57 protein-coding genes and 1 pseudogene (1 of these 58 only partly in view) are annotated in these 54,757 nt (G+C 69.8%); 31 read left to right on the top strand and 27 right to left on the bottom strand.

Features of this window, described 5'->3' with window-relative positions:
- The 8 genes from O5O46_RS02525 to O5O46_RS02490 all read left to right on the top strand — a co-directional run.
- A protein-coding gene (locus tag O5O46_RS02525; RefSeq protein WP_269853516.1) for a type II secretion system F family protein crosses the window boundary here: on the top strand, window positions 1-152 show its 3' end. 820 nt of this gene lie to the left of the window's left edge; 152 of the gene's 972 nt are visible here — the last part of the coding sequence; the start codon falls outside the window, past its left edge; the stop codon is at window positions 150-152.
- Between the two features lie 30 nt (window positions 153-182).
- The gene (locus O5O46_RS02520; protein WP_269853515.1) at window positions 183-1,073 is read left to right on the top strand and encodes a DUF5936 domain-containing protein; all 891 of its coding nucleotides are present in this window, start codon (window positions 183-185) and stop codon (window positions 1,071-1,073) included.
- On the top strand, window positions 1,070-2,416 hold the full coding sequence (locus tag O5O46_RS02515) for a sensor histidine kinase (RefSeq protein WP_269853514.1): 1,347 nt from the start codon (window positions 1,070-1,072) through the stop codon (window positions 2,414-2,416). Before O5O46_RS02520 ends, O5O46_RS02515 begins: the two co-directional genes overlap by 4 nt.
- Complete coding sequence (locus O5O46_RS02510; protein WP_269853513.1) at window positions 2,413-3,132, top strand: response regulator transcription factor; 720 nt, start codon at window positions 2,413-2,415, stop codon at window positions 3,130-3,132. The genes O5O46_RS02515 and O5O46_RS02510 overlap by 4 nt, the downstream gene beginning before the upstream one ends.
- Before the next feature lie 116 nt (window positions 3,133-3,248).
- Window positions 3,249-3,482 carry a hypothetical protein gene (locus O5O46_RS02505; RefSeq protein WP_269853512.1) on the top strand — a complete coding sequence of 78 codons (234 nt, stop codon included), beginning with the start codon at window positions 3,249-3,251 and terminating at the stop codon, window positions 3,480-3,482.
- 2 nt (window positions 3,483-3,484) lie between these two features.
- Window positions 3,485-4,192, top strand: coding sequence for a pilus assembly protein TadG-related protein (locus O5O46_RS02500; protein ID WP_269853511.1), 708 nt, complete (start codon window positions 3,485-3,487; stop codon window positions 4,190-4,192).
- Between the two features lie 34 nt (window positions 4,193-4,226).
- Window positions 4,227-4,811, top strand: coding sequence for a hypothetical protein (locus O5O46_RS02495; protein ID WP_269853510.1), 585 nt, complete (start codon window positions 4,227-4,229; stop codon window positions 4,809-4,811).
- An 11-nt stretch (window positions 4,812-4,822) separates the two neighbouring features.
- Window positions 4,823-5,443 carry an OmpA family protein gene (locus O5O46_RS02490; RefSeq protein WP_269853509.1) on the top strand — a complete coding sequence of 207 codons (621 nt, stop codon included), beginning with the start codon at window positions 4,823-4,825 and terminating at the stop codon, window positions 5,441-5,443.
- Between the two features lie 3 nt (window positions 5,444-5,446).
- Here O5O46_RS02490 and O5O46_RS02485 read toward each other — a convergent pair whose 3' ends face one another.
- Window positions 5,447-5,806 (bottom strand): DUF192 domain-containing protein, encoded by a 360-nt coding sequence (locus O5O46_RS02485; RefSeq protein ID WP_269853508.1) that lies wholly within the window; start codon window positions 5,804-5,806, stop codon window positions 5,447-5,449.
- Between the two features lie 593 nt (window positions 5,807-6,399).
- Between O5O46_RS02485 and O5O46_RS02480 the strand changes: the two genes are divergently transcribed.
- Together O5O46_RS02480 and O5O46_RS02475 are read left to right on the top strand one after the other, a co-directional pair.
- The gene (locus tag O5O46_RS02480) at window positions 6,400-6,894 is read left to right on the top strand and encodes a hypothetical protein (protein WP_269853507.1); all 495 of its coding nucleotides are present in this window, start codon (window positions 6,400-6,402) and stop codon (window positions 6,892-6,894) included.
- A 19-nt stretch (window positions 6,895-6,913) separates the two neighbouring features.
- Window positions 6,914-7,600, top strand: coding sequence for a prepilin peptidase (locus O5O46_RS02475; RefSeq protein WP_269853506.1), 687 nt, complete (start codon window positions 6,914-6,916; stop codon window positions 7,598-7,600).
- Between the two features lie 100 nt (window positions 7,601-7,700).
- Here the strand turns inward: O5O46_RS02475 and mgrA are convergent, their stop codons facing one another.
- Entirely contained in the window at window positions 7,701-8,744 is a 1,044-nt protein-coding gene (gene mgrA / locus O5O46_RS02470; protein WP_269853505.1) for an L-glyceraldehyde 3-phosphate reductase, read from the bottom strand.
- A gap of 198 nt (window positions 8,745-8,942) precedes the next feature.
- Here mgrA and O5O46_RS02465 point away from each other — a divergent pair, with 198 nt between their 5' ends.
- The 4 genes from O5O46_RS02465 to O5O46_RS02450 all read left to right on the top strand — a co-directional run bounded on the left by O5O46_RS02465 (window position 8,943) and on the right by O5O46_RS02450 (window position 14,102).
- Window positions 8,943-9,704, top strand: coding sequence for an isoprenyl transferase (locus O5O46_RS02465; RefSeq protein ID WP_269853900.1), 762 nt, complete (start codon window positions 8,943-8,945; stop codon window positions 9,702-9,704).
- Between the two features lie 406 nt (window positions 9,705-10,110).
- Window positions 10,111-11,451, top strand: coding sequence for a PhoH family protein (locus tag O5O46_RS02460; protein WP_269853504.1), 1,341 nt, complete (start codon window positions 10,111-10,113; stop codon window positions 11,449-11,451).
- Between the two features lie 452 nt (window positions 11,452-11,903).
- Complete coding sequence (locus O5O46_RS02455; RefSeq protein WP_443072355.1) at window positions 11,904-12,599, top strand: lytic transglycosylase domain-containing protein; 696 nt, start codon at window positions 11,904-11,906, stop codon at window positions 12,597-12,599.
- A 135-nt stretch (window positions 12,600-12,734) separates the two neighbouring features.
- Entirely contained in the window at window positions 12,735-14,102 is a 1,368-nt protein-coding gene (locus O5O46_RS02450; RefSeq protein WP_443072354.1) for an AI-2E family transporter, read from the top strand.
- Between the two features lie 90 nt (window positions 14,103-14,192).
- Here the strand turns inward: O5O46_RS02450 and O5O46_RS02445 are convergent, their stop codons facing one another.
- Both O5O46_RS02445 and O5O46_RS02440 read right to left on the bottom strand, forming a co-directional pair.
- Entirely contained in the window at window positions 14,193-14,726 is a 534-nt protein-coding gene (locus tag O5O46_RS02445; RefSeq protein WP_269853502.1) for an alkyl hydroperoxide reductase, read from the bottom strand.
- 2 nt (window positions 14,727-14,728) lie between these two features.
- On the bottom strand, window positions 14,729-15,283 hold the full coding sequence (locus O5O46_RS02440; protein WP_269853501.1) for a peroxiredoxin: 555 nt from the start codon (window positions 15,281-15,283) through the stop codon (window positions 14,729-14,731).
- Between the two features lie 83 nt (window positions 15,284-15,366).
- Here O5O46_RS02440 and O5O46_RS02435 point away from each other — a divergent pair, with 83 nt between their 5' ends.
- Window positions 15,367-16,545, top strand: coding sequence for a phosphotransferase enzyme family protein (locus O5O46_RS02435; protein WP_333482319.1), 1,179 nt, complete (start codon window positions 15,367-15,369; stop codon window positions 16,543-16,545).
- Between the two features lie 3 nt (window positions 16,546-16,548).
- Here the strand turns inward: O5O46_RS02435 and O5O46_RS02430 are convergent, their stop codons facing one another.
- On the bottom strand, window positions 16,549-17,919 hold the full coding sequence (locus O5O46_RS02430; protein ID WP_269853499.1) for a sporulation protein: 1,371 nt from the start codon (window positions 17,917-17,919) through the stop codon (window positions 16,549-16,551).
- Between the two features lie 261 nt (window positions 17,920-18,180).
- On the opposite strand from O5O46_RS02430, the gene O5O46_RS02425 reads away from it, so the two are divergent.
- The 6 genes from O5O46_RS02425 to O5O46_RS02400 all read left to right on the top strand — a co-directional run bounded on the left by O5O46_RS02425 (window position 18,181) and on the right by O5O46_RS02400 (window position 21,804).
- Complete coding sequence (locus O5O46_RS02425; RefSeq protein ID WP_269853498.1) at window positions 18,181-18,678, top strand: ATP-binding protein; 498 nt, start codon at window positions 18,181-18,183, stop codon at window positions 18,676-18,678.
- Between the two features lie 197 nt (window positions 18,679-18,875).
- A complete protein-coding gene (locus tag O5O46_RS02420) occupies window positions 18,876-19,076 on the top strand; it encodes a hypothetical protein (RefSeq protein ID WP_269853497.1) in 201 nt (66 codons plus the stop codon).
- A complete protein-coding gene (locus tag O5O46_RS02415) occupies window positions 19,073-19,324 on the top strand; it encodes a DUF7848 domain-containing protein (RefSeq protein WP_269853496.1) in 252 nt (83 codons plus the stop codon). Before O5O46_RS02420 ends, O5O46_RS02415 begins: the two co-directional genes overlap by 4 nt.
- Window positions 19,324-19,746, top strand: a complete 423-nt coding sequence (locus O5O46_RS02410) for a hypothetical protein (protein ID WP_269853495.1) — start codon at window positions 19,324-19,326, stop codon at window positions 19,744-19,746. Before O5O46_RS02415 ends, O5O46_RS02410 begins: the two co-directional genes overlap by 1 nt.
- A 195-nt stretch (window positions 19,747-19,941) precedes the next feature.
- Window positions 19,942-20,235 carry a hypothetical protein gene (locus tag O5O46_RS02405; RefSeq protein WP_269853494.1) on the top strand — a complete coding sequence of 98 codons (294 nt, stop codon included), beginning with the start codon at window positions 19,942-19,944 and terminating at the stop codon, window positions 20,233-20,235.
- Between the two features lie 891 nt (window positions 20,236-21,126).
- Window positions 21,127-21,804, top strand: coding sequence for a hypothetical protein (locus O5O46_RS02400; RefSeq protein ID WP_269853493.1), 678 nt, complete (start codon window positions 21,127-21,129; stop codon window positions 21,802-21,804).
- A 64-nt stretch (window positions 21,805-21,868) separates the two neighbouring features.
- On the opposite strand, the gene O5O46_RS02395 is transcribed toward O5O46_RS02400, so the two are convergent.
- From O5O46_RS02395 to O5O46_RS02385, 3 genes are all read right to left on the bottom strand, one after another.
- Entirely contained in the window at window positions 21,869-22,663 is a 795-nt protein-coding gene (locus O5O46_RS02395; protein ID WP_269853492.1) for a hypothetical protein, read from the bottom strand.
- On the bottom strand, window positions 22,660-23,136 hold the full coding sequence (locus O5O46_RS02390) for a SigE family RNA polymerase sigma factor (RefSeq protein WP_269853491.1): 477 nt from the start codon (window positions 23,134-23,136) through the stop codon (window positions 22,660-22,662). The genes O5O46_RS02395 and O5O46_RS02390 overlap by 4 nt, the downstream gene beginning before the upstream one ends.
- Window positions 23,137-23,292: 156 nt before the next feature.
- Entirely contained in the window at window positions 23,293-24,069 is a 777-nt protein-coding gene (locus tag O5O46_RS02385) for a GntR family transcriptional regulator (RefSeq protein ID WP_269853490.1), read from the bottom strand.
- Between the two features lie 192 nt (window positions 24,070-24,261).
- On the opposite strand from O5O46_RS02385, the gene O5O46_RS02380 reads away from it, so the two are divergent.
- The 4 genes from O5O46_RS02380 to O5O46_RS02365 all read left to right on the top strand — a co-directional run bounded on the left by O5O46_RS02380 (window position 24,262) and on the right by O5O46_RS02365 (window position 27,834).
- Window positions 24,262-24,624 (top strand): SCO3933 family regulatory protein, encoded by a 363-nt coding sequence (locus tag O5O46_RS02380; RefSeq protein WP_269853489.1) that lies wholly within the window; start codon window positions 24,262-24,264, stop codon window positions 24,622-24,624.
- Window positions 24,624-25,937, top strand: a complete 1,314-nt coding sequence (locus O5O46_RS02375; RefSeq protein WP_269853488.1) for an FtsK/SpoIIIE domain-containing protein — start codon at window positions 24,624-24,626, stop codon at window positions 25,935-25,937. Before O5O46_RS02380 ends, O5O46_RS02375 begins: the two co-directional genes overlap by 1 nt.
- Complete coding sequence (locus O5O46_RS02370) at window positions 25,934-26,137, top strand: hypothetical protein (RefSeq protein ID WP_269853487.1); 204 nt, start codon at window positions 25,934-25,936, stop codon at window positions 26,135-26,137. Before O5O46_RS02375 ends, O5O46_RS02370 begins: the two co-directional genes overlap by 4 nt.
- 191 nt (window positions 26,138-26,328) lie before the next feature.
- A complete protein-coding gene (locus tag O5O46_RS02365) occupies window positions 26,329-27,834 on the top strand; it encodes a replication initiator (RefSeq protein ID WP_333482329.1) in 1,506 nt (501 codons plus the stop codon).
- Window positions 27,835-28,378: 544 nt separating this feature from the next.
- Here O5O46_RS02365 and O5O46_RS02360 read toward each other — a convergent pair.
- The 3 genes and pseudogenes from O5O46_RS02360 to O5O46_RS02350 form a co-directional block, all read right to left on the bottom strand.
- Window positions 28,379-28,825: a hypothetical protein gene (locus O5O46_RS02360; RefSeq protein WP_269853486.1), complete on the bottom strand. Its 447-nt coding sequence runs from the start codon at window positions 28,823-28,825 to the stop codon at window positions 28,379-28,381.
- A gap of 7 nt (window positions 28,826-28,832) precedes the next feature.
- Window positions 28,833-30,002 (bottom strand): recombinase family protein, encoded by a 1,170-nt coding sequence (locus tag O5O46_RS02355; RefSeq protein WP_269853485.1) that lies wholly within the window; start codon window positions 30,000-30,002, stop codon window positions 28,833-28,835.
- Window positions 30,003-30,050: 48 nt separating this feature from the next.
- A pseudogene (locus tag O5O46_RS02350) lies at window positions 30,051-30,173 on the bottom strand (peroxiredoxin); the annotation flags it as partial.
- Window positions 30,174-30,299: 126 nt separating this feature from the next.
- Here O5O46_RS02350 and O5O46_RS02345 point away from each other — a divergent pair.
- On the top strand, window positions 30,300-31,259 hold the full coding sequence (locus O5O46_RS02345) for a hydrogen peroxide-inducible genes activator (protein WP_269853484.1): 960 nt from the start codon (window positions 30,300-30,302) through the stop codon (window positions 31,257-31,259).
- Window positions 31,260-31,261: 2 nt separating this feature from the next.
- Here the strand turns inward: O5O46_RS02345 and O5O46_RS02340 are convergent, their stop codons facing one another.
- The 5 genes from O5O46_RS02340 to O5O46_RS02320 form a co-directional block, all read right to left on the bottom strand.
- Window positions 31,262-33,631 (bottom strand): FtsX-like permease family protein, encoded by a 2,370-nt coding sequence (locus O5O46_RS02340; RefSeq protein WP_269853483.1) that lies wholly within the window; start codon window positions 33,629-33,631, stop codon window positions 31,262-31,264.
- Window positions 33,628-34,308: an ABC transporter ATP-binding protein gene (locus O5O46_RS02335; protein WP_269853482.1), complete on the bottom strand. Its 681-nt coding sequence runs from the start codon at window positions 34,306-34,308 to the stop codon at window positions 33,628-33,630. The genes O5O46_RS02340 and O5O46_RS02335 overlap by 4 nt, the downstream gene beginning before the upstream one ends.
- Window positions 34,305-34,829: a PadR family transcriptional regulator gene (locus O5O46_RS02330; protein ID WP_269853481.1), complete on the bottom strand. Its 525-nt coding sequence runs from the start codon at window positions 34,827-34,829 to the stop codon at window positions 34,305-34,307. Before O5O46_RS02330 ends, O5O46_RS02335 begins: the two co-directional genes overlap by 4 nt.
- Window positions 34,830-34,918: 89 nt before the next feature.
- A complete protein-coding gene (locus O5O46_RS02325; protein ID WP_269853480.1) occupies window positions 34,919-35,167 on the bottom strand; it encodes a hypothetical protein in 249 nt (82 codons plus the stop codon).
- Entirely contained in the window at window positions 35,164-36,120 is a 957-nt protein-coding gene (locus tag O5O46_RS02320) for an SPFH domain-containing protein (protein WP_269853479.1), read from the bottom strand. Before O5O46_RS02320 ends, O5O46_RS02325 begins: the two co-directional genes overlap by 4 nt.
- Window positions 36,121-36,396: 276 nt before the next feature.
- Between O5O46_RS02320 and O5O46_RS02315 the strand changes: the two genes are divergently transcribed.
- Window positions 36,397-38,640 (top strand): transglycosylase domain-containing protein, encoded by a 2,244-nt coding sequence (locus tag O5O46_RS02315; protein ID WP_443072353.1) that lies wholly within the window; start codon window positions 36,397-36,399, stop codon window positions 38,638-38,640.
- Window positions 38,641-38,805: 165 nt separating this feature from the next.
- On the opposite strand, the gene O5O46_RS02310 is transcribed toward O5O46_RS02315, so the two are convergent.
- The 6 genes from O5O46_RS02310 to O5O46_RS02285 form a co-directional block, all read right to left on the bottom strand.
- Window positions 38,806-40,254, bottom strand: a complete 1,449-nt coding sequence (locus tag O5O46_RS02310; RefSeq protein WP_269853478.1) for a catalase — start codon at window positions 40,252-40,254, stop codon at window positions 38,806-38,808.
- A gap of 171 nt (window positions 40,255-40,425) precedes the next feature.
- Window positions 40,426-42,630 carry a SpoIIE family protein phosphatase gene (locus O5O46_RS02305; protein ID WP_443072352.1) on the bottom strand — a complete coding sequence of 735 codons (2,205 nt, stop codon included), beginning with the start codon at window positions 42,628-42,630 and terminating at the stop codon, window positions 40,426-40,428.
- Window positions 42,631-42,675: 45 nt separating this feature from the next.
- Window positions 42,676-43,359, bottom strand: coding sequence for a class I SAM-dependent DNA methyltransferase (locus O5O46_RS02300; RefSeq protein WP_269853895.1), 684 nt, complete (start codon window positions 43,357-43,359; stop codon window positions 42,676-42,678).
- A 205-nt stretch (window positions 43,360-43,564) separates the two neighbouring features.
- Window positions 43,565-44,275 (bottom strand): cytidylyl-2-hydroxypropylphosphonate hydrolase, encoded by a 711-nt coding sequence (gene fomD, locus O5O46_RS02295; RefSeq protein WP_269853477.1) that lies wholly within the window; start codon window positions 44,273-44,275, stop codon window positions 43,565-43,567.
- Window positions 44,276-44,310: 35 nt separating this feature from the next.
- Window positions 44,311-45,705, bottom strand: a complete 1,395-nt coding sequence (locus O5O46_RS02290; RefSeq protein WP_269853476.1) for a class II fumarate hydratase — start codon at window positions 45,703-45,705, stop codon at window positions 44,311-44,313.
- Window positions 45,706-45,780: 75 nt separating this feature from the next.
- On the bottom strand, window positions 45,781-47,481 hold the full coding sequence (locus tag O5O46_RS02285) for a fumarate hydratase (protein WP_269853475.1): 1,701 nt from the start codon (window positions 47,479-47,481) through the stop codon (window positions 45,781-45,783).
- Between the two features lie 262 nt (window positions 47,482-47,743).
- Here O5O46_RS02285 and O5O46_RS02280 point away from each other — a divergent pair, with 262 nt between their 5' ends.
- Complete coding sequence (locus O5O46_RS02280; protein ID WP_443072381.1) at window positions 47,744-48,337, top strand: DUF1707 SHOCT-like domain-containing protein; 594 nt, start codon at window positions 47,744-47,746, stop codon at window positions 48,335-48,337.
- Window positions 48,338-48,832: 495 nt separating this feature from the next.
- Window positions 48,833-49,186: a WhiB family transcriptional regulator gene (locus tag O5O46_RS02275; RefSeq protein ID WP_269853473.1), complete on the top strand. Its 354-nt coding sequence runs from the start codon at window positions 48,833-48,835 to the stop codon at window positions 49,184-49,186.
- A 72-nt stretch (window positions 49,187-49,258) separates the two neighbouring features.
- On the opposite strand, the gene glpX is transcribed toward O5O46_RS02275, so the two are convergent.
- Entirely contained in the window at window positions 49,259-50,290 is a 1,032-nt protein-coding gene (glpX, locus tag O5O46_RS02270) for a class II fructose-bisphosphatase (RefSeq protein WP_269853472.1), read from the bottom strand.
- Between the two features lie 214 nt (window positions 50,291-50,504).
- Here glpX and O5O46_RS02265 point away from each other — a divergent pair, with 214 nt between their 5' ends.
- The gene (locus O5O46_RS02265) at window positions 50,505-51,014 is read left to right on the top strand and encodes a DUF4245 domain-containing protein (RefSeq protein WP_269853894.1); all 510 of its coding nucleotides are present in this window, start codon (window positions 50,505-50,507) and stop codon (window positions 51,012-51,014) included.
- A 40-nt stretch (window positions 51,015-51,054) separates the two neighbouring features.
- Here the strand turns inward: O5O46_RS02265 and O5O46_RS02260 are convergent, their stop codons facing one another.
- From O5O46_RS02260 to xseA, 3 genes are read right to left on the bottom strand one after another with little or no spacing between them, the layout of a single operon-like run.
- Window positions 51,055-51,669, bottom strand: a complete 615-nt coding sequence (locus O5O46_RS02260; RefSeq protein ID WP_269853471.1) for a malonic semialdehyde reductase — start codon at window positions 51,667-51,669, stop codon at window positions 51,055-51,057.
- Window positions 51,662-51,922, bottom strand: coding sequence for an exodeoxyribonuclease VII small subunit (locus O5O46_RS02255; RefSeq protein ID WP_269853470.1), 261 nt, complete (start codon window positions 51,920-51,922; stop codon window positions 51,662-51,664). Before O5O46_RS02255 ends, O5O46_RS02260 begins: the two co-directional genes overlap by 8 nt.
- 55 nt (window positions 51,923-51,977) lie before the next feature.
- Window positions 51,978-53,195, bottom strand: coding sequence for an exodeoxyribonuclease VII large subunit (gene xseA / locus O5O46_RS02250; RefSeq protein WP_269853469.1), 1,218 nt, complete (start codon window positions 53,193-53,195; stop codon window positions 51,978-51,980).
- A 192-nt stretch (window positions 53,196-53,387) separates the two neighbouring features.
- On the opposite strand from xseA, the gene O5O46_RS02245 reads away from it, so the two are divergent.
- The gene (locus tag O5O46_RS02245; protein WP_269853468.1) at window positions 53,388-53,855 is read left to right on the top strand and encodes a DUF6542 domain-containing protein; all 468 of its coding nucleotides are present in this window, start codon (window positions 53,388-53,390) and stop codon (window positions 53,853-53,855) included.
- A 167-nt stretch (window positions 53,856-54,022) separates the two neighbouring features.
- Here O5O46_RS02245 and ppgK read toward each other — a convergent pair whose 3' ends face one another.
- The gene (gene ppgK, locus O5O46_RS02240; protein WP_269853467.1) at window positions 54,023-54,757 is read right to left on the bottom strand and encodes a polyphosphate--glucose phosphotransferase; all 735 of its coding nucleotides are present in this window, start codon (window positions 54,755-54,757) and stop codon (window positions 54,023-54,025) included.

The following is a 54,757-nucleotide window of genomic DNA, read 5'->3' as shown; positions in this document are numbered from 1 at the left end:
TCGGCACGTTGCTGCTGATGAACCGGATGGCGCCCGGCTCGCTGGACGCCATGACCGGCCGGTTCCTCGGCCAGTTGGCGGTGATCGTGTCGATGGTGCTGTACGGGGTCGGATTCCTGCTGATCCGGAGGATGGCGAAGATCGATGTCTAGGCACCCCAACCGAGCGGCCGGGAGGGCCCGTTGACGGCCCTGCTGCTGGCCGCGCTGAGCGGACTCGCCGTCGTGGGCGCCGGGTACGGCGTCGCGCTCTACCGCCGCTCGGCCCGGCTCCCCGACGACCTCGCCCTCGCCCTTGAGGTGGGCGCGACCCGCACCACCGCCGTGGGTTCGGTGATCGACCGGCTCGGCATGCGCTACGCGCCCACCGTGCTGCGGCTGATGGGACCGCTACGGGTGGCCCGGCTGCGCCGCAGGCTCGACCTCGCCGGGAACCCCGGCGGCCTGACCGTCGACCGCTACGCGGCCCGGCGCGCGGTCTACGGGCTCCTGGGTTTCGGCGGCGGGCTGGTCCTGCTGCTCAAAGGCCAGTGGATCCTCACCCTGGTGCTGTTCGCGTTCGGCGTGTGGTGGACGGACGTCGGCATCTGGCTGGCGATCCGGCAGCGCAAGGACGAGATCGAGCGCACCCTTCCGGACTTCCTCGACGTCCTCGCGGTGGTGGTCAGCGCGGGGCTCGGTTTCCGCCAGGCGCTGGAGCGGGTGGCCGACAACTACCAGGGGCCGTGGGCCGACGAGATCCGGATCACCCTGCACCAGATGGACATGGGGGTCAGCCGGCGCCAGGCCTTCGACGAGCTGCGCAGGCGCAACGACTCCGAAGAGGTCGCCCAGTTCACCACCGCCCTGCAGCAGGGCGAGGAACTGGGCGCGCCGATCGCCGACACGTTGATCCAGATCGCCAAGGACATGCGCCGCACCGACGCGCAGAACGCCCGCCGCCGGGCGGCCCGCGCGGTGCCCAAGTCAACGGTGGTGATCACCACGTTCATGGTTCCGGCGACGATGATCCTGCTGCTCGCCGTGCTGTTCCTGGGCAACAACGTGAGCTTCGGACAGGTGCTGGGCAGATGACCGGATCGGGCGAAGCGGTGCGGGTCTTCGGCGGGTTACGGCCGGTACGCGTACGGGCCCGCGTGCCGGTTGAGCGCACGGCCGCGACCCCGGTCAACCCTGCTATCACGTTGCAGATATCCGCCCTCCAGGCGCTGTGCCGCCAGGTCTTCGGCTTCCGGCTGGCCGTGCTGGCCCTCGCGGCGCCGATCGCCCTGCTCGGGGTGGCGCCCGGGCCGACCGCCTGGATCGCCGGATCCGCCGTGGTCATCACGTTCATGGGGGCGTACGTCCTCTTCCGCGACTGGGAGCGGTTCGGCCCGCTACTGCTGCGGCATCCGGCGCTGCTGGCGGTGGACACGCTGTTCGCCGCGGTGCTGCTGACCGTCGGCACGACCGAGAGCCCGCTGGCGTACGTCACGGTCAGCACGCCGCTGCTCGCCGGTCTGGTCTACGGCTGGCGCGGCTCGGCGCTGTTCACCACCATCCAGGTGCTGGTGGTGGCCGGTGCCGCCTCGGTCGACGTGCGCGAGCACGCCACGGTCGCCAACTCGCTGCTGCTGTCCGGCTTCTGCGTGGTCTTCGGCGTGGCGGGGGTGAGTCTGCGACGGCTGGTGCTCGGCTTCGGCGAGGCGACCAGGGCGCTCACCGAGACCCGCTACCGGCTGGCGGTCACCGAGACCGCTGTCGCCGAACGGGCCCGGCTGGCCCGGGAGATGCACGACTCGGTGGCGAAGACGCTGCACGGCGTCACCATGGCCGCCGAGGCGCTGGCCGCCCGCGCCGACCGGCTGGACCCGGGCGCGGTGCGCGAGCAGGCCGAGCTGATCGCCAGGGCCGCCCGCCGCGCGGCGACCGAATCCCGGGAACTGCTCGGCGAACTGCGCAGCGCGCCCGACGAGTTGGCGGCGCCGCTCGCCGACGAGCTCGCGGTCCAACTGGACGCCTTCCGGGCCCGTACCCGACTTCCCGTCCGGCTCAACAGGTTGGGCGATGCCCCGCTGCCGTCCGTTCCGCGGCCGGTCGCCCGCCAGCTGCTCGGCGTCGTCGCCGAGGCGCTGGAGAACGCGCACCGGCACTCGGGCGCCAGCCGTGTCGAGGTGACCGTCGGCATCGTGGACCGGCTGCTTCTGCGGGTCAGTGTGACCGATGACGGTCGCGGCCTGCCGCCCGGTACCACGCTGGAAACGCTGCGCACCAAGGGGCACTTCGGGGTGGTGGGCATGGTCGAGCGAGCCGCCGTGATCGGCGCGCGGCTGCGTATCGGCACCGGTGAGACCGGTGGCGGCACCGAGGTTCGGCTGGAACTCCCGCTCGACGCAGCGGATGCGCCGGTACCGGAACGACCCAGGGGGGCGCCATGAGCACGGTGCGGGTGCTGGTCGCCGATGACAACCCGGTGGTGCGGGCCGGGTTGGCGGCGCTGCTCGCGGCACAGGACGGCATCGAGGTGGTGGCCGAGGCGGCGGACGGCCGCCAGGCGTGCGCGGCGGCGGCCGAGCACCGGCCCGACGTGGTGCTGCTCGACGTGCGGATGCCGGTACTGGACGGCCTGGCGGCGCTACCGCGTCTGGTGCCGATCGCGCCGGTGCTGATGCTGACGTACAGCCGGGAGGACGAGGTGGTGCGGGCCGCGGTGTGCGGTGGCGCGGGCGGCTATCTGGTGCACGGCGAGTTCACCGTCGAGCAACTGGTGCGCGCGGTACGGGACATCAGCGAGGGCCGTGCCTGTCTGACCACGTCGGCGGCGACCTCGCTCATGGCCCACGCCAGGGCGCGCACTCCGGCGCGGTCTTTGCAATCGCAATACGCCCCTTTGCAACTGCAACCAGATATGGCACAGTCGGTGGGCACCGGGGTGGACCGGGCCCAGTACGGGCTCAGCCAACGGGAGGAAGAGGTCATGGAGTTGATCGCGGGTGGGATGACCAACCACCAGATCGCCGCGGCCTGTTTCATCAGCGAGAAGACGGTGAAGAACCACATCAACCGGATCTTCGCCAAACTGCACGCCGACAACCGCAGCCAGGCCATCGCCGTATGGCTCGGGACCGTACGGGGACCGGTGCGCCATGGCTGACCGCGGCGGCGTGAAATCCGTTGGCTGGGCCCGTGATTGGGCCCCAGGGCCCTTGGGCGGTACCGGCGCGGCGCCGTACCGTGCGCGCGTCGCACCCGTCGCTGGAAGGGGTCAACGTGCCGAAGAACCTCGGGCTCAAGGCGGTCACCGCCACCCGGATCCGGGTCAGCGGCTGGAAGGACACCGCGGTCGCCGCGATCAGGTCCCGCTCGGACCGGGGGCAGACCTCGGTGGAGTACCTGGGGATCATCGGCGTGGTGGTGCTGATCGTCGCCGCGATCCTGGGCACCAACATCGGCCAGACCATCTACAACGCGATCACCTCGGAGATCGCCAAGGTCACCAAGTAGGAATGCGGCCCGGCCCGACCGGCGCCCGACGCGACCGGGGGCAGGCCCTGCCCGTCTACCTCACGGTGATCGGCGCCCTGCTCCTGCTCGCGTTCGCGTACTTCGCGGTCGGCCAGGCAGCGGCCACCAGGAACGGCGCGCAGACCGCCGCCGACGCCGCGGCGCTCGCCGCCGCCCAGGACACCCGCGCCCAACTGCGCGACGCGCTGCTCGCCGCCTTCCACTCCGGGCGGCTCGACGACCTCGGCGCCCTGCTGGGCGGGCAGTTGCTCGACGTACGGGACGACCCGTGCCAGCAGGCCGACTCCTTCGCCGCCGCCAACAAGGCGCACACCACCGACTGCCGCCTGGTGCGCACCGACGGCGGACTGAACGGCTACACCGCCTCCGTCGAGACCAACTACACCGTCGGCACCTCGGTGGTGCCCGGTACCGAGAGCCGGACGGCGCACGCCGACGCGACCGCCGCGATCGAGCCGCTGTGCCAGTGGCAGGGCGCGTCGCCCACGACTTCGGCAAGCCCTCCGGCAAGCCCGGCCCCGACACCCACGCCCCCGCCCGGCCCTCCGGTGGGGCCGACTCCGTCGCCCAGCGGTACGCCGTCGCCGGGAACGCTGCTGTGCGACGGGCGGAACTGGGTGGTCGACCCGTCGAACCTCACGCTCTTTCCGTCCGCGGCGGAGCTGTTCTCCGTCCATCTGACCCGCTGACCCCGCACACACCGGACGACCGAAGGAACGGCATATGAGGACTGGGCAGACGAAGCGCACCGGCTCTCGTGCGACCGCGGCGGTACTCGCCGCCGCGCTGGCCCTCGCCCTGGCCGGGTGCGGCAGCGGTGGCGCCAAGTCCCAGACCGCGTCGGCCACTTCCTCGACCGGTCCCGCCGGCACCGCGAGCGGTGCCCCCGCCGCGCCGCAGGATCCCACCCAGGTGCTCGCCACCATCAAGGGGCCGGACGGCATCGTGCTGACCATCAACTCGGCCAAGCGGGAGACCGGCGGCTTCGTCACCGTCACCGGCACCGTGAAGAACACCGGCAGCCAGCCGTTCAGCCAGGCGGGCTCCTGGCGCGGCGACGAGGAGGAACTCCAGAAGAACGGCGGCTCGTTGGCCGGCGCCACCCTGGTCGACACCCTCGGTAAGAAGCGCTACTACGTGCTGCGCGACACCGAGGGCCGCTGCCTTTGCTCCACCGGGCTGGACATCATCCAGCCCGGCGCCACCATGCCGGTCTTCGCGCAGTTCCCTGCGCCGCCCGCGACCACCACACAGGTGGACTTCGACCTGCCGACCCTCCCCACCGCGTCCATCGTGATCTCGCAGTGAGGACGGCCGAGATGAAGCACCTCGTCACCGCCACCGCCGCGGCCCTGCTGTTCACCGCCGCCAGCGGCCTCGGCGGCTCGCCCGCCCGCGCCGACTCCCCGTCCGCCGAGCCGCTGCCGTCCGCGTCGTCGGCGCCGTCGGCCCAGGTGGACCCGCACGCGCCCGGGCTGAAGCTGATGCCGGGCGCCACCCTCGCCGCAGCCAAGGTGCTGGACATCAAGACCGTGGTGGAGGACTCCAACGGGGACGAGCGGCGCTCCGACACGCCCGCCGACGTGACGTTCTCCCTCCAGTCCGAGGTGCTGTTCGACAAGGACAGCTCCGCGCTCGGCGGGGACGCCCGCTCCCGCATCCAGGCCATCGCGGACGAGATCAACCGGCAGAACGCCAGGACGGTGCAGGTCTTCGGCTTCACCGACAACCTCGGCTCGCACGAGCACGGCCTCGAACTGTCCAAGCAGCGCGCCGAGGCCGTCTACACCGTGCTCGCCCAGGACCTGACGGCCGACGGCGGCATCCAGTTCGACGTGCGCGGATACGCCGAGGACTTCCCCATCGCCGACAACTCCACCGAGGACGGGCGCCGCAAGAACCGCCGGGTGGAGATCACCTTCCCCAAGGCGCAGGGCTGACCGTCACCCCTCGATCTCCAGTACCGCACCGGGCCGCACCCCCCACCCGGCCAGCGCTCCGGCCGCCGCTTCCAGCACGTGCCGGGAGCGCGGCCGGGGCAGCCCGAGGCGCCCCGGCGGCATGGTGCGCACCGCCAGCACCCGCAGGCCCCGGTCGAGGTAGGCGACGTCGATCGGGAACCCCATCCGGAAGGTGTGCACCCCGCTCGCCGGGGTGAGCAGCAGCGCGCCCTCGATGCCGTCCCGGCCCAGCAGTCCGCGGGTGCGGGCGCGGTACGAAGCCGCGATCTCCAGCCGGACCGGCCCGCCGTCAGCGCCGACCACCCGCAAAGTGCCGGCCCCGTCGCGCCACCGTCGTCCCATCGCGATCCTCCCCGCGCCAACCGCGTCAATCCGCGTCCGTTCCGTCATCCCCCCGCTTCGCCCCCCTTCCGGCCCCGTCAGAACCGGCCATCCCCCTAATCCGGTGTCGGAGGGCCGCCAAGAGGACCGGAGCGCGCTACAGTGAAAGTCCCCCCCTCGGGCCGATCCGCAACCCACCCCGCGGATCGGCCCGTTTTCTGTGCTCGCACTGTGGCGGCCGTCACAGGCCGGATCGTCCCCGCGTCGCCTCCCGTCGCCGTCGGCTTCATCCGCTCGTTGCGATTAGGACACGGCGGTACGGGACGGTGGATCACCGCGGCGCCGCCGCCGTGCTCCGGTGCTCGCCGGGCGCATCGGGCGCGAGCAGCGGAAACGTTGGCGCACCGAACGTGGCGGGATGCCCGCCGCGCTGGTGTTCCCGCTGTCGCGGCGCCCGTTCGCACCCGTGGTTCGCGCGTCTCCGCGGGTAACGTTAGGACGGATACGGTGGAGATCTGCGCGAATGGTCGTACCGCGCTCCGGATGCCTGTGTGAGGGTGAGTGTGAACAGCTCGGTCGGCTCAACCAAGCGGTGGGGCAGAGCCCTCGGTGCCGTGGGTGCCGTGCTGCTGCTCGGCTCGGCAGCGGTGGGCTGCGGTGTGGGCCGTGGCGCGCCGGACGGCTGGACGTATGTCAACGCGCAGGGCATCGCCTTCGCCGTCCCCAAGGACTGGAAGGCGCTCCCCGCCAGCGGACTGCCCAAGGGCGTGCTGGCCTCTGCCGTGTGGAAGCAGGACGGTGAGCAGGTCGGCGTGGTCCAGGTGCTGTCCGACGCCAAGCTGCAGCGGCCCGTGGGCGTGAAGGTCAAGAACAGCGCCGACTTCAAGCTCGGCGGCAAGCCCGCCGCCCAGGTCAGCTACACCTACCGCCCGAGCCTGGACAGCCCCAGGCTGCGCGTCCTGGACATCACCGCGCGAAACGCCAAGGGCAAGCCGGTGCAGGTCAGGATCAGCGGTACCACCTCCGACCTCACCCTCGACACGATGAACCGGATCGCCAACAGCATCCAGGTCGGCACCATCGGCAAGGGCAACCTCCTCAAGGGCTGATCCCGGTAGCGTCTGCCGGGTGCACGCTCTTCTCGTCGCCACCGCCGCCCTGTGGGGGCTGGCGTCCGGTGCCGCCGTGCCGCGCGCCGCGCACCGGCTCGCGGTGCGGCCGGGCCAGGAACGGCGGCCCGGTGAACGGCCGGGGTGGCGCGGCTGGATAGGGCCGCCGTCGACGGTGCGCGACGGCTGGCCCGCCGTACTGGCCGCCGTGATCTGCGCGATGCTCGCCCAACGCGCCGGCGTACGGCCGGAGTTGGCTGTGTGGCTGCTGCTGGTGCCGCTGGCCGTGCTGCTGGCCAGGGTGGACCTCGCGGTACGGCGGCTGCCGGACGTGCTGACGGTTCCGGCCGCCGCCGGGACGGTGCTGCTGCTGGGCGCGGCGGCGCTGCTTCCCGGTCACACCGGGTCCTGGCCGCGGGCCCTGCTCGGCGGTCTGGTGCTGGGCGCGGGCTACTTCGTACTGCTGCTGGCCAATCCGGCCGGCATGGGCCTGGGTGATGTGAAGCTGGCGCCCACACTGGGGCTGGTGCTGGGCTGGTACGGGTGGCCGGTGCTGTTCGTCGGAACGTTCCTGGGGTTCGCGCTCGGCGGCGTGACCGGTCTGGTGCTGCTCGCCACCCGGCGCGCCGACCGGCGGACGACGATCGCCTTCGGACCGTTCATGCTGGTCGGCGCACTCGCGGGGGTACTGCTCGGCGCGGGCTGAGGCCCGCGCCGAGCCGCGCCGCCGCGGTGGTGTCGGGCCAGCTCGCCGCCGACACCGCCACCGGACCTGCCGCAAGCCGGATGCGCGATCCGCCGGAGGACTACGCCTCGCTGCTGCGGTGCCAGATGTTGACGTCGCCGGCGACCTTGGCCAGCGAGTCGATCTCGGCCAGTTCCTCGTCGGTCAGCGGGGGAGCGCCCACCGCGGCCACGTTGGACTCCAACTGCGCGACGCTGGACGCCCCGACCAGAGCCGAGGTCATCCGCTGGTCGCGCAGCACCCAGCTGAGCGCGAGCTGGGCCAGCGACTGGCCGCGCCGCTGGGCGATCCCGTTCAGCCCGCGCAGCCGCGCCACCACCTCGTCGGTCAGCAGTTGGGGGTCGAGCGACTTGCCCTGGCTGGCCCGTGAGCCCTGCGGAATGCCGTGCAGATAGCGGTCGGTCAGCATGCCCTGCGCCAGCGGTGCGAAGGCGATGCAGCCCATGCCCTCCGCCTCCAGGGCGTCCAGCAGCCCGTCGTCCTCGATCCACCGGTTGATCATCGAGTACGACGGCTGGTGGATCAGCGCGGGCACCCCCATCTCGCGCAGCAGCAGCGCCGCGTCCACGGTGCGCGCCGCGCTGTAGGAGGAGACGCCGACGTACAGGGCCTTGCCCTGGTGGACCGCGGACGCCAGCGCGCCCATGGTCTCCTCCAGCGGGGTGTCCGGGTCGAACCGGTGCGAGTAGAAGATGTCGACGTACTCCAGGCCCATCCGCTTCAGCGACTGGTCGAGACTGGCCGTCAGATACTTGCGCGACCCCCATTCGCCGTACGGCCCCGGCCACATGTCGTACCCGGCCTTGGTGGAGATGACCAGTTCGTCACGGTACGGGCGGAAGTCCTGGGCCAGTAGCTTGCCGAAGTTGGCCTCCGCGGCGCCGTACGGCGGCCCGTAGTTGTTGGCCAGATCGAAGTGGGTGACGCCCAGGTCGAACGCGCGGCGCAGGATCGCGCGCTGCGAGTCCAGGGTGCGGTCGTCGCCGAAGTTGTGCCACAGACCGAGGGAGACGGCGGGCAGCTTCAGCCCGCTGCGGCCGGTACGCCGGTACTCCATGGACTCGTAGCGCTCGTCGGCGGCGCGGTAGGGGGAGCGTACGTTCATGCGCCTCTCCTTATCACGGCGGCGTGACCCGGCGGCGTACCGGGCGCGCACCGCGGTATGACGGGAGGGGACGCGCCGGTGGCCGCCAGTTGCCGCGTGCACCCGGGTCGTAGTCGCCCGGCTCACCGCAGTATGGTGGCGAGACGGGGCGTCGTTAGGGTTTGAGGGTTCGAGGGGCTGGAAATGAGACTGCGCGACCTGCGGCTGCGGGACCTGGTCTACGGTCTCTACGCGCATCGGGTCGAGTCCCACCTGGACCAGCGGCAGGTGCCCAAGCACATCGGCGTGATCCTGGACGGCAACCGGCGCTGGGCGCGGGCCGCGGGCGGCACCACGGAGCAGGGCCACCAGGCGGGCGCCGACAAGATCGCCGAACTGCTCGGCTGGTGCGAGGAGACCGGTGTCGAGGTGGTCACCCTGTGGCTGCTGTCCACCGACAACCTCAACCGTCCGGCCGAGGAACTCAACCCGCTGCTCGGCATCATCGAGGGCGCGGTGACCGACCTGGCCGCCACCGGTCGCTGGCGGGTGCACCACGTCGGCCAGCTCGACCTGCTGCCCGCCCGGATGCAGGGCGTGCTGAAGGAGGCCGAGCAGGCCACCGACGGGCTGGACGGACTGCTGGTCAACGTCGCCGTAGGCTACGGCGGACGGCAGGAGATCGCCGACGCGGTGCGGTCACTGCTGCTCGAACACGCCGGGCGCGGCACGTCCATCGAGGACCTCGCGGAGATCCTCGACGTGGAGCACATCGCCGAGCACCTCTACACCCGGGGTCAGCCCGACCCCGACCTGATCCTGCGCACCTCCGGCGAACAGCGGCTGTCCGGATTCATGCTCTGGCAGAGCGCCCATTCGGAGTACTACTTCTGCGAGGTCTTCTGGCCCGCGCTCCGCAAGGTGGACTTCCTGCGCGCACTGCGGGACTACGCCGCGCGGCACAGGCGATACGGCAACTGACCGTCGCCGGGGGCGTTTTCCCCGTACCGGCGGGCCCCCGCGCTTGCCCCAAGAGGGTGGTTGGGGGGTGTGCCGCCAAAAGGTGGAATCTGTGACCCTCCTGAGGAGACACGGAGCCCCGCGCCGTAAACCCCCAAGCGGGAGGCGTATAGGCGACCACCTTCGAGGGAATACCCCCTTCAGGCCGACACCCGAGCCACGGGCGTCGGAAGAAGCGGGTGGCAGGGTGCCGCCCGCCCGGGAGGCCCCTTGCGCACGGACGTGCTGTCAGCAGACGGCAGCGGCCGCGTCATGACGGAGGGTCGTGGTCCGGCCCCCGTGGCCGTCCCCGGCCCAGTACCGCGCGACGCACGCGATGCCTGCGGCGCCGTCGCACCCAACCCTTCCCGAGGGGGTTCGTCCACCCGTGGTGACCAGCAAGAACCGCCGGGAGCACGACCGGCGCACCTATGTTCTCGACACCAGCGTGCTGCTGGCTGACCCCAACGCCATCACACGGTTCGACGAGCACGAAGTGGTGCTCCCGGTCGTCGTGGTGACCGAGTTGGAGGCCAAGCGCCACCACCCCGAGCTCGGCTACTTCGCCCGCCAGGCGCTGCGGCTGCTCGATGAGTACCGGATCAGGCACGGGCGACTGGACGCCCCCATCCCGATCGGCGACCTCGGCGGAACGCTCAGGGTCGAGCTCAACCACTCGGACCCCGCCATACTGCCGCCCGGCATGCTCCCCCAGACGGCGGGCGGCCGGTTCGGCGACAACGACTCGCGCATCCTGGCGGTCGCCCGCAACCTCCAGGCCGAGGGGTACGACGTCACCGTCGTCTCCAAGGACCTTCCGCTGCGCGTGAAGGCGTCCTCGGTGGGCCTGTTGGCCGAGGAGTACCGGGCGGAACTGGCCATCACCTCCGGCTGGACCGGAATGGCGGAACTCCAGGTGGCCGCCGACGACATCGACGCGCTGTTCACCGACGAGCCGGTCGCGCTCCCCCTCGCGGCCGAACTCCCGGTGCACACCGGTCTGGTGCTCCAGTCGGAACGCGGCAAGGCGCTCGGCCGGGTCACCGAGGACGGCCGGGTACGGCTGGTACGCGGCGACCGCGAGGCGTTCGGGCTGCACGGCCGCAGCGCCGAGCAGCGCATCGCCCTCGACCTGCTGCTCGACCCGGACGTCGGCATCGTCTCGCTGGGCGGCCGGGCCGGCACCGGCAAGTCGGCGCTGGCGCTGTGCGCGGGGCTTGAGGCGGTGCTCGAACGGCGGCAGCACCGCAAGGTGATGGTGTTCCGCCCGCTGTACGCGGTCGGCGGACAGGAGCTGGGCTACCTGCCGGGCAACGAGTCGGAGAAGATGAGCCCCTGGGCCCAGGCGGTCTTCGACACCCTTGGCGCGGTCACCTCGGCGGATGTGATCGAGGAGGTCGTGGAGCGCGGGATGTTGGAGGTGCTGCCGCTCACCCACATCCGCGGTCGCTCGCTGCACGACGCGTTCGTCATCGTGGACGAGGCCCAATCACTCGAACGCAACGTCCTGTTGACCGTTCTGTCCCGTATTGGCGCTGGTTCGCGCGTGGTTCTCACCCATGACGTGGCGCAACGGGACAACCTGCGCGTCGGGCGGTATGACGGAGTGGTCGCGGTTGTCGAGAAGTTGAAGGGACATCCGCTGTTCGCCCATGTCACCCTGTCTCGTTCCGAACGATCCCCGATCGCGGCACTGGTGACCGAGATGCTGGAGGATGTCCACATCTGACGGGGGTTCGGGGGCGAATGCGCCCGAAATCACCTGGCTACAACGGGAAACGGCACTACTTCTGGGGCTGCTGCGCCCAACGAGGGCGCAGCAGCCTAGTCGTGCCCGGGTGCGACGCGCCGAGATTTCCGTGAAACCGCAGGTCCAAACCTGGTGTGACGTTTGCCACGCAACGGAGAATTGCCTTGGCGCGTCGCCGTCGGGCAGGGTGTGAGGCTGTCAGGCCCCGCTTACGGCACTCCTACACCCCCAGTGATGGGGAACCTCAGAACTGAACAGCGTTGCGTCGTAAGCCGCCCAGCACCACGCGGACCCCAAGTACCGGGGATCGCACCGGGCCAGCGCCTCCCGTGACCAGTCGGGCCGAAAGGTCCGAACCAAGGGGAGGCCAGCGTCAGGGGCACGATTGCGTCCGCGCGGTCACCACGCGGGCGATGCTGGAAGGAAACCGAGTGAGCCGGATCTCCGTCCGGGGAATCGCCGTAGCGTCCGCCACCGCGGTCACCACCGTGGGTGCGGTCGTCGGCGTCGCCTCCGGCAGCGAGCCGACGGCCGCCGCCATGCAGCCTGTCGCCGACACCACGGCGCTGGACAACATCGACGCCGGTCAGCAGGCCACCGTTCAGGCTGCCTCGCTCACCGAGCAGGCCCAGACGCAGCAGGCCGCCGCGGACGCAGCCGCCAAGCAGCAGGCCGCGGAGAACGCCCGCAAGCAGGCCGCCGCGGACGCTGCCAAGAAGAAGGCCGCCGCCGACGCGGCAGCGGCCAAGGCCAAGGCGGAGCACGACGCGCAGCAGTCCGCCAGCCGCAGCGACTCGCGTGACTCGCTGTCGGTGTTGAGCAGCGGTGACTACTCCGTGTCTGGTATCCAGGCGATGGCTCAGCAGATCATCGGCGACGCCTCGCAGTTCCAGTGCTTCTCGCACATCGTGAACAACGAGAGCGGCTGGAACTACCAGGCCACCAACGCCTCCTCGGGCGCCTACGGTCTGGTGCAGGCGCTGCCCGGCTCCAAGATGGCCTCGGCCGGCGCCGACTGGCGCACCAACCCGGCCACTCAGATCAAGTGGGGTCTCAGCTACATGGACAGCCGCTACGGCAGCCCGTGCGGCGCGTGGGACTTCTGGCAGGCCAACAGCTGGTACTAGGCCGCCGGGCTTCCCCGAACGGAGCCTCGCCTTCCAGCCCTGTGCCCCCGCCCGGATCCGTCCGGGTGGGGGCACACGCATGAGGCAACCCTGAGCCCGGGTAACGTCGTCCTCCTCACAGGTTCGGTACTGGGGATGGGGAAGGCAATGTCGCAGATGCGCCGATGGGGAGCGGGCTTCGCCGCGAATCTGGCGAGTTTCGCCGGCCGCCTCCAAGAGCGCCGCGCGGCCGTGGAGCGTGAGGAGGGCCTCCCCGGTGGGCCCGGCGAGGAGGGCGAGCGGGCCGCCGCGGCGGAGCGGGAGCCGCAGGCCGACTACGTACCACCGCCCCCGTCCTACGCCCCCGCGGTCTCCGCGCCGCGCGACCCGGTGCACGCCGTGCCGTGGGGCGTGCGGGTGGCCGCCGAGGTCGGCTGGCGCTTCCTGATCCTGGCGGGCGCGCTCTACGTCCTGATGCGGGTCATCAGCGCGGTGGAGCTGGTGGTGCTCGCCTTCGTCGGCTCGCTGCTGACCACCGCGCTGCTCCAGCCGACCGTCGCCATGCTCAAGCGCGCCGGACTGCCGCGCGGCCTGGCCACCGCGGTCACCTTCATCGGCGGCTTCGTGGTCATGGGGCTGGTGGGCTGGTTCGTGGCCTGGCAGGTCATGGAGAACACCGACATGCTGTCCCAGCAACTCCAGGACGGCATCGGGCAGTTGAAGAAGGGGCTGCTCAACTCCCCGTTCCATGTGACCGAGACGCAGATCAACCAGATCGCCAAGAACCTCCAGCACGCCATCGGCACCAACGCCGAACAGATCACCTCGGCGGGCCTGCAGGGGGTCACCGTGGTGATCGAGGTGTTCACCGGGATCTTCCTTGCGATGTTCTCCACCCTGTTCCTGCTCTACGACGGGCGGAACGTGTGGCAGTGGGTGCTCAAGCTCTTTCCCCGGGACGCCCGGGAGGGGCTGGTGGGCGCCGGTCCGCGTGCCTGGCGGACGCTGACGCTGTATGTGCGCGGCACGGTGATAGTGGCCTTCATCGACGCCGTCTGCATCGGTGTCGGCATCTACTTCCTCGGAGTGCCGATGGCGGTGCCGCTCGCCGTGGTGATCTTCCTGGGGGCGTTCATCCCGCTGGTCGGCGCGGTGGCCTCGGGCGCGCTGGCGATGATCGTGGCGCTGGTGACCCAGGGGCCGTTCACCATGCTGATGGTGCTGGTGGTGGTGCTCGCCGTGCAGCAGATCGAGGGCCACGTCCTCCAGCCGTTCATCCTCGGCCGCGCGGTACGGGTCCATCCGCTGGGCGTTGTCCTGTCGGTGGCCGCGGGTTCGCTCATCGCGGGCATCGGCGGCGCGGTGGTGGCGGTCCCGCTGGTCGCGGTGACCAACACGGTGGTCGGCTACCTGCGCGTCCACGCCCAGGAGGCGGCCCTGCGGGCGGCTCCCGGGCCGCACGGGGCCACCGCCGTGGAGGTGGCGCCGGTCCAGCCGGGGGCTTCGGGAGGCGAGGCCACCTGACGGGTCCGGGGGCGAAGTCCCCCGGAAGCAAACCGATATGCGTGAAGGCGCCCTGGGACCGAAAGGTCCCAGGGCGCCTTCATGGCCGAATCAGGCGAGCGCCGCCTCGGCGTCAAGCGTCGCACCGACGGCCTGGAGGACCGCCGCGATCTTGAACGCCTCCTGGATCGTCTCGCGGGAGACGTCCGCCTTGCGCAGCACCTGCTCGTGCGAGTCGAGGCACATGCCGCAGCCGTTGATCGCGGAGACCGCGAGCGACCACAGCTCGAAGTCGACCTTCTCCACGCCCGGGTTGCCGATGACGTTCATCCGCAGGCCCGCGCGCAGGTTGCCGTACTCCGGGTCCGACAGCAGGTGCCGGGTCCGGTAGTAGACGTTGTTCATCGCCATGATGGCCGCCGCGGCCTTGGCCGCGGTGTACGCCTCGGGGCTGAGGTTGGCCTTGGCCTCCGGCTCCAGCTCACGCAGCACGATCGGGCTGCGCGAGGCGATCGCGCAGGCGAGCACGGTGCCCCACAGCTGCTGCTGGGTCAGCGCGTCGTTGTTGCCGATCACCGAACCGAGGTTCAGCTTCAGGTCCTTGGCGTACTCCGGGAGCTGGGACTTCAGCTCATCGAGCGCCATGGTCACTCACCAGCCAGCAGCTTGACCGGGTCCAGGGTCTCGTCGCCCTTGCTCCAGTTGCACGGGCACAGCTCGTCGGTCTGCAGCGCGTCGAGGACCCGCAGGACCTCCTTGGGGTTACGGCCGACGGAACCGGCGGTCACCATGGTGAACTGGATCTCGTTGTTCGGGTCGACGATGAAGACCGCACGCTGCGCGAAGCCGTCCTCGCCCTCGACGCCGCACGCCTGCATCAGCTCGTGCTTGGAGTCGGCCAGCATCGGGAACGGCAGGTCGCGCAGGTCCTTGTGGTCCTTGCGCCAGGCGTGGTGGACGAACTCGGAGTCACCGGAGACACCGAGGATCTGCGCGTCACGGTCCGCGAACTCGTCGTTCAGCTTGCCGAACGCGGCGATCTCGGTCGGGCACACGAAGGTGAAGTCCTTGGGCCAGAAGAAGACCACCGACCAACCCTTAAAGTCCTCGGAGCTGTACTCCTTGATCTCCAGCTTGTCATCGGACGGGCCTTCGACGCCCAGGAGCTTCCAGGCGGGGAACTTGTCACCAACGGTGAGCATCTATGAGTCTCCACGATCATGAGGGGTTGGACTCCGCCAGGGTGCCACAGGGCCATTGATCCAGAAAAATTGCCACTCGCTGGATGATTGATCGGGTTCTGCGATCAAATGGCTGTCGCATTGATAAGCAGGCGGTGGGTGCGTTGACCCGGGCCTATTCCGTGCCCATGCGTGAGGAAGATCACGCTCTGCTGCCCCCTGGGCGCTGGCCCTGGTGCACAGATCACCCGTCCCCTCGTCTGCTTCCCTACCTGCTGGGTACGGTCGTTGTCGAGTTGCGCGCCGCTGACTGCCTCGGCGGCGCGCGGCATGAGTGTGCGACTAAGGGGAGTGGTACGGGCATGCCGTCTGACGCTGGAATGAACGACGGAGAGGGGTTCACGTCGGCGGTCGCCGCCCGGGTGATGGCTGAGGCATGCCGACGAGCGGGGCTCCGCAGTGATGGGGCGAGGTTGCTCCGCTTCGGGGAGAACGCGATTTTCAGGCTGGCCGGCCATCCCGTCGTCATTCGGATCGCCCGGTCCACGGACTACCTGCCATCGGTCCGAAACGAGGTGCACGTTTCGCGGTGGCTCGCGAGCGAAGGGCTTCCGGCGGCTCGGATCGTGGACGACATCGAACAGCCGCTCATCATCGACGGACACCCGGTGACCTTCTGGCACTTGATCGAGGAGGGCGACCGGAAGGCCACTTATGCGGAGTTGGGCGCGATCCTGCGTGATCTGCACTCGTTGCAACTGCCAGAGGGGTTGGATCTTCCTCCGTACAGCCCTTTCGGGCGCAGTGATCTCCGTATCGAGGCGGCGACCGGCATAGGCGAGGACGACCGGCAGTTCCTTCGGAAACGGGGCCGTGAACTCCGCGACCGGCTGGCGGAGTTGCGCTTCGAGTCGGCGAAGGGTCCCGTGCACGGTGACGCGCATGTGCAGAACCTGATGGTGGACACTCGGGGCCAGGTGATCCTCATCGACTTCGAGGTGTTCTGCTACGACTACCCGGAATGGGACCTCATGGTCACCGCCACGGAGCATGACAGCCTTGGCTGGCAGACCCCGGAGCAGTACGCGGCGTTCGTGGCCGCGTACGGCCGTGATCTGCGCTCCTGGTCGGGGTTCCCTACGCTGCGGGCGATCCAGGAATTCCAGATGACCACTTGGCTGATGCAGAACGTTGCCGAGAGTCCCGAAGTAGCGGAGGAGTACGCGCGGCGCATCGCCTCACTGCGCGATGACGACGCACCGCGGAACTGGCACCCGGGATGATGCCTAATCGTCGTCCAGGCGGGCCATGGCCTCGCGTACCTGCTCGTTGAACTGCTGGACGGCAGGATTCCCCGCGTGGCCGGAGATCTCGTGCTGGAAGTCGGCCACGTAGCGCTGAAAGCGCGCGGACTGAAGTGCGTCTCCACCGTCGACGGCTTGGCTGGCGGTGTGCGCAGCCGCTTCCAACTCGCCATTCAGCAGCTGGCTCTGCGCCAGGACCATGCGGCAGAACCCCAACGTGCGCGCGTACTTGGGATCCGTGAGGGCGACGGCGCGTTCTGCGAAGTGGACTGCTTCCCGGCCTAGCTTTAAGTCTCGGAAGCAGTGGCAGAACTCGCCGACCAGTTCGGCTTCGTCCATGTACGACAGCCAGTCGGGGTCGTTTCCGCTCTCGGCTCGCTCGAAGAACCTCTCCGCCTCGTTCATCGCGTGGGCGGCGCCCTTTTGATCGCGGGCGGTGGACAGCGCGCGGGCCTCGTGGCACGAGTACAGAGCCATCGCACGCGGGGTGGCGTGGCCGTTTCCGCCTTCCACAGATGCGCGGGCAAGTCGTACGGCACGGGACGCCTGCCCCAAGTAGTTGGCCTGATGGCTCATGTTGGTGAGGATGCGTGCACCCATCATCCGGTCGCCGGTGACCTGGGTGAGGCGCAGCGTTGACAGCATGTACCGGTTCGCCAGTGCGTGATCTCCGGTGTCGTACGCGGTCCACGCGAGGAGTTGGGCGATTTCCGTCGCGGCGTCGTACAGGGCGGTCCCGACCTTGGCGCTGAAGCTGGCGTCCAGGAGAGGAAGAACCTCCTCGCGGAAGTACACCCGCAGGGCTTTGTGACCGTGGCCGCCGCCGAACTGGAAGTCCAGCCGCATGAACGCCTCTCCGGCTGCCCTGATGGCGGACACGTCACGCATACCAACGCGGCGCGCGCCGGGCTTGTCCAGGACCAGCCCATCCGGACGGGCCAGGAACCACGAAAGTACGGCGGAGTCCATCTCCCCTTGGGGGATGAGTGGTTCCGCTGAAACGCCATCCTCGGGCCTGTGCTGGGTGAGTCCGTCCAGGATGCCTAACGCCTCGGTGAGGGACGTGGCGTAGGTCGTGCCGGTCCTGGGCGCGGCAGCCGTGATCCCCGGGAACCCGAGCGCTGCCGCCGTGACCTTGCGCCGAAGCTTCTCCGACAGCGCTTCCGCCAGGAATGACGCTGTCTCCGGCTGGATGCCGCTGCCGTCCAACCAGCGCTGCACGGACACGTGCGTGGTGCCGACGTGCACCCCGTGCCGCTGCGCGACTTCGCGCACGCGCTTCGCCAACCCCTTGTTCGTGGCTCCTGCTTCGGCCATGAGGGCGGCCAACTTGCGGTTGGGTTCCCTGTTCATGCTTCCTGCCGTCTCCACGATGACGCCAAGTAGTCATCGTGGCACAGAACTTGTGGCCGAGGGGGGTTCATGCATGAACCCCCCATAGATCCACCCCATGAACCCCGGTGTGCACGTGGACCCCCTCGTGAACACTGCCGCCTGCCGCCCGCCCGCCGTTGACTGGACGCACACGACGGCGGAACGCCAATCCGCCAGTGAGCAGAGGAGACTGCGATGGGATCGCGAACGCGGGAACTGCCCACGCGTACGGCGCTGCTCGTGACCGGGGAACCCGGTGGCCTGGCGACCGCCGAACGCTTCCGTGGGATCACGCTCATGGCCGACGACCCCGAAACGGGGCGCGTAGCGCGTCGCATGGCCGTGGAGACCGTGCATGACTGGCGGCTGTCGCATCTGACGGACGATGTGGCGCTGTGCGTCTCCGAACTCGTTGGGAACGCCGTGCACCACGCGACTCCGGACGGTTGGAGCCCGGGGGCCGATGGCGAACGCCGCGTCGGCGTCGGCTTTCGTCTCTGGCCGCGTTGGTTGTTCGTGGAGGTCTCTGACGAGGACTCCACGCCGCCGATGTTGCCTGTGGGTGAGCCTCTCGAACTCTCCTTGACGGGTGCGTCAGCGGACGTCCTGTTGCCCAACAGTGGGCGCGGACTGCTGATCGTTCAGAACCTCGCTGATGCCACATGGTGGGCGCCGCGTGAGCTGGGCGGCAAGAGCGTCATCTGTCGCTTCAACGTGAGTGGCGGCGCCGGTACTTGAGTGCCGCCGCAGACTCCGAAGCAGTCATAGGCAGCCCGGCTCACCGTGGGTTGCGGTCGGGATGACGGCTTCGGTGACCGCTCCGACTTCGGGGCGGTGGGCGACCCCTGACGAGCGGGGTTCCCCTCCTGCTAGCAGGGGTCGCCCGGATCGGGCTGACGGTGGATCGAACTTGACGAACACAGGGATGGTCACAGATGGCGAAGAAGGAAGCGCAGCGGATGCGGCGCGGGGACCGTGTGAGCGTTCGCGGTGAATCGCGCGAGGTGAAGGCGGTCCGCACGGACCGGGCCTCCTCCGACGGCTCCGTGATCTTGGTCTTCAAGACCGGAAGCCCGATGCGGGTCCGCGCCGACGAGCAGTTGGACGTTGATCGCGGCGGTAGGGGCACACGGTGAGCGTCTCAGGTCAGGGCACGGTCAAGTCGCGGGTGCGCTTCGCACAGTGGGTGTTGGCCACGGAGACCGCCAGCGGTCCGCCGATCCATGGTGCCGAGTGCGCCGAATGCGGCGAGGTGTCCGACGGGGCGGATGACTGGGACGGGCCACAGATGTGGTGCCTTCAGCACGCGGGGCGGACTGGTCACACGCTGTTCCGTGGCACGGTCACCGGGTACTTCCGGGCGTCGATGCAGGAGGTGCTGTGATGGCCAGCTCTGCGCTGCACAGTGGTTGCTTGCTGGCCGGTTGCGAACTGTGCGGGGGTCTCGTTGCCGCGTCGGCGCTGCGGGCTGAGCGCCACTACCGCCTGGTGGACGAGGGCGAATTGGATGTTCCGGAGGTCTCGACGCGACTCGTGTGCGCGGATGTCCTCGCGTGCTACGCGCGGGCGCTGCGGCCGGACGAATGGGAGCGGCTGAGCGCGTGGGTGCCGATCGTCTGTGAGCCGGAGGACGGGGCGCCGTTGAGGATGTGCCATCTGTGCCGTGTCTCTGCGACGGGAGATGAGCTCTCGATCAGCCGCGTACGGGATGAGGACGGCTGGTGGACCATGATCGGCTGCGCAGATGAGTCGGCCTGCGACAGGCGGCAACGCGTCGGCGCGGGGCCTGCCGATCCCTTCTGGTGACCTTCTGCGGCCTCAGCCATAACCGAACAGCGTGACCGGACCACCCCTCTCGGCCTGGCAGCTTCCGGGGTGGTCCGGCGGAGATCCGCGAGCGGACCCCGGTGCTGATGGTACCGGGGCGCTCGTCGTGCCGTTGGCCAACGCACCTGATCGGCAGGGGAGTTGATCTCAATCACGTGGAAGGGATCTGGGCGCATGTGTCGCGCGGATGGGCCGGGCTTCGAAGATGACGGGTTCGACGTTGACGAGGTGCTGTGGGCGCCTGGCGTTGACTACGTCGGGGGTTGGCGGGCGGCGGCCGACGCGGCGGGAGCTCTACGGGAGGCGCTGGGGGCGCTGGGCCTGGCGGTGGACGGCGTTAAGGCCCAGGCGCACGCGGCTGCGGATGGCTCGGGCGTGGTGCGGTTGCGGCTGCCAGTGGCTGTCGCATGGCAGTTGACCGAAGCGATCCGTGCCGTGGCGGAGGGCGGCGGCCGTGCGGCATCGTGATCCAGCGGCGTGTGTTGGCGCTGGGCCTGGCAGGACGTTTGCCTCCGACAGGAACCACAGGGGTCCCTCGCTGTCATCCCGTCTGCCGTCGACCCACACGAAGTGATGGCGGGTCTGCTCTGTCCGGTCCATGTGGAGCGCCCTGCTGGACGAACGACATGGACCGGACAGAGCAGGGCTGCTATGGCTCCGCCTGGGTCGGCGGCAGATGGGATGACAGCCCCGCCCGCAGCCACGACGAGCCTTGCACGCGCCGGATTGCCCCCTGTCATCCCGGAGCCTGAGCGCCCCCGCCGGAGGCATGGGCTTTGACGTGGCTCCGCGGTACTAAGCAGCGGGCGCGTCGTTGCTTGCGGCGTGTGTCGTCGTGATCGATGCTCAAGGCGCTGTGGCCGGGCGGCTGGCCGACCGGACGGGACCGGCGGTCACGCCGCATGCCCGGCCGGGGCGGCAAGGCCGCCCGGCGCGCTGCAGGCGCGCCCTTGAGTAAGTGAAGACAAGTTTCGACAGACCGCCCAGCCATACAGCCGGCCTTGGGGGCGCCGCGGAGCGTGAGTGAGGGCAGGAAAGTCATGCTGTCGGCTTCGACGGCGGTTAGGGGTGCTCGCTGACTGCTGGTACTACCACGCACGTTGTTCGGCGTTCGTAAACAGCGCCGCGATCAGCATCGCACGCCTCTTGCGCACTGTGTTGCGACAGCTACACGCCGTAAGCCTATGAATCAGCTATAGAGGATTGCGGGCCGACGGAAGATGAGAAAGGATCTTCACGTAAGTGAAGGCCGCGTAACACAACGGTAGTTGAGCGGGGGGCCGGTCGTCACTCCTATGCCCTTGCGCCCACTGCCGTGGCTCACGCGGCCTTCGCGTCCCCAACACGTGAAGAGGAGACATGGGTAGCGTACCCGCAGAGCGGAAGCTCGGCTTCAAGTTCAGAGCAGTCATCGCCGCTGGCGTGGCAGTCGCGTCCTTCGGTATGTTCGCGGCCTCGGCTTCCCCGGCAACGGCCGCCCCGTTGCCTAAGACCGCGCTCGGCATGCATACCTACAACCCGCACGCCCGGCTCGGCAGCTTCGACAACCCGATCATCTTCTCCGGCGGCAAGCAGAACCAGAACCTGGCGCTGCTCACCCCAGCGCAGGTCAAGGCGCTCAACGCGGAGAAGATCAAGCTGGAGAAGCTGGCCCGCGAGCACAAGGTCAAGACCGGGCGGCCCCAGTTCAAGCCCAACGCCACCATGGAGCCGATGGGTTACAACTGCGCCGCCGAAGAGTCCATGTACTGGTGCGACCAGGAACAACCGAGCATCGGCTGGTTCGATGAGGGCACCTACCTTGGCTCGGACAACCACGAGTACCTCCAAGCTATGGGCAACGGGGCGCCTCACAATTTCCAGGTCTACGTAGACCAGACCTGGAACAACGGCCAGAACTGGAACGGCCGGGCGGGCGTCCTGTACAACCAGGCCGACGTGTGGACGAACTCCTACTACGACGGTCCGGGCTACCAGGACCGTGGCTGTCTGTACGATTCGGACGACTCGCTGGTGGCATGCGGCCCCTGGCACTGACGCACTGCTAGGCGGCGGCCCCGCCCCCGATCGAACCGCACTGGGGGGCGGGGCCGTCCCGTTTTTAGGGCCTGTGGGGGCTTCCAGCGGGAACGGGGGTGACCTCGTCGGTGGGCACCTGCTTGAGCGCAGCCAGTACATCCGGTTGCGTCAGCATCGCGGTCAATTGCTGCTCTGTGAGCGGCGTGCCTGCCTCCGGACGGCCGCCCCTACCGGGAGTGAGGTTCTCGGTGTCGCCGTCACCCAGCCCGAACACCTGCCCGTTCAGGGTGACCGCCGCCACCGACACCACCCAGCCGGGCCGCATGCCCTTGTCGACCACCGAGGCCCAGCCATGCGACCCGTCCGGCAGCGATAGCGCCTGGCAGTCGCTGGTGTACCGGGAGCGCTGGCACGGGTTAGGTAGCCCCGCCAGCGTCTGCGGTCCTGACAACGCGCTGATCGTGGTTACTGACCCGTCCGCCCGCGTCAGGTGAAACGTCGTCGGCCCGGAGCCCTCGCTGATCTTCATCCCGGCCGGGAGATGCTTGGACAGCGCGGCCATCAGCTGCGCGTGCACAGCGTCGGTTGTCTTGCGCGACATATCGGCGGGCGGTGCTGACGGACTGGACGCCACCCCGGCCAGCCCCGGATCAACCGGCCCCGCCGAAGAGGCGCCCTGCTGCAGAGCACGGGTCGCCCCAAAGGTCACGCAGGCTGCCGCAACCACAGCCACCGCACCCACTCCGACAGCGCGCCACCGGGCACGCCGCCTCACCCGCGCTCCCTCCTGCACGATCACGCCCAGGTCCGGACCGCCCCCCGGCTCACCGGCCAACGCATCGTCCATCATCTTCCGCACCCTCGCCTCGTCGTTCATCGCACGGTCTCCTTCTCCGTCAGCACAGCTTTGAGGGCAGCCAGGCCGCGCGCCGCATCCGAACGCACGGTGGCGGGCTTGCGACCGGTAAGCCGCGCCACCTCCTCCACAGGCAGGTCCTGCCAGTACCGCAGCACCACCACAGCCCGCTGCATCGGCAGAAGCTGCGCCAGGGCATCCAGCAACGTCACTCGCGTCTCCGCGTCGTCCCCACCCGCCGACCGCTCCGGCATCGAACCGGTAGGAACCTCCGTACTGGAGCGCTTCCGCTGCCAGTCAATCCAGGTGCGCACCAACGCCGTCCGCGTGAACGCGCTCGCCTTTTGCGGAGACCGCAGGGTCCGCCACCGGGCATACACCTTGATCAACGCCGCCTGAGCCAGATCCTCGGCCGTATGCCAGTCCCCACACAGCAGAAACCCGGCGCGCCTCAACCGCGCCCACTCCTGACTGGCGAATACCTCAAACTCCACCCGCCGCCCCCCGCCCCACTATGCGATGGCATCCCATGCCCTGTAGACGAGACCACCACGCCGCCATGTTGCAGTAGTTCTTCGATCAACCGTGGCTAATCGCCGGTCAGGTCGTCCTGATGCCCTGTTCTATGAGGCGCACGTTTGGAGAAGGCCTCATGAGCGGACGGCCCGGAGTCCGCGCGGGTTGTCGGCCTTGATGCGGTAGGCGAGTTGGGCGCGGTCGGCGGCGGCGCGCAGTTCTTCCAGGAGGAGGGGCGTGTCGTCGTTGCCGTGGGTGACGCGGGTGGTTTCGATGATCGGCGTGGCGTCGGGGAGTTCGAGCGTGGTGCGCTCGTCGGGGAGGGGCATGCGGGCGCGGACGGTCTCTGTCCAGGTGAGCTTGTGTCCGGCGGCGGCCAGCAGCGCGTAGATCTCTTCGGGCGCGGTGGCGGGGTTCTCGGCCAACTCGTCATGGTCGGCGGCGACGGCCAGCGGGAGTAGCACCCGGTGCAGGATGCGCGTGCCGGTCGCAGGGTCGGTGAGCAGCCGGTCCACCGAGAAGAGGTCTTCCCCTTCGTCCAGGCCGAGGGCCGGACCGGTGGTCTCGGTGGTGGTCGCGCGGGTGACGCTCGGCGCCTCGGTCTCCTGCCAGTCGGTCTGGCCGGTGGTGTAGGCGCCTGCCTTGCGGGTGACGGTGCGCTCGATGGTGAGCGTGGGAGCGGGCAGGCGGCGGACGAAGCTGCCCTTGCCGTGGATCACGTCGATCAGCCCTTCGGCGCGGAGTGCGGCGACGGCGTTGCGGACGGTGGGGCGGCTGACCTGGTAGCGCTCGATGAGCTGGGCCTCGGACGGGAGCGGTGATCCGGGCGGGAACTCCCCGGAGGTGATGGCGTCTCGGATGGCGGCTGCGACCTGCTTGTACAGCGGTCCGGGGCGTTCGATGCCGGGCATGGGTTCGGCCTTCCGCTCGCCGCACGTCGTACGTAGGGACGTGCGTTGTCTCGACGTGTCTCGTCACTCGTCAGCATAAGTACTTGCGCCTTGCGGCTTCAAGGGTCCATAGTCGTCACTCGTAAGGACGAGTGACGACAGCATGTCACTTGGATGTGCTGCGTCCCTGATGGCCAAGGAGGCCCACAACTCATGCAGTCCATACCTGTGGACACATCCCGGCTCGGTGCACTGCGGTGCGTCGTCGCGCCGGAACCGAAGATTACGAATCAGGAGACGAAGGAGGTCAAGAAGGACCGGGACGGCAAGACCGTCTACACAGTGGGGCTTTCGGTGCGGCAGGACGGGCGCCGCGCCTCGATCATCGAAGTGGCGGTGACCGGTGAGCCGGTCGGCGTCGAAGAGGGCGCCCTGGTGAAGGTGACCGGGCTGGAGGCGTTCTCCTGGGCGATGGGGGATCGGCACGGGATCAGCTTCCGTGCGGCGGCCATCACCCCCATCCCCGACGCACCGGCGCAGGCAACTGCCCACGCGGGTAAGGGCGGTGGTGCCTGATGGGACCCATCGTTCTCGCGCTGGTCCTGGTCGTGCTGGCCTGGCGTTATCGGCTTGGTCGGATCGTTCACGAGCGGCGTCCGGCTTGGTACTGGTACCTGACCGGCTACCCGGTCGCTGCGGTGCGGGTGTTGGCGTCATGGCGGAAGGTCTCTCAACTCAACGACCTGTCCGTGACGCACAAGCCGACCCGGGCCGTGCTCGGTGGCCTGGCGGTCAAGGGTGAGGCGCTGCGGCCGATCGCGCCGCGCATCTCGTTCCCGCGACCGATGCCCAACGGCCTTTCGGTCGTGGTGCGGCTGCATCCGGGGCAGACCCCCGTGCCGTTCTTAGTAGCGGCTGACGCGCTGGCGCACGCGTGGCGGATGTTCGCGGTGCGGGTCACCTCGCCGGAACGCGGCGTCGTCCACCTGGTCGCCACCGCTGCCGATCCACTGGCCAACTCCGGAACGGCTCCGCCTTCGGCGTCGGCATCGTTGCTGACGGCGCTGGTCGGGCTGTTGGAGAACGGCCGGGCGTGGGCGATGGACTTCAGGCGCGTGCCGCACTGGCTGATCGTCGGCGCGACTCGATCGGGTAAGTCCACGCTGCTGGCCCGGTTGATCACCGAACTCGCCCCGCAGCCCGTGGCGTTGATCGGAATCGACTGCAAGGGCGGCATGGAGCTGGGCGTCTTCACCCCACGCCTGTCCGCTCTTGCGACCAATCGGCGCGAAGCCTTGGCGGTGCTGTCGGTCCTGGTGGTCGATATGCAAGACCGCATGCGGACCTGCCGCATCGCGGGCGTGCGCTCCATCTGGGACCTGCCGGAGGACGAGCGACCTATCCCGGTTGTGGTGATCGTGGATGAGATCGCGGAGCTGTTCCTGACCTCCGGCAGCAAGGAGGAGCGGGCCGAGGCTGAGCAGTGCTCCACCTACCTGCTGCGTCTTGCCCAACTCGGTGCGGCGCTCGGCCTGCACCTGGTCATCGCCGGGCAACGCGTCGGCTCCGACCTCGGCCCCGGGATCACCGCGCTGCGCGCCCAACTCGGCGGGCGTGTCTGCCATCGGGTCAACGACCCTGGCACGGCCGAGATGACGCTCGGCGACATCAACAAGGACGCCGCCGTCGTCGCCCAGTCGATCACCCCTGACGAACGCGGCGTCGCGGTCACTGCCTCGGACGATGGCGGCTGGGTGCGCGGCCGGTCGCACCTGACCACCGTGGCCGACGCCAAGGAAGCAGCCATGCGCTACGCGGACATGACGCCGAACATCCCCGGCCTGCCGCGTGCGCTGGAAGCGATCGACGGTGAGGAGGGCACGGCATGAACACCTCGTCCCTAAACACGACCATGCCGATCGCGGTGATCTTCGGAATCGTCACCCTGCTGCTGGTCCGCTCCAAAGATGTGAAGTTCTGGGAAGCGCTGTGCATCGGCCTGTTCGGCTTCTACGTGGCACTGACCCCGATGGGCTGGGCCGTGATCGGCATCGTCAACTGGCTGTTCGGCGGCTTCCTCCACCACTAACTCGCGCCCTTCGGGAGGCATCCCCACTGTGCCCATGCACCGCGTGATCTGCCCGATCTGCAAAGGCGAACGTAGCCGCACCACCCGTACCGGCCACCGGCGGCGCTGCCGCTGCTGCCGGGGCCAAGGCACCATCCGCTAACCCCTCGACCAACCCCCCGACAAGGAGTGATCGCCGTGGACACAGATCCATCCGCACCAACCATCCGTACCGCTTCGGCGGCCCACCCTGGGAGGTCCCCACCATCACCGCTTCCGGCGGACTCATAGCCCCGGCTGACAGGCGCGCCACCCTCGACCGCGCGGCGCGCCTGCGTCAGCTCTCCGACATCGACCGCGACATCCTCACCCGTGCCCAAGGCCCCCTGTTCCACCGCTGGCTGGAACAGATCCGCGCCACTGGCGGCTGCGCCCACCCGATCCACCTGACCGGCTCCACGACCACCCGCGACGCGGCCACCGGCGAAGTCATCCACCACTACGACACCACCGCCGAACCCGGTGAGCGTCTGCTGGTCCGCTGCCGCAACCGCCGCGCCACCGTCTGCCCGGCCTGCTCCCGCCTCCACGCCGGAGACACCTACCACCTGGTCCGCGCCGGACTCATCGGCGGCAAGACCGTCCCGGCCACGGTCCGCGAGCGGCCCCGGCTGTTCCTCACCCTCACCGCCCCTTCCTTCGGCGCCGTCCACCGCGCCACCAACGGGGAACGCTGCCAGCCCCGACGCGATGGTGGTCACTGCGTACACGATCGCGCGGTCGGCTGCGGCCTGGTCCACGCGGACACAGACCCACAGGTTGGCCAACCGCTGTGCCCCGTCTGCTACGACTACCCGGCACACATCCTGTGGCACGCACACGCCGGACGGCTGTGGAAAGCCTTCACCGACAACCTGTACAACCACCTGGCTGCCCGGGTCGGTTACGCCCGCACCGACCTACGGCGCACCGTCCGCATCTCGTACGCCAAGGTTGCCGAGTACCAACGTCGGGCCGTTGTCCACGTCCACGCCGTGGTTCGCCTCGACGGCAACGGTGGCCCTGAAGATCCGCCTCCGGCCTGGGCGACCGCGGACCTGCTCGCCCAAACAGTGCGCACCGCCGCAGCGGCGGTGAACCTCCACACGCCGTACTGGCCGGCACTTGGTGAACACGAACTCACCTGGGGCGCCCAGCTCGACATCCGGCCCCTACGGGCCTTCGGAGCCGGGGAGGGCCTGGCTGACGATGCCGTTGCCGCCTACGTCGCGAAGTACATCACCAAGGGTGCCAACGAAACGGGGGTCGGCACGGACCACCGAATCGCCGATCTTGCGGAGATCGACCATGCGCCGGTGTCACGGCACGTCCGCACTCTGATGCGCACCTGCTGGCGCCTCGGCGGCTTGTCGGAACTCGCACCGCTGCGGTTGCGGTCCTGGGCTCACACTCTCGGGTATCGCGGTCACATCCTCACCAAGTCCCGTTGCTACTCGACCACGTACGCCGCCCTGCGCGCCGAACGCACCGAACACGAACGCGGCCCCGACCTGGCCGACGACCCGAACACGGTCACCGAGTCCCGTTGGCGCTACATCGACTCCGGCCACACCCCCGGCGCCGCCCTCATCGCGGCCGGTATCGCTCAGGACCTCGCCCGTAACCGTGAGATTGCCCTAGAGCAGACGCGTGGGCTCCCGGCTGGGGGCGATCGCTGATGTCCGAGCGGGCGAAACAGCGTCACACGCCCATGACGAAGGAAGAATGGTTAAGGCGCGAGCTGGCCAAGGCGCCAGACCGTAGCGAGGAATGGTGCGCAGAGATGCTGAAGCTGTTCGGGCTGAAGAAAGTCCAATAAGGCGGGTCCCTCATCGGCGTTGAGCTGAGAGACCCTGGGGGACTGAACTCCGTAACGTCTGTTCGGCTACAGCCTTCGTAGCACCGAATCGCACTCCCGGCACCGCACCGCCTCCAGCTCCGGCGGGTACCAAGGATCACCAGGACCCGCAGGCCGGTAGTGCGAGTGCACGAGGGGATCCGTCTCCCTCCCGCACAACGTCCTCGGCAAGGGGTCCTCCGGTACATCGGGGTCAGAGGCGGCGGCGTGGACCATACTCACCGCGGCGGGGTCCAGGGCCTCGACGTTCACCCCACTGGCCCCCGCCTGAAGCTCTAGGAGCACGAGAACGGCCATACCTCGACCGTGCGGCCCCACGAGAAGCGGCGCACGCTGGGCGCGTCCAGTCGGCGACCAATGGAATGTCAAAGCGAGCTGTTGGCACTGCTGCTTTCGCCCTCGGTCCAGAGGGTCTCAATGAAAGCCGGATCGAATCGCTTTCCGCGTCCAACCTGATGGATGAGCACGGCGCGAATGGATCGCCTGAGCCTGGCGCGCTTCTCGCTTGTGGTGTAGTCCTCCCACTTCCTCAGGATTTCCTCATCCGTGTCAGTGGCGGTCTTGGCCTTGGCGGCCTGCAACTGTCGTGTCTCTTTGACGAGTCGTGCTTCCTCTTTTTCCAGGGCCTCGATCATGTCCATCGCCGCGATGACGGAAATGCGCTTCGCGTCACGTCGGTTCTTGACTTGCTTCTTTTCCCAGTCGATTTCCTTCAGCCGGGCGTCGTTTTTGGCCGTGTCGATCACCTCAGCCTTGGCCGCCTCGGTCTTCCTCAACCGCTTCCGTAGGTCGTCCAGGAAGGCGGTCTCCACGAGGTCGTCAACGGGGGGGCCCTACCCGCGACACGCCTCCGCATCCGCCGAGTGACGACCTGCACTGATAGCGGAACCGGTATTTGGCGTAAGCACCGGTTCCCTTGGTGTACAGGGTTGCCCTCATCGGGAAGAAGCACTCTCCGCACCGTGCGATTCCGGTCAGGAAGTAGGCAGGTGAGGTGTCGTGTGCCGGGCTGCCTTCTCGGTTCGCTTCCTTGCGTAGCTCAAGAGTGCTGACGCACGCGGCCCACTCCTCCGGAGTGCAAGCGGGCTCCCAGTCTCCGATGACCGGCTTACCGTCCTTGTAGAGGACGTGGTCCGGGAGCCATAGGCGTGACGACTCCCGGTGTAGCTGCTGCGGGATGTACACCATGTACCCGCAGTTCCTTGGGTTGACCAGACGAGCCTCGACCGTGGAGTGCTGAAGCGTCCAGTTGTTCCCGCTCTCCCGGGACTTCTTGTTGGCCCTCGGGGTGTAGCCCGCTTCGATCCATTCCTTCCGGATCTCGCCGACCAACTTGCCGCCGGGAATGGCTCGTACCGCATTCAGGAGGTCTTGGGACTCCTTGGGGTGCAGGGTCTCCCGGTCGTCGTTCCACCCGAACGGACGCGGGCCACCGTGCTTCTTGCCCCTCATGGCGCGGGCCTTGTTCGTGCCGCTGACGCGTCGCTTGGTGTTGGCGACTTCGTAGGCGCCCATGGTGGCCTGCACCATGAACATCGTGCGGCCTTCCTGGGTGCTCAGATCGGTACCGCCGTCGAGGGCGCGGCCGACGTAGCTGGGGAACATCGCGAAGATGCGGTTCACGCGTGCGGCGTCGTACTCCAGCCGGGCCACGCGGTCTGAGTGTGTGAAGAGGAAGCCGCGAATCTCGCCGCTCTCAAGGTCCTTGAGCATCTGCTCGAAGTCGCGACGGATGATGAATGGGTCTGAGGCGGGAGTGTTGTTGTCGTTGTACTCGCGGACGATGACGCATCCGAAGCGGGGTGCTGCCTCGTGGAGCCTGCGGCGCTGTTCGGCTACCTGCTCGCCCTCTTCGCGGTCCTCGTTGCCAGCGCGCAGCGCCTTGTCCTCGGACAGGCGGACATAGATTCCGACGGGTGTGCGTCCCTGCTCCAAGGCTAACGCTCGGGCAGCGACATCAATGCAGCTCATCAAGCTAGTCGCGCTCATGACAACAGCTTAACCCAAAAAAAGTGCCTGGATGGTGTTCTGTCAGAAGAAGACCACACGCCACTTGCCCTCGTAGCTCTTGTGGTTGATCTGGGCGAACGCCTTGTCAGCGTCCAGGTCGACGCAGGCGGTCAGGTCGTACTCGGGGAACTTTTCACCGACAGTGAGCACGCGCTCTCCTTCGAGGGGCTGGAAAATCCCTTACAGGTGCTATGGGGGACTTCCGGAGGGTTGGACGTGATCCACAGTGCCATAGAGTGCATTGATCAGTGAAATAGCCGCGAGTCGTGATCTTGATTGGAGATTCTTATCAATAGCCAGCGCCAGCCGACCCTCGCCCAGCTACGGGCGTTCGCCGCCGTCGCCGACCACCTGCACTTCCGTGATGCCGCCGCCGCCATCGGGACCAGCCAGCCCGCGCTGTCCGGGGCGGTCGCCGCGCTGGAGGAAGTGCTCGGTGTGCAGCTGGTGGAACGTACCACCCGAAGGGTGCTGCTCACTGCGGCCGGGGAGCGGCTGGCGGTGCGGGCGCACGCGGTGCTGGACGCGGTGGGCTCACTGATGGAGGAGGCCGAGGCGGTCCGGGCGCCGTTCACCGGTGCGCTGCGACTCGGCGTGATCCCGACCGTGGCGCCGTATCTGCTGCCGACGGTGCTGCGGCTGGTGCATGACCGCTATCCGAACCTGGACCTCCAGGTCCATGAGGAGCAGACCGCCTCGCTGGTCGAGGGGCTGACCGCGGGGCGGCTCGACCTGCTGCTGCTCGCGGTGCCGCTCGGCGTGCCGTCGCTCACCGAACTGCCGTTGTTCGACGAGGACTTCGTACTGGTCATGCCGGAGGGGCACCGGCTCGCCGGGCGCGGTGACATCCCCCGTGAGGTGCTGCGCGACCTCGACCTGCTGCTGCTGGAGGAGGGGCACTGCCTACGGGACCAGGCACTGGACATCTGCCGTGAGGCGGGGCGGTCGGAGGGCGCCCCGATGACCACCAGCGCGGCCGGTCTGTCCACCCTGGTGCAGCTGGTGGCGGGCGGGCTGGGCCTGACGCTGCTGCCGCGCACCGCGGTACGGGTGGAGACCGGGCGCAGCGGGCACCTCGCCACCGGGTACTTCCAGGAGCCCGCGCCCTCGCGGCGCATCGCGCTCGTCATGCGCGGTGGCGCAGCGCGCGCCGAGGAGTTCGAGGAGTTCGCCTCGGCGCTGCGCGGCGCCCTGCGTGGGCTCCCGGTGCGGATCGTTGGGGAGGCCCAGCCGTAACGTCACTCCGTGCGCAGCCCCTCCGGGCGCATCATGCGCCACAGCGGAGGCAGGCTCAGCGCCGTCACCAGCAGGACGACCGCCGCGCCCGCGCCGGTCATGCCGGCGACGCCCGCCCAGTCGAAGCGCACCGGTGCCTTCACCATCTTCAGCAGCACCGTGCCCAGCCCCAGCCCGCCCACCAGGGCGAGCCCCAGGCCGATGACCACCGGCACCGCGGCCTGCCACAGCACCGACAGGGCCAGTGTGCCGCGCCGGGTGCCGAACGCCACCAGCACCGCCAACAGCCGCTTGCGCTCGCGCAGTTGCTCCAGCGTGGACACCAGCATGCTCGCCCCGATCACCAGCAGCGTCGCGGTGGCCCCGGCCAGCAGACCGCGCCGGATGCTGGAGAAGGTCCGGTCCTGCGAGGTGGAGGTCAGCATCATCGTCGGGTCCGAGGGATCCAGGCGGGTGCCGGTGTTGCGCACCCGGTCCGCCGCTTCCGGGTCGTTCGGGTCCAGCGTCATGGCGACGCTGGCCAGCGGGGAGGCCAGTTCGCTGACGCTCAGGGCGCCGGGGGTGGCCAGTACGCCGTAGTGCTGCATGCCCGCGGCGTCCTGGCGCGGCTGCACGATCCGGGCGTCGGCCGGAATGGTCCACGGCCGTGGCCCGCCGGGGCGAGGCGCGCCGAGGTCGGGGACGTTGAGGTCAAGCCGCTTGCCGGGCATGGCGTACTGGGCGGACGGGTCACTGTCCGGTTCCTTGACGACGAACACGCTGTCCGGCGCGCAGTCGCCGATCTGGGCGATCTCCCGCAGCGTGGTGCAGTCGGCGACCGTGACCGTGACCCTGCGGTCGTTGGAACTGTCGCCCGCGGCCATCGCCTCCGTGGTGCCGAGCGCCGAGCGCACCCCCCGCGTGGTACGGAACGCCGTGATGACCTGCTGGGCCCGCGTACCGTCGCGCACGTGCACCCTGGCGATGATCTGCGCCCGGTCCGGGTCCTGGCCTGTGCTGGAGGTGAAGTAGTGCTCGGCCCCGGCGAACAGCGTCTGCAGCGCGATCGCCCCGGCCACCGCGACGGTGATCCCGCTGACCATACGGGCGGCCGTGCCGCTGCTCAACTGAAGCCTGCGGGTGGCCAGTTGCCAGGGCAGCGGGCCGCCCCGGAAGCGCCGCACCACCGCCTCCACCAGCCACGGCAGCGTCGACGCCAGACCCACCAGCAGCAGCACCGTACCCGCGGCGATCTGGTACTGGTTGACCGAGCCGCGCATGCCGACCCTGCCGATCAGCGGGAACAGCAGGGCGAGGCCCAGCACCGGCAGCACCAGGCGCCACCACAGCCGCCGCGCGCGCGGCGTCGCGGCGCGTACCACGCCCAGCGGCTCGATGGTCACCCCGCGCAGCGCGAACAGCGTCACGGCGACCGCCGCCGCGGGCACCGCCAGGGCGATCAGCGCCACGAGCGCGGCGCTCGGCGTCACGTCCGAGGGGAAGACGCCGACGCCCATCATGCTGAACGAGCCGACGAACTGCCGTACCACGAGGAACAGTCCGCCGCCCGCGACCAGCCCGATCAGCGAACCGAACAGCGCCTCCCCGGCCGCGATCCGCCGGGCCATCGGCACGTCCGCGCCCACCAGGCGCAACGCGGCCAGCCTGCGGTCCCGTCGCTCGCCGCCGAAGCGTACGGCGGTGCCGATGAACACCATCACCGGCATCAGCAGCACCACGAAGATCATGACGACCAGCAGCAGCAGGATCGGGTTGAGCGGGCTGGACTCCCGCTTCAGCCCGAAGTGGTCGATCCGGAAGCTGCCGTCCGTGTCGCCGGACAGCGACCTGGTGCCCGCGTAGTACGAGAGGTCATCGGGACCGGTCAGGCCCTGGTCGCCGATGGTGCCGACGACCCGGTAGGGCAGTCGCTGCCGGAGCAGATCGCTGTCCGGGGCGTTCAGCAGCTTGGCGAGCCCGGGGGAGACCACCATCTCGTTCGGGCCGGGCAGCCTGGGCACGCCGGGTGGGACGGGGGCGTTCGGGCCCTCCGGCTGGAGCAGGCTGCCGCTGATCCGGTCCTGGCGGAACGTGGTGTTGGCGTCCTTGACCAGCAGCGTGTTGGCGGCCGGCCTGGTCCCACCGGCGGGGTACGCGGCCTCCTTGGCGTAGGAGCGGTCGGTGCGGTTGTTGAGCATCGCCGGTACCGCGGCGGCGACCAGCAGCAGCATGACGCCGAGCGCCACCCCGACCGCGGTGAGCAGGGTGCGGGTCCAGCCCTCGGTGCCGCTCCCCGCGGCGAACCGGGCGCCGAGCGCCAGATCGCGTGCCCAGGTGCGCAGGGACGTACGGGAGGTGCGGGAGGTGTCGGAGGTGTGGGGGGCGGCGGTCACGCGGCGTGCTCCAGGTCGCGGGCCCTGCCGTCGCGCACCACGACCTCGCGGTCGGAGTACGCGGCGACCCGTGCCTCATGGGTCACCAGGACGACGGCGGCTCTGGTGTCGCGGGCGGCGGCCGTCAGCAGTTCCATCACACGTTCGCCGTTGAGCGAGTCCAGGGCGCCGGTCGGCTCGTCGGCGAACACCACCCGGGGGCCGGTGACCAGGGCGCGGGCGACCGCGACCCGCTGGCCCTGGCCGCCGGAGACCTCGCCGGGGCGCTTGGCGGAGACATCGGTGACCTCAAGGCGGTCCAGCCACTCGGTGGCCCGGCGCTCCGCCTCCCTGCGCTTGACGCCGTTGAGCCGCAGCGGCAGCGCCACGTTCTCCACACAGGTCAACTCCGGTACCAGTTGGCCGAACTGGAAGACGAAGCCGAACTCGTCCCGGCGCAGTGCGCTGCGCTCGGCGTCCGACATCTCTGACAACTCCCGGTGCCGGTACCGCACCTGGCCGCCGTCGGGGCGCACGATTCCGGCCAGGCAGTGCAGCAGCGTGGACTTGCCGGAGCCCGAGGGGCCCATCACGGCGACCACCTCGCCGGGGCGTATGGAGAAGTCGGCGTTGTCCAGGGCGGCGGTCTGGCCGTACGACTTGCGCAGGCCCGTCGCCACAAGCAGCAGTTCGGTCATTTCCTGACCTCCTTGGCCAGCTGGTCCAGTCGGGCGGCGGTCAGTTCCAGCCACCGCAGGTCCGCTTCGAGATGGAACAGCGCGTGGTCGCACACGAGTTGGTCGGCGAGGTCGCCGCCGCTCTTGCGGCGGGTCAGCTCGCGCATCAGCCGCAGGTGCTCGGAGCGCTGGGTGTCCAGCAGATCGGCGGCGCTGCGGCCGGTGAGCAGGGCGAGCACCACCTTGTTGTAGAGGGTGCTCTGCAGGTACGGCTCGGGCTTCTCCGGGTGGGCGAGCCACTGTTCGACATCGGTGATCCCGGCCGCCGTGATCGCGTACCGCTTGCGCTCGGGGCCGCCGCCCGGCTCTATGCCGTTCACCTCCACCAGCCCGTTCTTCAGCAGCCGGGCCAGCGTGGAGTACACCTGCCCGTAGGCCAGGGGGCGGTCGTGTCCGAACCGTTCGTCGAAGGTCCGCTTGAGGTCGTAGCCGTGCCGGGGGCCGGACTCCAGGAGCCCCAGAAAGGTGTGGCCGATTGACATGGCGAGGAGTCTACCTCATGCGTATACACCGTGTGTATACGTGGACCGTATAGCGGGCCTGGGGTCCATCCCCAGGCCCGCTTCGCGAATCAGTCCTGTGACCTCGGTGGTCTGCCGCGGCGTGGAATCGGCTTCGCCGAGCCCGGTAGCCGGCCGGCCTCCGACAACGCCCTGCGCAGCAGGTACTCGATCTGGGCGTTGGCGCTGCGCAGGTCGTCCGCCGCCCAGCGGGCGATCGCGTCATGGACGGCGGGGTCGAGCCGTAGCAGCACCTTCTTGCGCTCGGTGCGTCCGTTCGGCCGTCGCGGCTCGTCCGCGTCCTCGGCGTGCTCCGTCACTGGTAGAGGGTGCCCGTGTTCAGTACCGGCTGGGCCGCGCGGTCACCGCACAGCACCACCAGCAGATTGCTCACCATCGCGGCCTTGCGCTCCTCGTCCAGATCCACCAGGTCCTGCTCGGCGATCCGGGTCAGCGCGGACTCGACCATGCCCACCGCGCCTTCCACGATCTTCTGCCGGGCGGCGACGATGGCGCCGGCCTGCTGGCGCTGGAGCATCGCGGAGGCGATCTCGGGCGCGTACGCGAGGTGGGTGACCCGGGACTCGATGATCTTGACGCCCGCGGAGTCCACCCGGGCCGAGATCTCGGCGGAGAGCTGCTCGGTGATCGTCTCTGCGTTCTCCCGCAGGCTCAACTCGCCGTCGCCGTGGGCGTCGTACGGGTACTTGGTGGCGATGTGGCGGACCGCGGTGTCGGTCTGGATGGAGACGAAGTCGACGAAGTTGTCCACCTCGAAGACCGCCTGGGCGGTGTCCTCGACCTGCCAGACCACCACACACGCGATCTCGATCGGGTTGCCGTAGGCGTCGTTGACCTTCAGTACCTCGGTCTCGTTGTTGCGCAGCCGGGTGGAGATCGTGCGGCGCGAGGTGAACGGGTTCACCCAGCGCAGTCCGTCCTGCCGGATCGTGCCCTGGTACCGGCCGAACAGCTGGCAGACACGCGCTTCGCCGGGGGCGACCTGGGTCAGGCCGCGCAGCGTCAGCAGCACGGCGGCGATCAGCACCGCCCCGCCCGCGATCAGCGCGGTGGAGGCGGTGCCCTTGTGGCCGCCGCCGGCCATGTCGCCGCCCATCACCATCAGGCGGATGCCGATGCCCAGTGCCACCAGCGCCACCACCAGGAAGGGCAGGCCCGGCATGCCGGCCGCGCGCCGCTCGGTGATCCGCGGCCGGGGCATCTCGGGAATGCCGGCCTCGGCGGCCTGGTGCGGGTCCTGTACTTGGGTCATGGCTCCCCCGTTTCAGTGATCGGCCCTCGCTGCGCGGCGGGTGGCCGGGGCTGTGGCACGCTGTCACACGCCTAGCAAAGTGATATCACATTACGGGGTTGTTGAAACTTGCCGATTTGGTTCCCGGCTACCAGCGTGTGCCTTCTCACGTACCGAAATTGTGCGACTTTGGCCAAATAAGGACAGCTACCGGTGCTAGCTTCGTCGGTCGCGCGCATGTACTGGGGAGTCGCCAGTGCGCGCAGTGACCACTGGGCGGGGTGAGGAGACCGGAACGTGGGCAGTAGAAGCAAGGCCAAGCCGGCCAAGGGCAGAGTCAAGGCCAACGGCAAGCCACGTCGCCGCTGGCTGCGGTGGGTGCTCGGCAGCACCCTCGGCGTGCTGCTGCTCGGCATGGCGGCCTTCGTCTACCTGTACGAGACGGTCCAGCTGCCAGCCGCCAACGCCTCGGCCACCCTCCAGGCGAACGTCTACAAGACCGCCGACGGCAAGGTCATAGCCCGGTCCGGCACGGTCAACCGGGAGAACGTCGACATCAGCCAGATACCCGTCGGCGTCCAGCACGCGTTCGTCGCGGCCGAGAACAAGACGTTCTACTCCGACGGCGGCGTCGACGTGCGCGGCATGGCCCGAGGCATCTACAACACCGTGGCCGGCAAGGGCACCCAGGGCGGCTCGACCATCACCCAGCAGTACGTCAAGAACTACTACCTCACGCAGCAGCAGACGATCAGCCGGAAGTTCAAGGAGCTGTTCATCTCCCTGAAGGTCGACCAGGAGATGAGCAAGGACAAGATCCTCGAGGGCTACCTCAACACCGTCTACTTCGGCCGCGGTGCCTACGGCATCCAGGCCGCCGCCCAGGCGTACTACGGCGTCGACGTCAGCAAGCTCACCGTGCCGCAGGGCGCCTACCTCGCCGCCCTGGTCCAGGCGCCCAGCCAGTACGACGTGGCGACCGCCACTCCCGAGGGCAAGCAACTGGCCCTCGGCCGGTGGAACTACGTCCTCAACAACATGGTGGGCATGCACTGGCTGGACGCGGGCACCCGCGCCCAGGCGAAGTTCCCGCAGCCGATCCAGCCCAAGGGCACCCCCGGTCAGAGCGGTCAGACGGCCTACTTCATCGACGAGGCCAACCACGAGCTGACCAGCAACAACATCATCTCCGACCAGGACCTGGCGGCCGGCGGCTGGACCATCACGCTCACCATCGACCCCACCAAGCAGCGGGCTCTGCAGAACGCGGTCAAGACGCAGCTGACCAGCCAGCTCGACCCCAACGCACGCAAGGTCGACGCCAACGTCCAGGCGGGCGCCGCCTCGGTCGACCCCAAGACCGGCTACGTCGTGGCGCTCTACGGCGGCGACGGGCCGCCGAAGCACTTCCTGGACAACGCGACCCGCCAGGACTACCAGGTCGCCTCCACCTTCAAGCCGATCGAGTTCGCCTCGGCGCTGGAGAACAACGCCCAGACCCAGGACGGGCGGCAGATCACCGCCAACACGCTCTACGACGGCACCAGTGGCCGGGTGGTGCAGGGCTCCGCCCAGCCGTTCGGCCCGTCCAACGAGGACCACGTCAACTACGGCGACATCACCGTGCAGAAGGCCATGGACGACTCCGTCAACTCGGTCTTCGCGCAGATGGCGGTGGACGTGGGCCTGGACAAGGTGGCCGACACCGCGGTCAAGCTGGGCATGCCCGCGAAGACCGCGGGCCTGCACGACGGACCGGCGATCGCGCTCGGCACGATGGGCGGCAGCCCGCTGGAGATGGCCGGGATCTACGCGACGCTGGACAACCACGGGAAGCTGGTCACCCCGACCATCGTGAAGTCGGTGGAGCGCGGCGGCCAGAAGCCCGATCTGAAGAACCCGATCGGCGGGCAGGTGATCAGCCGCTCCACGGCCGACGCGGTGACCTCCGTGCTGACCGGTGTGGTCAACTCCGGTACCGGTTCGGCCGCGCAGCAGGACAGCCAGGTGGCGGGCAAGACCGGTACCTCCGACAGCAACAAGTCGGCCTGGTTCACCGGGTACACCCCGGACCTGGTGACCTCGGTCGGGCTGTTCGGCGAGGACGCGAAGAACCACAGCCAGGTGCCGCTGTACGGCGTGGGTGGCGTCGAGCGGGTCAACGGTGGTGGCTTCCCGGCGCAGATCTGGGGTTCGTACACCCGGGCCGCGCTCAGCAACGAGTCGCCGCAGCAGTTCGACCTGCAGACGGACCAGGGTGCGGCGGTGCAGTCGGACGCTCCGTCGACGGCGCCGTCCGCCTCGGCCTCGCCGTCGGCCCCGCCGTCCACCAAGCCGTCGACCTCGCCGTCCACGTCGCCGTCGACCTCGCCGTCGCACAGCGTGCCGCCGGTGAACCCGGGCCCGAGCCGGTCGCACATCCCGTCGCCGCCGGTGACCGGTGGCGGCACGTCCACTCCGCCGGACAGCGCCGACGGCTCGACGCAGGGTGGCGGGCCCAACAACCTTGACGCGCCAGGGCGGTTGCCGCAGGGCGGTTAGGTCCGGCCAAGCCGGACCCGGCACCGCCGGGCTCCGCCGCGACGGTGGGCAGCCACAGTGGCGGAGCCCGGCGGTGCGAACCCGATCGGCGAAATCCGCTGGAAGAGCGACATGCAGCCCCGGGCACGGAGGGCAGTCACGTGCGCGGGGCTGCGGTCTTTGGGGTCAGAGGCCGTTGACCTCCGCCGCGATGCGGTCGCCCAGCTTCTTGTCGATGTTGCGCCAGTACTGCAGCGCGCGGTCCAGGACCGGCTTGGTGACCCCCTGCTTCAGGTGGCCGGAGACGTTGGAGACCAAACGGGTGCGGGCGTCGTCGTCCAGCACCTGGCGGACCATGGTGCCCGGCTGGCCGAAGTCGTCGTCCTCGCGGTGCAGGGTGTACGCCTCGCGCACCATCTCGCCCGCCGTCCGCCAGCCCGCGATGTCCTGGTGCGCCTCGGGCGAGGCGGCGGGGCCGCCGTAGGAGTTGGGCGCGTAGGGGCGGGCCGTGTTGCTCGGCTCGTACCGCATCGGGCCGTCCTTGGCGTACGAGTTGACCGGAACGTGCGGCCGGTTCGGCGGCAGCTGCGCGTAGTTGGGGCCGATCCGGTAGCGGTGGGTGTCGGGGTACGAGAACAGCCGGCCCAGCAGCATCTTGTCGGGGGAGGGTCCGACGCCCGGGATCATGTTGGCCGGTTCGAACGCCGCCTGCTCGATGTGGATGAAGTAGTCCTCGGGGTTCCGGTTGAGCGTCATCCGGCCGACCTCGATCAGCGGGTAGTCGCCGTGCGGCCACACCTTGGTCAGGTCGAACGGGTTGAAGCGGTAGTCGGCCGCGTCCTCGAACGGCATGACCTGCACGTACAGCGTCCACGACGGCGCGTTGCCGGAGTCGATGGCCTGCCACAGGTCGCGGCGGTGCACATCGGGGTCGCAGCCCGCCAGCTCGTCGGCCTCCGCCTGGGTGAGGAAGTCGATGCCCTGGTCGGTCTTGAAGTGGTACTTGACCCAGTGCCTGGTCCCGGCGCCGTTGATCCACATGTACGTGTGCGAGCCGTACCCGTTCATGTGGCGGTACGTCTTGGGGACGCCGCGGTCGCCCATCAGCCAGGTGACCATGTGGGCGGACTCGGGGGAGAGGGTCCAGAAGTCCCACTGCATGTCGTTGTCGCGCAGGCCGTTGTCCGGGCGGCGCTTCTGGGAGCGGATGAAGTCCTGGAACTTGATGGTGTCCCGCACGAAGAAGATCGGCGTGTTGTTGCCGACCAGGTCGTAGTTGCCCACGTCCGTGTAGAACTTCAGGGCGAAGCCGCGCGGGTCACGCCAGGTGTCCGGGCTGCCCTGCTCGCCTGCGACGGTGGAGAAGCGGGCCAGCATCTCGGTGCGCCTGCCGGGCTGGAACAAGCTGGCCTTGGTGAACTGGCTGACGTCATTGGTGACTTCGAAGACCCCGTATGCGCCCGCCCCCTTGGCGTGTACGACACGCTCCGGGACGCGCTCCCGGTTGAACTGGGCCATCTTCTCGATGAGGTAGTGGTCCTGGAGCAGGATCGGCCCGTCCGGGCTCACGGTGAGCGAATGCTCGTCGCTCTCCACCGCGATGCCCGCGTTGTTGGTGGTGTAGGGGGTGCTCATCGGGCGTCCTCCCAATGATGGGGTTCAGGCCGCTATGTCCACCGCAGCAGTCAACCGCCGCGACGACATATCGGCAACAGCTTGGACTCGGTCCAAGCCTAAACCTGATATGGGCCTTATGGGTGTTCTGTCCACCATTTTCCCGGCGTCTGCTGCCACGCGGAGCGAGGGTCAGGGACCGATGGGTAACGGATGCGGTGACGACGGCGGCAACGGCAGCTCGAACCAGACCACCTTCCCCGCGCTCAGCCGGGTCGCCCCCCACCGCTGGGTCATCCGGTGCACCAGGAACAGTCCGCGCCCGGTCTCCTCCTGCGGCGCCGCGTGCCGCATCCGGGGCAGTTGCGGCGCGTCGTCGCCCACCTCGCAGCGCAGTACGTCGGTGCGCAGCAGCCGTAGCGTGATGGGCCGTCCCGCGTACCGCACCGCGTTGGTGACCACCTCGCTGACCAGCAGCTCCACCGCGTCGGCCAACTCCTCCAGCCCCCACCGCTGAAGTGCCCGGCGCACCAGCCGCCGCGCCCGGCGGGCGGTCTGCGGGTGCGGCTCCAGGAACCAGTACGCGACGTCGCTCGGCGCGATCCCGTCGAACCGCGCGGCCAGCAGCGCGATGTCGTCGTCCCGGTCGCCGGGGCCGAGGATGTCCAGCACCTCGTCGCACAGCGGCTCAAGCGGTGGCGGGCAGACGATCGAGCCCACCGCGGCCAGCCGCTCCCGCAGCCGCTCGATCCCGGACCACACGTCGCGGGTACGCGACTCCACCAGTCCGTCGGTGTACAGCAGCAGCGTGGCACCAGCCGGTGCGGGCAGTTCCACCGCCTCGAACGGCACCCCGCCGACCCCGATCGGCGCGCCCTCCGGCACCCGCAGCACCTCGGTGCGGCCGTCACCGTGCAGCATCACCGGGGGCGGATGCCCGGCGTTCGCCACCACCAGCCGGTGCGCTATCGGGTCGTACACCGCGTACACGCAGGTGGCCATGCGGTCGTGGCCGAGCCGCTGGGCCTGCTCGTCCAGGTGGTACAGCACCTCCTGCGGCGGCAGGTCCAACCCCGCCAGGGTCTGTACGGTGGTGCGCAGCTGGCCCATGATCGCGGCCGACTGCATCGAGTGGCCCATCACGTCACCGACGATCAGCGCCACTCGGCTGCCCGGCAGCGGCAGCGCGTCGTACCAGTCGCCGCCCACCCGCGCGGTCTCGGCGGCCGGCAGGTAGCGGCTGGAGAGCTGGACGCCGGTGGGCTGGGGGAGCGAGTCGGGCAGCATCGCGCGCTGCAACTGGTCGGCGATGTCCGCCTCCCGCCCGTACAGCGCCGCCTTGTCGACGCCGAGCGCGGTGTGGGTGGCCAGTTGGGCGGCCACCAGCAGGTCGTCGCTCTCGAACGGCGGCCGGTCAGGGCGGCGCAGCAGCACCGCGGCGCCGATCACCCGGCGCCGACCGCGCAGCGGGGCCAGGATCGCCCGCCGCCCGCTCGGCACGTCGGTGTTGACCAGCTCCGCCAGCGCCGCCGCGGCCTGCGGGGACTCGGCGAACAGCGGCCGCACCCCGCGCAGCACCTCGGCCAGCGGCCCGTCCATCCGCACCCGGGTGGTCTCCGCCGCACCGCTCACCTCGGGCGCCGGAACCAGCGGCAGCCGGGCGCCCGCCCCCGGCATCTCGGGGATCGGGGTCTCGGTGGGCTCCTCCGGGATGCGGTCGGTCCGGCGCAGCCGCAGCACCAGCGGCTCCACCGGCCGCTCGTCGCCGACCGGCAGCGGATCGCGCAGATAGACCAGGATGGCGTCGGTGAACGTCGGCACCACCGACCGGCACAGACCCAGCACGATCTCGTCCAGGTCGATGCCGCGCGCGATCCGCCGGGTCGCCGCCCCGACGTACCGCAGCCGCAGGCTCTCCGCCGACTCGCTCTCCGGCCGGGTTCCGCCGTCCGGCCGGGGTCGGGCCGCGGGCTCCGACGGACGCGGTACCGGGGTGTCGGCCGCCGGGCGGGCACTCGGGATGCCGGGCACGGTGGCACCGGGCGCGCCCGGGGTGTCCACCGGGGTGCCCGGAAGGGGGCGGGGACGCCCGCCGGGGGCGTCGCCCATGGGTGGCGGGACGTCGCCGCGCCCGCCGTCACCGCCGCGCGGACGGCTTTCGCCGCGCGGGCTGTTGAGCGGTAGTGCGCCGGGAGTTTCCGTGGTCTGGCCTCTCGTTTCGTGCTCACGGTGGGCACCGTGCCGTACGTGTTCGGGGTGTTCGCCGGGCCCGGCCGCGGCCGTCGCCGGTACCGGCTGCCCGGCTCCCGGCGTGCCCGGCTCGTGCGGGCGCGCGGCAGCGCCGCTCGGCGCGTTCGTCTCCTCGGCCGCCCGCCAGGCGGCGCGGTGCTCGGTCACGCTAGGGGTTCCATCCGTATCCGTCCGTGCGCCGCCGTCAGACGGTCAGGCCAGTCGGCGGCAGTGCAGGAAGACTTGCTCCTCCGGGGGCACATCGGTGCTCGCCGGTGCGTACGAGTACGAGGACTCCTCGGTGAGCTCGAAGCCCGCTTCCCGTACGACGCGTCGCAATTCGTCCCGCAGGTATCCGGATACCCGGATCGTGTTTCCAAGGAACGGAATAGCGAAATCATCCACATCCGCTTCCACCATGGACAGTGCCAGCAACCCGCCGGGCACCAGCAGTTCACGGATCAGCCGGAGCGTGAACGGGATCTCCGCGCGCGGCAGCATCAGCAGCGAGAAGAACGCCGCGACCCCCTCGTAGTGCCCCGGGACGCCCACGGTCCGCGCGCCGGAGCCGCCGGGCCGCAGCTCGGCTATGTCCAACTGGTGGAAATCCGCCTCCGGTACGTGCTTGCGGGCCAGGTCGATCATCACGCCCGACAGGTCGATGCCGACCACGTCATGCCCCGCGTCGGCGAGTTGCCGCGCGGTGGGCAGTCCGGTACCGCATCCGATGTCCAGCACCCGTGAACCGGGGGGCAGTTCCGCGGCGAGCCAGGCGCCGGACCGCAACTGCCCATCCTTGTGCGGGAATGCCTCGTCGTACCGGTCGCCGATGGCGTCGAACGCCTCGGCCTGCCCGGTGCGGTCCCGCCCCTGGCTCACGGCATGGGGGATGCCCATGCCCTCGTATCCGCCGGTTCCCACGGACTCCCCTGACTCAGCGTCAAGCACTGGTGTGCGCTTGCTTTTTTCGCGATGTTGCGGAGGACGATCCTACGGTTGGTGGGGAGGGGGGCATCAAGAGTCTTTCGGATTTCCACGGCGGAGCAACGGGATTTCCGCGTTGTGCCCACAGGGGTTGCCGGGCGCCACTGAGACGAGGGTCTCAGCCGACGGGACGGTCCCAGTCGTCCGGAAGCGGCGGTACCGGCCAGGTCGGATCCGGCCGCCACTGCTCCCAGCCGTCGCGGAACGGCGAGCCCCACTCCTCGATCACCCGGACCGCCCGCGCCCCCGCGTCCCGCACCCGGGCGGCGAGTTCGGCGTCGACCAGCCCGTCGACCTGCGCCTGGGCGAACTCGTCCTCGTCGCGCCAGCTCCAACCGCGGTCCGGACCGACCGAGATGTCCAGGAAGTGGTCCTCGGAGTCCACCCCGTGCGACCAACGGCGCCGCGGCTCCTCCAGGTTGACGTACCAGTTCTTGAACCGCCAGCCCGGCTCCCAGAACAGCCACACCGACCACGGCTCGCCCGGGCGGGCCAGCTTCAGCACCCCGGTGCCGTGCCAGCTCTCCACCCGGGTGGCGCGCGGTTTGAGATAACGGGTGGAAAGCGGCTCGCGGTGCACCGACGTACCGTCGGCCAGCACCGGCCTCACACACGGTGTGCCCGGCGCCATCCACACCGCCAGCACCTCGGCGTCATCGCGCACCACGGTCACCGGGCGCGCGATGTGTACCTGCGCGCGGTATCGCGCGCCGTTGCCCCGGTAGCGCCAGAGCACCTGTGTGCCGGGCGCCCAGCGCCCGGCACCGGTCGCGTCATCATGCCCGCGGCCCGGAGGGCCTCCGTTGAGGGCGGTCGAGTCGGCTGTCATGCACGGATCCTACGGACCGGCGCCTTGCGTACGGGTTACGGGCGTGTCATCCGCAGCACGTCCAGCGCCTCGTCCAACTGCTGCTCGGTGAGCAGCCCGCGGTCCACATAGCCCATCTCCAGTACCACGTCCCTGATCCGCTTGCGCTCCGCCAGCGCCCGCTTGGCGACCTTCGCGGCCTCCTCGTAGCCGATGTAGCGGTTGAGCGGGGTGACCACCGACGGGGACGACTCGGCGTACTCCCGGCAGCGCTCCACGTTGGCGGTGATGCCGTCGACCGTGCGGTCCGCCAGCAGTCGGGAGACGTTCGCCAGCAGCCGGATCGAGGACAGGACGTTCGCCGCGATCACCGGCAGCATCACGTTCAGCTCGAAGTTGCCGGACGCGCCCGCCCAGCCGATGGTGGCGTCGTTGCCGACCACCTGCGCGGCGACCATCGCCACCGCCTCCGGAATCACCGGATTGACCTTCCCCGGCATGATCGAGGAGCCCGGCTGCAGATCGGGCAGCGCGATCTCGGCCAGCCCGGCCCGCGGGCCGGAACCCATCCAGCGCAGATCGTTGGCGATCTTCGTCAGCCCCACAGCGATGGTGCGCAGTTGCCCCGAGGTCTCCACCACCGCGTCCCGCGCGCCCTGCGCCTCGAAGTGGTTGCGGGCCTCGGTCAGCGGCAGCCCGGTCTCCCGCGCGACCTCGGCGATGACCGCCGCCGCGAAGCCGGGCGGGGTGTTGATGCCGGTGCCCACCGCCGTTCCGCCCAGCGGCAGTTCGGCCAGCCGCGGCAGCGAGGCGTTGAGCCGCTCGATGCCGTACCGCACCTGCGCCGCGTAACCGCCGAACTCCTGACCGAGGGTCACCGGAGTGGCGTCCATCAGATGCGTCCGGCCCGACTTGACTACCCGCGCGAACTCGTCCGCCTTGCGCTCCAGCGCGGCGGCCAAGTGGTCCAGCGCCGGCAGCAGGTCGTTCACCACCGCCGAGGTGGCGGCGATGTGGAGGGAGGACGGGAAGACGTCGTTGGACGACTGGCTCGCGTTGACCTCGTCGTTCGGGTGCACCGGGCGGCCCAGGCGCTCGCTGGCGAGGGTGGCGATGACCTCGTTGGTGTTCATGTTGGACGAGGTGCCGGAACCGGTCTGGAACACGTCGATCGGGAAGTGCTCGTCCCAGCGGCCGTCCGCGATCTCCCGCGCCGCCTCGGCGATCGCCTCGGCCACGTCCTTGTCGACCACCCCCAGCTCGGCGTTGACCCGCGCCGCCGCCGCCTTGATCCTGGCCAGCGCCGCGATGTGGGCGCGCTCCAGCCGCTGACCGCTCACCGGGAAGTTCTCCACCGCGCGCTGGGTCTGCGCCCGCCACTTGGCGTCGGCCGGAACCTTTACCTCGCCCATCGAGTCGTGCTCGATCCGGTACTTGTCGCTCATACCCATGACAGTGCCCGGGAACGGTGATCTGTTCCCGGGCACTGCTTTTCGGTCATCCGTCAGGATTTTCCGGTCAGCCCATCAGGAGGAACGGACCGGAATGCTGGTGAAGGTCGGGGAGGGAGCCGGGTCCTGGAAGAAGTCGTTGCCCTTGTCGTCCACCACGATGAACGCCGGGAAGTCCTCGACCTCGATCTTCCAGACCGCCTCCATGCCCAGCTCCTCGTACTCCAGGACCTCCACCTTCTTGATGCAGTCCTGCGCGAGCCGGGCCGCGGGGCCGCCGATCGAGCCCAGGTAGAAGCCGCCGTGCGCGGCGCAGGCGTCGGTGACCTGCTTGGAACGGTTGCCCTTGGCCAGCATCACGAAGGAGCCGCCCGCGGCCTGGAACTGCTCGACGTAGGCGTCCATCCGCCCGGCCGTCGTCGGGCCGAAGGAGCCGGAGGCGTAGCCCTCCGGGGTCTTGGCGGGACCGGCGTAGTACACCGCGTGGTCGCGCAGGTACTGCGGCATCTCCTCACCCGCGTCCAGCCGCTCCTTGATCTTCGCGTGCGCGATGTCACGGGCGACGACCAGCGGGCCGGAGAGCGAAAGCCGGGTCTTCACCGGATGCTTGGTGAGCTCGGCGCGGATCTCGTCCATCGGACGGTTGAGGTCGATCCGCACCGCGCCCGCGGCGGAGCCGCTGTTGGACGCGGTGTCCAGGTGCTCGTCGGTGGTCTCCGGCAGGAACCGCGCGGGGTCGGTCTCCAGCTGCTCCAGGAAGACGCCCTCCGCGGTGATCTTCGCCAGCGCCTGGCGGTCGGCGGAGCAGGACACGGCGATCGCCACCGGGCAGGACGCGCCGTGCCGGGGGAGGCGTACGACGCGTACGTCGTGGCAGAAGTACTTGCCGCCGAACTGGGCACCGATGCCGATCTTCTGGGTGAGTTCGAAGACCTTCTGCTCCAACTCCTTGTCCCGGAAGCCGTGTCCGGTGGGGGAGCCTTCGGCGGGCAGCTCGTCCAGGTAGTGCGCGGAGGCGTACTTGGCGGTCTTCAGCGCGTACTCGGCCGACGTACCGCCGACCACGATCGCCAGGTGGTACGGCGGGCAGGCCGCCGTGCCCAGCGAACGGATCTTCTCCTCAAGGAACTTCATCATGCTGGCCTCGTTGAGGACAGCCTTCGTCTCCTGGTAGAGGAACGACTTGTTGGCCGAGCCGCCGCCCTTCGCCATGAAGAGGAACTTGTACGCGCCGCCGTCGGTGGCGTACAGCTCGATCTGGGCGGGGAGGTTGGAGCCGGTGTTCTTCTCCTCCCACATGGTCAGCGGCGCCATCTGCGAGTAGCGCAGGTTCAGCTTGGTGTACGCGTCGTACACACCGCGGGAGAGGGCCTCCTCGTCACCGCCCTCTGTGAGCACGTTCTGGCCGCGCTTGCCCATGACGATCGCGGTGCCGGTGTCCTGGCACATCGGCAGCACGCCCGCGGCGGCGATGTTGGCGTTCTTCAGCAGGTCGAGCGCGACGAAGCGGTCGTTGGGGCTCGCCTCGGGGTCGTCCAGGATGCGTCGCAGCTGGGCGAGGTGGGCCGGGCGCAGGTAGTGCGAGATGTCGTGCATCGCCTCGGCGGCCAGCCGCCGCAGGGCCTCCGGCTCCACCTTGAGGAAGGTCCGGCCGTCGGCCTCGAAGGTGCTCACGCCCTCCGAGGTCACCAGGCGGTACGGCGTGGTGTCCTCGCCGAGCGGGAGGAGGTCCGTATAGGCGAACTCGGGGTTGGACGGGCGGGAGGCGGCAGGCATCTGGGGTCCTCACTCGGCGACATCGACGAAGCGGAACAAGCGTAAGACGTGGCCGGGCGCCGCGGTCTGTGAGGTAAGGCTCACCGGTCCGGGTCCGCGTTCGGCCGTGTACTCCCCGGGGCGGCTGGCCCCGGTGCCGCGGCTGGAGCGACATCGTGAGGCGAAGCCCAGTAGTCACGATCTATCGCGTTTGGCTATCGTGGATGCCGTGGACGAGTCGTCGCTCCAGAAGCGAGAGCAGAAGCCGTACGCGGAGCCGGAGATGCGCGCGTCGGACGTGGACCGGGACCGCATCGCCGAGATCCTGCGCGATGCGCTCGCCGAGGGGCGCCTGACGCACGAGGAGCACTCCGAACGCATCGACGCCGCGTACGCGGCCAAGACGATCGGCGAGTTGGAGCCGCTCGTACGGGACCTTCCGGTACGGGGGGCCACGGCAGCGCCGCGGCCCGCGCCGGTGGAGGAGTCGCCGTCCACCGCATCCGAGAACCTGATCGCCGTCTTCGGCGGCTCCACCCGCAAGGGCCGCTGGCGGGTGGGTGGCCGGACGAACGCGTTCGCCTGCTTCGGCGGGGTGGAGATCGACCTCACGGAGGCGGTGTTCGAGCAGCGGGAGATCACCATCAACGCGGTGGCGATCTTCGGCGGCGTCGAGATCAAGGTCCCGGAGAACGTGACGCTGCGCGGCAACGGCGCGGGCGTCTTCGGCGGCTTCGACGTCAAGACCCACGAGGCCCCCGACCCCGACGCCCCCGTAGTGATCATCACGGGCCTGGCCCTCTTCGGCGGCGTCGAGGCCAAGCCGAGGCGCGGCAAGCGCCTGAAGGCCTGGGGGCGCGGCAGCCTGGAGGGCTGAGCCCTACCGGGGTGCGCCCCGGCGCCGGCTCGGCGAGCCTCGGCCCACGGCGCCCCGTTCCCGCCTGTCACCTCGTCCTGGGTCGCACGCCGCCGCGCGGCGCCAACTTGCCGCCGCCTCACGGGTGAGTCCCACAGGTGGTGCCGAACTGGCAGTGTTCCCAGGGGAGTTGAGGCCCGGCGCGGGCCGGAGCTTCACGGCGCGCGAGCGGCGCCGTGCTCCCGTTGGTCGGAGCGGGGTGAGGGGCGCAGCCCCGGGGTATATGGGCGTAGACGGCAGGGGGCGCCGGGCCCGGCCCCGCAGTGCCCCGTTCGCACCACCACCCCCACCGGGGCGGAGCCCCGGTGGGTACGCTCCGCATGAACCAGCGCACAGCGGGTAAGGGTTGGTGCATCGTCACTCGTACGGCTGGGCGGGGAGCTATGCGGTAGGGACAGTCGTACGCAGCGACGGGCAAGGGTGACAGAACGCCGAAGCCGTCGTCAGGAGTACCCCGTGCTGCAACCGATCGAGCCCGTTAAGGACACCGCCACGTCCCCGTACCGTCACCCCCGGGATCTGGCAGGACCATGGCACGCCGAGGCGGCGTGCCGCCGAGATGAGGCGGGCATGTTCTTCGCGCCGTCGAAGGAACCGACCGCGGCGCGGCTGTCCCGTGAGGAAGCCGCGAAGCGGGTCTGCGCACGCTGCCCGGTCATGCTGGAATGCCGGGAGCACGCGTTGCTACAGCCGGAACCCTATGGGGTGTGGGGCGGTCTGACCGCCGCGGAGCGCAGGGTCGTACTGGCCCGTCGTCGCCGCCGCGACGCGGAACTCCAGCGATCACCGAGGATCGCCGCCGCGGGCTAGTCCCGCGACGCCACGCAGTACGGGACGGGGGCCCCGCCGAACCGGTCGGCGGGGCCCCCGCCCGTGTTGTCCCTACCGCGCGCGGTCGAAGTCGATCGCGCTGTACGCCCGCAGCTTCGACAGCTTGTGGGTGGAGTCGATCTGCCGGATCGTGCCCGACTTCGACCGCATCACCAGCGACGAGGTGGTCGCGGTCTCCGCGCCGTACCGCACCCCGCGCAGCAGCTCGCCGTCGGTGATGCCGGTCGCGACGAAGAACACGTTCTCGCCGCCCACCAGGTCCTCGGTCCGCAGCACCCGGCCGAGGTCATGGCCCGCGTCCAGCGCACGCCGGCGCTCGACGTCGTCCTTGGGCCACAGCCGCCCCTGGAACGTGCCGCCGAGGCACTTGATGGCGCACGCCGCGATGATGCCCTCCGGCGTACCGCCGATGCCGAGCAGCAGGTCGACACCGGTGCCCTCGCGCACCGCCATGATCGCGCCCGCGACATCGCCGTCCGAGATGAACTTGATCCGGGCGCCGGTCTCGCGGATCTCCTTGACCAGGCCGTCGTGGCGCGGGCGGTCGAGCACCACGACCGTCACGTCCTCCGGGGCGCAGCCCTTGGCCTTGGCCACCGCGCGGATGTTGGCGCTGGCGGGGGCGGTGATGTCCACCGCGTCGGCGGACTCGGGGCCTGCGGCCAGCTTCTCCATGTAGAAGACCGCGGACGGGTCGAACATGGTGCCGCGCTCGGCGACCGCCAGCACCGAGACCGCGTTGGGCATGCCCTTGGCGGTCAGCGTGGTGCCGTCGACCGGGTCGACGGCCACATCGCACTCGGCGCCGGTGCCGTCACCGACCCGCTCGCCGTTGTAGAGCATCGGCGCCTCGTCCTTCTCGCCCTCGCCGATGACGACGACACCGTTCATCGACACGGTGTGGACGAGGGTGCGCATGGCCTTCACCGCCGCGCCGTCCGCGCCGTTCTTGTCACCGCGGCCCACCCAGCGACCGGCGGCCATGGCGGCGGCCTCGGTCACCCGGACCAGTTCCAGCGCGAGGTTGCGGTCAGGGGCCTCCGGGCTCACTTCGAGTTGGGACGGCAAGTTGTGCTCGGTCATCGAGCGCACCTTTCTGTACGGCGACGGCCGGAAACGAGGGTGTTGCGACCTTATCGGTAGCCCGCTCAGCTTGAGCAGGGCGCCCGTCACATGAGCACGTACACCAGCCATGATGACGCCGCACGGAGTATGCACGCCATAAGTGGGAGCGCCGCCATGGCACCCCTGGGGCCGACGGCGACGGCCATGGGGGACGATAGGGGGCGTGGCAAACATGCGTGGCAAGCAGACCGTACGGGACATGGTGCTGTCGATCGCGGTGATCGGCGTGCTCGTCGCGGGCATCTACGTCTTCGTCCCGCACTCCGGGGGCAACCCGGTCAAGACGGTCAGCTACCAGGTGGAGCTGGGGCAGGCACGGCGCGCGGCGCCGTATCCGGTGGCCGCGCCCGAGGGGCTGTCCAGCCAGTGGCGGGCGACGTCGGTGAGCTACGACGGTTCCGACCCGAAGAACTCGCAGTGGCACCTCGGCTTCATCGACCCGGAGAACCAGTACGTCGCGGTGGAGCAGACCAACGGCGACCCGCAGACGTTCATCTCCGACAAGACGCAGCAGTCCTCGCAGCAGGGCGGCTCTCAGACGGTGGCCGGTCAGGCCTGGCAGCGCTACGACGGCGGACGGTACCGCGCGCTGGTGCGGCAGCACGGCGGGGCGACCACGGTGGTCCTCGGCACCGCGCCGTACGACCAACTGGCCCAGATGGCCGCCGCCCTGCGGGGCTGAGCCGGGGCTGGGGGCGTTCGCCCCCAGGAGATCCCCGCCTTCAGACGGTGCTGACCACCTCGTCGTACTCCAGCCGCGGGGCCCGAGGCCGGTACGCGTCCGGGCCCGGCTTGCCGATGTTGACCACGGCCAGCACCCTGCGATCCCCCTCGGGGAAGAACTCCTTGTTCAGCCCCTCCGCGTCGAACCCGCTCATCGGCCCCGCGGCCAACCCGGCCGCGCGTATGCCGACGATGAAATAGCCGATCTGCAGCGCGCCGTTGAACGCGGCGGACCGCTCGCGGTCGACGCGCTCGCTGAAGAACACGTCCTTGGCCTGCGGCATCTTCGGGAACAGCCGCGGCAGTTCGTGGTGGAAATCGTGGTCGGCGACCAGCAGCGCGGTCAGCGGAGCGCCGGCCGTCTTCGCCCGGTTCCCCTCGCTCATATGCGTCAGCAGCCGCTGTCGGGCCTCGGCCGAGCGGACCAGGACCACTCGCAGCGGGGACTGGTTGAACGCGGTCGGCGCGTACTTGACCAGGTCGTAGACGGCTCTGATCTGCTCGTCGGTCACCGGTTCCCCGGTGAACGTGTTCGCCGTGTGCGCGGAGCGGAACAGCAGCTCCTGGGCGGCCGGGTCGAGCGCGAGCGGCGTGCTCGGCGGCTGATCACTCATCGCCGTCCTCCTGACCGGAGCGCTCATCGTCCGTCCCCTCCTCGTCCTCGGCCAGCGCCGCGTCAAGCCGCGCCCTCGCGCCGTCCAGCCAGCGGCGGCACACCTTCGCCAGCTCCTCGCCGCGCTCCCACAGCGCGAGGGACTCCTCCAGCGTCGACCCGCCCGCCTCCAGCCGCCGCACGACGTCGACCAGTTCGTCGCGCGCCTGCTCGTACCCCAGCGTGTCCCGCTCGGCCGTCTCCTGATCTGCCATGGGACCAAGCCTAGGCGCGGGGTACGACAGCGCTGTTAACGGCGCGAGACGCGGCTCATCCCGGGCCCTTGGCGACCCGCACGCTGAACTCGCCGTCCGCGACCCTGGCGCGCAGCTTCTCGTCCGCCACCACCTCGTCGGCCGCCCGCACCACGGCACCGTCCGTGCGCTGGAGCACCGCGTAGCCGCGGCGCAGCGTCGCGGCGGGGGAGAGCGCCAGCACCCGGGCCCTGGTGTGCTCCAGCTCGGCGTCCGCCCGGTCCAGCAGATGGCCCAGACAGCGGCGGGAACGTTCCACCAGCGCGGCCACCTCCGCCTCCCGTTCCGTCACCATCCGGTGCGGATGCGCCATCGACGGACGGCTGACCGCGGCCGCCAGCCCCCGCTCCTCGCGCTCCAGCAGATTGCGCACGGTCCGCAGCGCCCGGTCCCGCAGCTGCTGTATCCGCAGCTGCTCCTCGCCGACGTCCGGCACCACCTTCTTGGCCGCGTCGGTGGGCGTGGAGGCGCGCAGATCCGCCACCAGGTCCAGCAGCGGGGAGTCGGGCTCATGCCCGATCGCCGAGACCACCGGGGTACGGCAGGCGGCCACCGCGCGCACCAACTCCTCGTCGGAGAACGGCAGCAGGTCCTCCACGCTGCCGCCGCCCCGGGCCACCACGATCACGTCCACACCAGGGTGCGCGTCCAGGTTCCGGACCGCCTCGATGACCCTCGGCACCGCCTGTACGCCCTGCACCGGCACGTTGCGTACCTCGAAGCGGACGGCGGGCCAGCGGTGCCGGGCGTTCTCCAGCACGTCCCGCTCGGCCGCCGAGGCGCGACCGCAGACCAGGCCGATCAACTGCGGCAGGAACGGCAGGCGTTGCTTGCGGTCGGCGTCGAACAGTCCTTCCGCGGCCAGCGACTTCTTCAACCGCTCAAGCCGCGCCAGCAGTTCGCCCACACCGACCGGGCGGATCTCGGCGGCCCGCAGCGACAACTGGCCGCGCGGCGCGTACCACTCCGGCTTGGCGTGCACCACCACCCGCGCCCCCTCGGTGACCACGTCGGCCACCGCGTCGAACACGGCGCGGAAGCAGGTGACGCTGATCGACACGTCATGCGAGGGATCGCGCAGCGTCAGGAACACCACGCCCGCGCCCGGGCGCCGGGACAGCTGGGTGATCTGCCCCTCGACCCACACCGCGCCCAGCCGGTCGATCCACCCCCCGATCAACCGCGACACCTCGCCGACCGGGATCGGTGCTTCCGCTGACGTGCTCAGTGCCATGTGCCGAGACTATCCGGCGGCACTGACAGTCCGAACGCGTCCGGGCTTGCGGCCCCGGGGTTCCGGCTCCGGCCTAAGTTGGAATTTTCCGACTTCAGCATGAATCTGCTCGCTTTCGCCCGTGCGGGATGCCAATTTGGTGCGGTGGAGCAGCAACCCAGCACCCGCACGCCGCGACCAGCCCGAAGCGGTGTGCCCGAGCCCACCGCGACCTGCTACCGGGCGCGTCGTCGCGCGTCGCTGCCCGCGCCAGTGGTGACGGCGGTGCGGCGTGTCCTGCGGCCGAGCGCCCGGCTCACCGGGCTGGGCACCGGGCTGCTGGTCGTCACGCTCACGGTGATCGGCGGCTCACTGGACAACGTCTTCACCGGCGGCCCCGGCACGTTGTTCGGCGTGGTCTTCGTGATCGCGAGCGTGCTGGGAGCGCTGTGGGTACGGAACGCGGACCTGGCGGCCGCGCCGGTCAGCGCGCCCATCGCCTTCGCCCTGGCGCTGGGCGTGACCGGCGAGTCCGGCGACGGCAGCTTCCTCGGCCATGTCGCGGGCACCGTGACGGGGCTGGCGACCCGCACCGGATGGCTCTACGGCGGCACCGCGCTGGCGGCGGCCATCGCCGCCGCCCGCAAACTGAGTGCCGGGCGGGTCCGTAACCAGCCGTAGGGAGGTTGGTCATCGGCCGGGTGGCGGTGGGTCACCGAGCCGGGTGCGCCGACCGGGCTTCCGGCACCGACGCCCTCGTCGGCGGGGTTGCTCGCCGTCGCGGTGGGGACACGCTCGGCCAGGCCCAAACGCCGCCCGCCGCCGGGGAGTTGGCGCGCCGCAGGCACTCACCGACCGCAGGCCATGGCCGCGCCCACGATGCCCGCGTTGTTCTGGAGCTCCGCGGGGACGATCTGGGCGCGGATGCCGTTGACCAGCGGCAGGAACCTGTCCGCCTTGCGGCTCACCCCGCCGCCGATCACGAACAGTTCGGGCGAGAACAGCATCTCGACGTGCGCCAGGTACTCCTCCACCCGGGCCGCCCAGTGCTTCCAGCTCAGGTCGTGGTCTTCCTTGGCCTTGGACGAGGCGCGCTTCTCCGCGTCGTGACCGTGCAGCTCCAGATGCCCCAACTCGGTGTTGGGCACCAGCTGTCCACCGCTGAACACCGCGCTGCCGATCCCCGTACCGAACGTGAGCAGGATCACCGTTCCGTCGTGGCCCTTGCCCGCGCCGAAGGCCATCTCGGCGATACCGGCCGCGTCCGCGTCGTTGATCAACGTGACCGGCAGCCCCAGCGTGTCGCTGAGCATGGCGCGGGCGTCCAGTCCGATCCAGGCCTTGTCCACGTTCGCCGCGGTGCGGGTCACGCCATCCATGATCACCCCGGGGAACGTCACCCCGACCGGGCCCGACCAGCCGAAGTGTTCGACGACCTCCTTGACGCTCGCGGCCACCGCGTCCGGCTTGGCCGGATGCGGGGTGAGCACCTTGAAGCGCTCCTGCGCCAGGTCGCCGCGTTCCAGATCGACCGGGGCGCCCTTGATCCCGGATCCGCCGATGTCCACACCGAAGACATTCAT

This window comes from Streptomyces sp. RPT161, from assembly GCF_027533845.1.
GTDB lineage: Bacteria > Actinomycetota > Actinomycetes > Streptomycetales > Streptomycetaceae > Streptantibioticus_A > Streptantibioticus_A silvisoli_A.
The sequence above is the reverse complement of the archived record's forward strand: the minus strand, read 5'-3'. Positions and strand labels throughout refer to the sequence as shown.

Excerpts from the sequence above, each read along its gene's own strand:
- O5O46_RS02515 (WP_269853514.1), top strand. The coding sequence starts at position 1,070 with ATGACCGGATCGGGCGAAGCGGTGCGGGTCTTCGGCGGGTTACGGCCG.
- O5O46_RS02510 (WP_269853513.1), top strand. The coding sequence starts at position 2,413 with ATGAGCACGGTGCGGGTGCTGGTCGCCGATGACAACCCGGTGGTGCGG.
- O5O46_RS02500 (WP_269853511.1), top strand. The coding sequence starts at position 3,485 with ATGCGGCCCGGCCCGACCGGCGCCCGACGCGACCGGGGGCAGGCCCTG.
- O5O46_RS02495 (WP_269853510.1), top strand. The coding sequence starts at position 4,227 with ATGAGGACTGGGCAGACGAAGCGCACCGGCTCTCGTGCGACCGCGGCG.
- O5O46_RS02490 (WP_269853509.1), top strand. The coding sequence starts at position 4,823 with ATGAAGCACCTCGTCACCGCCACCGCCGCGGCCCTGCTGTTCACCGCC.
- O5O46_RS02485 (WP_269853508.1), bottom strand. The coding sequence starts at position 5,806 with ATGGGACGACGGTGGCGCGACGGGGCCGGCACTTTGCGGGTGGTCGGC.
- mgrA (WP_269853505.1), bottom strand. The coding sequence starts at position 8,744 with ATGAACGTACGCTCCCCCTACCGCGCCGCCGACGAGCGCTACGAGTCC.
- O5O46_RS02450 (WP_443072354.1), top strand. The coding sequence starts at position 12,735 with ATGGGGAAGGCAATGTCGCAGATGCGCCGATGGGGAGCGGGCTTCGCC.
- O5O46_RS02445 (WP_269853502.1), bottom strand. The coding sequence starts at position 14,726 with ATGGCGCTCGATGAGCTGAAGTCCCAGCTCCCGGAGTACGCCAAGGAC.
- O5O46_RS02440 (WP_269853501.1), bottom strand. The coding sequence starts at position 15,283 with ATGCTCACCGTTGGTGACAAGTTCCCCGCCTGGAAGCTCCTGGGCGTC.
- O5O46_RS02435 (WP_333482319.1), top strand. The coding sequence starts at position 15,367 with ATGATTGATCGGGTTCTGCGATCAAATGGCTGTCGCATTGATAAGCAG.
- O5O46_RS02430 (WP_269853499.1), bottom strand. The coding sequence starts at position 17,919 with ATGAACAGGGAACCCAACCGCAAGTTGGCCGCCCTCATGGCCGAAGCA.
- O5O46_RS02420 (WP_269853497.1), top strand. The coding sequence starts at position 18,876 with ATGGCGAAGAAGGAAGCGCAGCGGATGCGGCGCGGGGACCGTGTGAGC.
- O5O46_RS02410 (WP_269853495.1), top strand. The coding sequence starts at position 19,324 with ATGGCCAGCTCTGCGCTGCACAGTGGTTGCTTGCTGGCCGGTTGCGAA.
- O5O46_RS02405 (WP_269853494.1), top strand. The coding sequence starts at position 19,942 with ATGTGTCGCGCGGATGGGCCGGGCTTCGAAGATGACGGGTTCGACGTT.
- O5O46_RS02400 (WP_269853493.1), top strand. The coding sequence starts at position 21,127 with ATGGGTAGCGTACCCGCAGAGCGGAAGCTCGGCTTCAAGTTCAGAGCA.
- O5O46_RS02395 (WP_269853492.1), bottom strand. The coding sequence starts at position 22,663 with ATGAACGACGAGGCGAGGGTGCGGAAGATGATGGACGATGCGTTGGCC.
- O5O46_RS02385 (WP_269853490.1), bottom strand. The coding sequence starts at position 24,069 with ATGCCCGGCATCGAACGCCCCGGACCGCTGTACAAGCAGGTCGCAGCC.
- O5O46_RS02380 (WP_269853489.1), top strand. The coding sequence starts at position 24,262 with ATGCAGTCCATACCTGTGGACACATCCCGGCTCGGTGCACTGCGGTGC.
- O5O46_RS02375 (WP_269853488.1), top strand. The coding sequence starts at position 24,624 with ATGGGACCCATCGTTCTCGCGCTGGTCCTGGTCGTGCTGGCCTGGCGT.
- O5O46_RS02370 (WP_269853487.1), top strand. The coding sequence starts at position 25,934 with ATGAACACCTCGTCCCTAAACACGACCATGCCGATCGCGGTGATCTTC.
- O5O46_RS02355 (WP_269853485.1), bottom strand. The coding sequence starts at position 30,002 with ATGAGCGCGACTAGCTTGATGAGCTGCATTGATGTCGCTGCCCGAGCG.
- O5O46_RS02335 (WP_269853482.1), bottom strand. The coding sequence starts at position 34,308 with ATGACCGAACTGCTGCTTGTGGCGACGGGCCTGCGCAAGTCGTACGGC.
- O5O46_RS02330 (WP_269853481.1), bottom strand. The coding sequence starts at position 34,829 with ATGTCAATCGGCCACACCTTTCTGGGGCTCCTGGAGTCCGGCCCCCGG.
- O5O46_RS02320 (WP_269853479.1), bottom strand. The coding sequence starts at position 36,120 with ATGACCCAAGTACAGGACCCGCACCAGGCCGCCGAGGCCGGCATTCCC.
- O5O46_RS02310 (WP_269853478.1), bottom strand. The coding sequence starts at position 40,254 with ATGAGCACCCCCTACACCACCAACAACGCGGGCATCGCGGTGGAGAGC.
- O5O46_RS02300 (WP_269853895.1), bottom strand. The coding sequence starts at position 43,359 with ATGGGCATCCCCCATGCCGTGAGCCAGGGGCGGGACCGCACCGGGCAG.
- fomD (WP_269853477.1), bottom strand. The coding sequence starts at position 44,275 with ATGACAGCCGACTCGACCGCCCTCAACGGAGGCCCTCCGGGCCGCGGG.
- O5O46_RS02290 (WP_269853476.1), bottom strand. The coding sequence starts at position 45,705 with ATGGGTATGAGCGACAAGTACCGGATCGAGCACGACTCGATGGGCGAG.
- O5O46_RS02285 (WP_269853475.1), bottom strand. The coding sequence starts at position 47,481 with ATGCCTGCCGCCTCCCGCCCGTCCAACCCCGAGTTCGCCTATACGGAC.
- O5O46_RS02280 (WP_443072381.1), top strand. The coding sequence starts at position 47,744 with ATGCGCGCGTCGGACGTGGACCGGGACCGCATCGCCGAGATCCTGCGC.
- glpX (WP_269853472.1), bottom strand. The coding sequence starts at position 50,290 with ATGACCGAGCACAACTTGCCGTCCCAACTCGAAGTGAGCCCGGAGGCC.
- O5O46_RS02265 (WP_269853894.1), top strand. The coding sequence starts at position 50,505 with ATGCGTGGCAAGCAGACCGTACGGGACATGGTGCTGTCGATCGCGGTG.
- O5O46_RS02260 (WP_269853471.1), bottom strand. The coding sequence starts at position 51,669 with ATGAGTGATCAGCCGCCGAGCACGCCGCTCGCGCTCGACCCGGCCGCC.
- O5O46_RS02255 (WP_269853470.1), bottom strand. The coding sequence starts at position 51,922 with ATGGCAGATCAGGAGACGGCCGAGCGGGACACGCTGGGGTACGAGCAG.
- xseA (WP_269853469.1), bottom strand. The coding sequence starts at position 53,195 with ATGGCACTGAGCACGTCAGCGGAAGCACCGATCCCGGTCGGCGAGGTG.
- ppgK (WP_269853467.1), bottom strand. The coding sequence starts at position 54,757 with ATGAATGTCTTCGGTGTGGACATCGGCGGATCCGGGATCAAGGGCGCC.